Source organism: Cytobacillus solani (genome assembly GCF_006704205.1).
GTDB classification, from domain to species: Bacteria; Bacillota; Bacilli; order Bacillales; family Cytobacillaceae; genus Cytobacillus; species Cytobacillus solani.
Genome location: NZ_CP041305.1, coordinates 3,344,256 through 3,401,926 on the forward strand (window position 1 = coordinate 3,344,256; position 57,671 = coordinate 3,401,926).

General features: G+C 38.2%; 57 protein-coding genes and 2 pseudogenes (1 of these 59 only partly in view). 49 read left to right on the forward strand and 10 right to left on the reverse strand.

Going from position 1 to position 57,671, the window contains the following annotated elements; all coding sequences use genetic code 11:
* Positions 1-695: the end of a DNA internalization-related competence protein ComEC/Rec2 gene (locus tag FI644_RS16710; protein WP_053477079.1), read on the forward strand. The gene continues 1,630 nt to the left of window position 1, outside the view; only the last 695 of its 2,325 coding nucleotides appear in the window; its start codon lies off the left edge, out of view; its stop codon occupies positions 693-695.
* 199 nt (positions 696-894) lie between these two features.
* On the opposite strand, the gene FI644_RS16715 is transcribed toward FI644_RS16710, so the two are convergent.
* Positions 895-1,029, reverse strand: a complete 135-nt coding sequence (locus FI644_RS16715) for a YqzM family protein (RefSeq protein WP_075209192.1) — start codon at positions 1,027-1,029, stop codon at positions 895-897.
* A 501-nt stretch (positions 1,030-1,530) separates the two neighbouring features.
* Here FI644_RS16715 and holA point away from each other — a divergent pair.
* A complete protein-coding gene (holA, locus tag FI644_RS16720) occupies positions 1,531-2,562 on the forward strand; it encodes a DNA polymerase III subunit delta (RefSeq protein ID WP_053477078.1) in 1,032 nt (343 codons plus the stop codon).
* Between the two features lie 78 nt (positions 2,563-2,640).
* Here the strand turns inward: holA and rpsT are convergent, their stop codons facing one another.
* Entirely contained in the window at positions 2,641-2,907 is a 267-nt protein-coding gene (gene rpsT / locus FI644_RS16725; RefSeq protein WP_053477077.1) for a 30S ribosomal protein S20, read from the reverse strand.
* A 271-nt stretch (positions 2,908-3,178) separates the two neighbouring features.
* Here rpsT and gpr point away from each other — a divergent pair, with 271 nt between their 5' ends.
* From gpr to deoC, 13 genes are all read left to right on the forward strand, one after another.
* Positions 3,179-4,303 (forward strand): GPR endopeptidase, encoded by a 1,125-nt coding sequence (gpr, locus tag FI644_RS16730; protein ID WP_142108636.1) that lies wholly within the window; start codon positions 3,179-3,181, stop codon positions 4,301-4,303.
* 123 nt (positions 4,304-4,426) lie between these two features.
* Positions 4,427-5,626 carry a stage II sporulation protein P gene (gene spoIIP, locus FI644_RS16735; RefSeq protein ID WP_142108637.1) on the forward strand — a complete coding sequence of 400 codons (1,200 nt, stop codon included), beginning with the start codon at positions 4,427-4,429 and terminating at the stop codon, positions 5,624-5,626.
* Positions 5,627-5,645: 19 nt separating this feature from the next.
* On the forward strand, positions 5,646-5,990 hold the full coding sequence (locus FI644_RS16740; RefSeq protein WP_053477074.1) for a YqxA family protein: 345 nt from the start codon (positions 5,646-5,648) through the stop codon (positions 5,988-5,990).
* Positions 5,991-6,217: 227 nt separating this feature from the next.
* Positions 6,218-8,053: a translation elongation factor 4 gene (gene lepA, locus FI644_RS16745; protein ID WP_142108638.1), complete on the forward strand. Its 1,836-nt coding sequence runs from the start codon at positions 6,218-6,220 to the stop codon at positions 8,051-8,053.
* Positions 8,054-8,273: 220 nt separating this feature from the next.
* Positions 8,274-9,407 (forward strand): radical SAM family heme chaperone HemW, encoded by a 1,134-nt coding sequence (hemW, locus tag FI644_RS16750; RefSeq protein WP_142108639.1) that lies wholly within the window; start codon positions 8,274-8,276, stop codon positions 9,405-9,407.
* A 181-nt stretch (positions 9,408-9,588) separates the two neighbouring features.
* A complete protein-coding gene (gene hrcA, locus FI644_RS16755; RefSeq protein WP_053477071.1) occupies positions 9,589-10,620 on the forward strand; it encodes a heat-inducible transcriptional repressor HrcA in 1,032 nt (343 codons plus the stop codon).
* Positions 10,621-10,730: 110 nt separating this feature from the next.
* Complete coding sequence (grpE, locus tag FI644_RS16760) at positions 10,731-11,333, forward strand: nucleotide exchange factor GrpE (protein ID WP_142108640.1); 603 nt, start codon at positions 10,731-10,733, stop codon at positions 11,331-11,333.
* A gap of 26 nt (positions 11,334-11,359) precedes the next feature.
* A complete protein-coding gene (dnaK, locus tag FI644_RS16765) occupies positions 11,360-13,192 on the forward strand; it encodes a molecular chaperone DnaK (protein WP_053477069.1) in 1,833 nt (610 codons plus the stop codon).
* A gap of 185 nt (positions 13,193-13,377) precedes the next feature.
* Positions 13,378-14,499: a molecular chaperone DnaJ gene (gene dnaJ, locus FI644_RS16770; RefSeq protein ID WP_053477068.1), complete on the forward strand. Its 1,122-nt coding sequence runs from the start codon at positions 13,378-13,380 to the stop codon at positions 14,497-14,499.
* 21 nt (positions 14,500-14,520) lie between these two features.
* Positions 14,521-15,459 carry a 50S ribosomal protein L11 methyltransferase gene (gene prmA, locus FI644_RS16775; RefSeq protein WP_053477592.1) on the forward strand — a complete coding sequence of 313 codons (939 nt, stop codon included), beginning with the start codon at positions 14,521-14,523 and terminating at the stop codon, positions 15,457-15,459.
* 72 nt (positions 15,460-15,531) lie between these two features.
* Entirely contained in the window at positions 15,532-16,281 is a 750-nt protein-coding gene (locus tag FI644_RS16780) for a 16S rRNA (uracil(1498)-N(3))-methyltransferase (RefSeq protein WP_053477067.1), read from the forward strand.
* Between the two features lie 6 nt (positions 16,282-16,287).
* The gene (mtaB, locus tag FI644_RS16785; RefSeq protein WP_053477066.1) at positions 16,288-17,640 is read left to right on the forward strand and encodes a tRNA (N(6)-L-threonylcarbamoyladenosine(37)-C(2))-methylthiotransferase MtaB; all 1,353 of its coding nucleotides are present in this window, start codon (positions 16,288-16,290) and stop codon (positions 17,638-17,640) included.
* 213 nt (positions 17,641-17,853) lie between these two features.
* Positions 17,854-18,525: a deoxyribose-phosphate aldolase gene (gene deoC, locus FI644_RS16790; RefSeq protein WP_053477065.1), complete on the forward strand. Its 672-nt coding sequence runs from the start codon at positions 17,854-17,856 to the stop codon at positions 18,523-18,525.
* A 43-nt stretch (positions 18,526-18,568) separates the two neighbouring features.
* Here the strand turns inward: deoC and FI644_RS16795 are convergent, their stop codons facing one another.
* A complete protein-coding gene (locus tag FI644_RS16795) occupies positions 18,569-19,489 on the reverse strand; it encodes a Na/Pi symporter (protein ID WP_053477064.1) in 921 nt (306 codons plus the stop codon).
* A gap of 232 nt (positions 19,490-19,721) precedes the next feature.
* Here FI644_RS16795 and rpsU point away from each other — a divergent pair, with 232 nt between their 5' ends.
* The 27 genes and pseudogenes from rpsU to FI644_RS16930 all read left to right on the forward strand — a co-directional run bounded on the left by rpsU (position 19,722) and on the right by FI644_RS16930 (position 45,232).
* Entirely contained in the window at positions 19,722-19,895 is a 174-nt protein-coding gene (gene rpsU, locus FI644_RS16800) for a 30S ribosomal protein S21 (protein WP_009333009.1), read from the forward strand.
* A 16-nt stretch (positions 19,896-19,911) separates the two neighbouring features.
* Entirely contained in the window at positions 19,912-20,355 is a 444-nt protein-coding gene (locus tag FI644_RS16805; RefSeq protein ID WP_053477063.1) for a GatB/YqeY domain-containing protein, read from the forward strand.
* A gap of 161 nt (positions 20,356-20,516) precedes the next feature.
* A pseudogene (locus FI644_RS16810) lies at positions 20,517-21,823 on the forward strand (NfeD family protein).
* A 22-nt stretch (positions 21,824-21,845) separates the two neighbouring features.
* Entirely contained in the window at positions 21,846-22,847 is a 1,002-nt protein-coding gene (gene floA / locus FI644_RS16815) for a flotillin-like protein FloA (RefSeq protein ID WP_053477062.1), read from the forward strand.
* 38 nt (positions 22,848-22,885) lie between these two features.
* Positions 22,886-23,377, forward strand: a complete 492-nt coding sequence (locus FI644_RS16820) for a YqfB family membrane protein (protein WP_053477061.1) — start codon at positions 22,886-22,888, stop codon at positions 23,375-23,377.
* A 78-nt stretch (positions 23,378-23,455) separates the two neighbouring features.
* A complete protein-coding gene (yqfC, locus tag FI644_RS16825; RefSeq protein WP_053477060.1) occupies positions 23,456-23,740 on the forward strand; it encodes a sporulation protein YqfC in 285 nt (94 codons plus the stop codon).
* Between the two features lie 96 nt (positions 23,741-23,836).
* Positions 23,837-25,030 (forward strand): sporulation protein YqfD, encoded by a 1,194-nt coding sequence (yqfD, locus tag FI644_RS16830; RefSeq protein WP_053477059.1) that lies wholly within the window; start codon positions 23,837-23,839, stop codon positions 25,028-25,030.
* Positions 25,027-25,989, forward strand: a complete 963-nt coding sequence (locus FI644_RS16835) for a PhoH family protein (protein ID WP_053477058.1) — start codon at positions 25,027-25,029, stop codon at positions 25,987-25,989. Before yqfD ends, FI644_RS16835 begins: the two co-directional genes overlap by 4 nt.
* A 212-nt stretch (positions 25,990-26,201) precedes the next feature.
* Complete coding sequence (locus FI644_RS16840; protein WP_379999342.1) at positions 26,202-28,343, forward strand: HD family phosphohydrolase; 2,142 nt, start codon at positions 26,202-26,204, stop codon at positions 28,341-28,343.
* Positions 28,340-28,810, forward strand: a complete 471-nt coding sequence (gene ybeY / locus FI644_RS16845) for an rRNA maturation RNase YbeY (protein ID WP_053477056.1) — start codon at positions 28,340-28,342, stop codon at positions 28,808-28,810. Before FI644_RS16840 ends, ybeY begins: the two co-directional genes overlap by 4 nt.
* Positions 28,788-29,171, forward strand: coding sequence for a diacylglycerol kinase family protein (locus FI644_RS16850; protein WP_053477055.1), 384 nt, complete (start codon positions 28,788-28,790; stop codon positions 29,169-29,171). Before ybeY ends, FI644_RS16850 begins: the two co-directional genes overlap by 23 nt.
* Before the next feature lie 233 nt (positions 29,172-29,404).
* Positions 29,405-29,803: a cytidine deaminase gene (locus FI644_RS16855; RefSeq protein ID WP_053477054.1), complete on the forward strand. Its 399-nt coding sequence runs from the start codon at positions 29,405-29,407 to the stop codon at positions 29,801-29,803.
* Positions 29,796-30,710: a GTPase Era gene (era, locus tag FI644_RS16860; protein WP_053477053.1), complete on the forward strand. Its 915-nt coding sequence runs from the start codon at positions 29,796-29,798 to the stop codon at positions 30,708-30,710. Before FI644_RS16855 ends, era begins: the two co-directional genes overlap by 8 nt.
* Before the next feature lie 221 nt (positions 30,711-30,931).
* On the forward strand, positions 30,932-31,072 hold the full coding sequence (locus FI644_RS16865; protein WP_075209191.1) for a YqzL family protein: 141 nt from the start codon (positions 30,932-30,934) through the stop codon (positions 31,070-31,072).
* A 30-nt stretch (positions 31,073-31,102) separates the two neighbouring features.
* The gene (recO, locus tag FI644_RS16870; RefSeq protein WP_053477052.1) at positions 31,103-31,855 is read left to right on the forward strand and encodes a DNA repair protein RecO; all 753 of its coding nucleotides are present in this window, start codon (positions 31,103-31,105) and stop codon (positions 31,853-31,855) included.
* Between the two features lie 298 nt (positions 31,856-32,153).
* Positions 32,154-33,035, forward strand: coding sequence for a glycine--tRNA ligase subunit alpha (gene glyQ, locus FI644_RS16875; RefSeq protein ID WP_056685746.1), 882 nt, complete (start codon positions 32,154-32,156; stop codon positions 33,033-33,035).
* Position 33,036: 1 nt separating this feature from the next.
* A complete protein-coding gene (gene glyS / locus FI644_RS16880) occupies positions 33,037-35,109 on the forward strand; it encodes a glycine--tRNA ligase subunit beta (protein WP_142108641.1) in 2,073 nt (690 codons plus the stop codon).
* Positions 35,110-35,266: 157 nt separating this feature from the next.
* Entirely contained in the window at positions 35,267-35,902 is a 636-nt protein-coding gene (gene ccpN / locus FI644_RS16885; RefSeq protein ID WP_056685743.1) for a transcriptional regulator CcpN, read from the forward strand.
* A gap of 30 nt (positions 35,903-35,932) precedes the next feature.
* A complete protein-coding gene (locus tag FI644_RS16890; protein ID WP_053477048.1) occupies positions 35,933-36,751 on the forward strand; it encodes a pyruvate, water dikinase regulatory protein in 819 nt (272 codons plus the stop codon).
* Positions 36,752-37,137: 386 nt separating this feature from the next.
* Positions 37,138-37,580 (forward strand): annotated as a pseudogene (locus tag FI644_RS16895) (YaiI/YqxD family protein).
* A 195-nt stretch (positions 37,581-37,775) separates the two neighbouring features.
* The gene (gene dnaG / locus FI644_RS16900; RefSeq protein ID WP_142108642.1) at positions 37,776-39,584 is read left to right on the forward strand and encodes a DNA primase; all 1,809 of its coding nucleotides are present in this window, start codon (positions 37,776-37,778) and stop codon (positions 39,582-39,584) included.
* Between the two features lie 109 nt (positions 39,585-39,693).
* Positions 39,694-40,821 (forward strand): RNA polymerase sigma factor RpoD, encoded by a 1,128-nt coding sequence (gene rpoD, locus FI644_RS16905; RefSeq protein WP_053477046.1) that lies wholly within the window; start codon positions 39,694-39,696, stop codon positions 40,819-40,821.
* Positions 40,822-40,996: 175 nt separating this feature from the next.
* Positions 40,997-41,524 carry a hypothetical protein gene (locus FI644_RS16910; RefSeq protein WP_056685741.1) on the forward strand — a complete coding sequence of 176 codons (528 nt, stop codon included), beginning with the start codon at positions 40,997-40,999 and terminating at the stop codon, positions 41,522-41,524.
* Between the two features lie 99 nt (positions 41,525-41,623).
* Positions 41,624-42,766, forward strand: a complete 1,143-nt coding sequence (locus FI644_RS16915) for an acyl-CoA dehydrogenase (RefSeq protein WP_053477044.1) — start codon at positions 41,624-41,626, stop codon at positions 42,764-42,766.
* Positions 42,767-42,936: 170 nt separating this feature from the next.
* A complete protein-coding gene (gene cccA, locus FI644_RS16920) occupies positions 42,937-43,299 on the forward strand; it encodes a cytochrome c550 (protein ID WP_053477043.1) in 363 nt (120 codons plus the stop codon).
* 113 nt (positions 43,300-43,412) lie between these two features.
* The gene (locus FI644_RS16925) at positions 43,413-44,120 is read left to right on the forward strand and encodes a tRNA (adenine(22)-N(1))-methyltransferase (RefSeq protein WP_142108643.1); all 708 of its coding nucleotides are present in this window, start codon (positions 43,413-43,415) and stop codon (positions 44,118-44,120) included.
* Positions 44,117-45,232, forward strand: a complete 1,116-nt coding sequence (locus FI644_RS16930) for a Nif3-like dinuclear metal center hexameric protein (RefSeq protein ID WP_056685735.1) — start codon at positions 44,117-44,119, stop codon at positions 45,230-45,232. The genes FI644_RS16925 and FI644_RS16930 overlap by 4 nt, the downstream gene beginning before the upstream one ends.
* A gap of 107 nt (positions 45,233-45,339) precedes the next feature.
* On the opposite strand, the gene FI644_RS16935 is transcribed toward FI644_RS16930, so the two are convergent.
* The gene (locus FI644_RS16935; protein ID WP_056685732.1) at positions 45,340-46,278 is read right to left on the reverse strand and encodes a 4-hydroxy-3-methylbut-2-enyl diphosphate reductase; all 939 of its coding nucleotides are present in this window, start codon (positions 46,276-46,278) and stop codon (positions 45,340-45,342) included.
* Positions 46,279-46,495: 217 nt separating this feature from the next.
* Positions 46,496-47,044 (reverse strand): VrrA/YqfQ family protein, encoded by a 549-nt coding sequence (gene vrrA / locus FI644_RS16940; protein ID WP_142108644.1) that lies wholly within the window; start codon positions 47,042-47,044, stop codon positions 46,496-46,498.
* Positions 47,045-47,253: 209 nt separating this feature from the next.
* Between vrrA and FI644_RS16945 the strand changes: the two genes are divergently transcribed.
* Together FI644_RS16945 and FI644_RS16950 are read left to right on the forward strand one after the other, a co-directional pair.
* Positions 47,254-48,564 carry a DEAD/DEAH box helicase gene (locus FI644_RS16945; RefSeq protein WP_053477038.1) on the forward strand — a complete coding sequence of 437 codons (1,311 nt, stop codon included), beginning with the start codon at positions 47,254-47,256 and terminating at the stop codon, positions 48,562-48,564.
* 22 nt (positions 48,565-48,586) lie between these two features.
* Complete coding sequence (locus FI644_RS16950) at positions 48,587-49,489, forward strand: deoxyribonuclease IV (RefSeq protein WP_053477037.1); 903 nt, start codon at positions 48,587-48,589, stop codon at positions 49,487-49,489.
* Positions 49,490-49,540: 51 nt separating this feature from the next.
* On the opposite strand, the gene FI644_RS16955 is transcribed toward FI644_RS16950, so the two are convergent.
* Positions 49,541-49,795 carry a DUF2624 domain-containing protein gene (locus FI644_RS16955; RefSeq protein WP_053477036.1) on the reverse strand — a complete coding sequence of 85 codons (255 nt, stop codon included), beginning with the start codon at positions 49,793-49,795 and terminating at the stop codon, positions 49,541-49,543.
* 184 nt (positions 49,796-49,979) lie between these two features.
* Between FI644_RS16955 and FI644_RS16960 the strand changes: the two genes are divergently transcribed.
* The 3 genes from FI644_RS16960 to FI644_RS16970 are packed head-to-tail and all read left to right on the forward strand — an operon-like array spanning position 49,980 to position 52,102.
* The gene (locus tag FI644_RS16960) at positions 49,980-50,780 is read left to right on the forward strand and encodes a metal ABC transporter ATP-binding protein (RefSeq protein ID WP_053477590.1); all 801 of its coding nucleotides are present in this window, start codon (positions 49,980-49,982) and stop codon (positions 50,778-50,780) included.
* Positions 50,777-51,619 carry a metal ABC transporter permease gene (locus tag FI644_RS16965; RefSeq protein ID WP_142108645.1) on the forward strand — a complete coding sequence of 281 codons (843 nt, stop codon included), beginning with the start codon at positions 50,777-50,779 and terminating at the stop codon, positions 51,617-51,619. Before FI644_RS16960 ends, FI644_RS16965 begins: the two co-directional genes overlap by 4 nt.
* A 48-nt stretch (positions 51,620-51,667) precedes the next feature.
* Positions 51,668-52,102, forward strand: coding sequence for a Fur family transcriptional regulator (locus FI644_RS16970; RefSeq protein ID WP_053477034.1), 435 nt, complete (start codon positions 51,668-51,670; stop codon positions 52,100-52,102).
* A gap of 26 nt (positions 52,103-52,128) precedes the next feature.
* Here the strand turns inward: FI644_RS16970 and FI644_RS16975 are convergent, their stop codons facing one another.
* Positions 52,129-52,698, reverse strand: coding sequence for a nucleotidase (locus FI644_RS16975; protein WP_053477033.1), 570 nt, complete (start codon positions 52,696-52,698; stop codon positions 52,129-52,131).
* A 222-nt stretch (positions 52,699-52,920) separates the two neighbouring features.
* Between FI644_RS16975 and FI644_RS16980 the strand changes: the two genes are divergently transcribed.
* Positions 52,921-53,298: a DUF308 domain-containing protein gene (locus FI644_RS16980; protein ID WP_142108646.1), complete on the forward strand. Its 378-nt coding sequence runs from the start codon at positions 52,921-52,923 to the stop codon at positions 53,296-53,298.
* 50 nt (positions 53,299-53,348) lie between these two features.
* On the opposite strand, the gene ispG is transcribed toward FI644_RS16980, so the two are convergent.
* A complete protein-coding gene (gene ispG / locus FI644_RS16985) occupies positions 53,349-54,458 on the reverse strand; it encodes a flavodoxin-dependent (E)-4-hydroxy-3-methylbut-2-enyl-diphosphate synthase (RefSeq protein ID WP_165571531.1) in 1,110 nt (369 codons plus the stop codon).
* A 123-nt stretch (positions 54,459-54,581) separates the two neighbouring features.
* Positions 54,582-54,905: a protein YqfZ gene (yqfZ, locus tag FI644_RS16990; RefSeq protein WP_053477030.1), complete on the reverse strand. Its 324-nt coding sequence runs from the start codon at positions 54,903-54,905 to the stop codon at positions 54,582-54,584.
* Positions 54,906-55,121: 216 nt separating this feature from the next.
* Here yqfZ and FI644_RS16995 point away from each other — a divergent pair, with 216 nt between their 5' ends.
* On the forward strand, positions 55,122-56,789 hold the full coding sequence (locus tag FI644_RS16995; RefSeq protein ID WP_246066957.1) for a methyl-accepting chemotaxis protein: 1,668 nt from the start codon (positions 55,122-55,124) through the stop codon (positions 56,787-56,789).
* A gap of 38 nt (positions 56,790-56,827) precedes the next feature.
* Here FI644_RS16995 and FI644_RS17000 read toward each other — a convergent pair whose 3' ends face one another.
* The gene (locus FI644_RS17000) at positions 56,828-57,598 is read right to left on the reverse strand and encodes a DUF1189 domain-containing protein (protein ID WP_142108647.1); all 771 of its coding nucleotides are present in this window, start codon (positions 57,596-57,598) and stop codon (positions 56,828-56,830) included.
* Positions 57,599-57,671 lie beyond the last annotated feature (73 nt).

Below are 57,671 nucleotides of genomic sequence, written 5' to 3' on the forward strand. Positions count from 1 at the left end.
ATGAATGGAAAATAAGAAAGAAGGAATTTGAGGTTGGAAAAGAGGTTGTCGTTCCATTTCTAAAAAGTAGGGGAATCGCAACAATTGATAAGCTTATTATTACGCATGGGGATGCCGATCATATCGGTGGTGCTTTATCCGTATTGAAAGAGCTCCATGTAAAAGAAATCATTTTGCCAAAAACTCAAGAGCAATCTGAGCTTGAAAAAGAATTGCTAACAATGGCAAAAAAGCTTAGAATTCCGTGGGATTTTGTAAGTGCAGGTGATAGCTGGAAAGCAGGAGAAACTATTTTTCATGTCGTTTCACCGCAAGCTGGAGTGGAGGTAGAGCGTAACAATGGTTCAACTGTTCTCTTTGTAAAAATCGGCGGGCTTAGATGGCTTTTTACAGGTGATTTAGAAGAAGAGGGAGAAAAGCAATTAATAAATGATTACGATAAACTAAAAATTGATGTGCTAAAGGCTGGTCATCACGGCAGTAAATCTTCAACAACAGAATCATTTCTTGATCAGCTCGAACCGAAGATTGCTATCATTTCGGCAGGGAAAAATAACCGTTATGGTCATCCAGCCGAAGAGGTGTTAACGAATTTGAATGAACGAAAGATAAATATCTTACGAACAGATCAGCATGGGGCAATTACCTATTTTTTTAAAGGTGAAACTGGAACCTTTTCTGCGGTACATCCATAAGATAATATAAATCAGCTGAACAAATGAAAAGAGGCTGCAAACGCAGCCTCTCAAATCCTTATACGGTCTAGCTTCAGGTGCTATCGGCTCTTTGGTCTAAGCCAATCCGTCAAATAAGTTACAGAATAACCTTTCTGCCGGCTCGTCTTATACTTGTCGCCGATAACCCGCACCTTCCGCATTTCTTTCTATGTAGTCATTAAGATCCGATTACTTTAATGACTGTTGCAATAATAAACACAGTTGCGAAGAAGCCGAAAGATACGATGAATCCAATTCCAGAGTCAATGGCATCATTCTGCTTATATTGGACGTCTTTTTCAAATTCGTTCACAGTCTACCCCTCCTATTTCCTATATAGTATAAGGCATTAGAATGAAAAAATCTAGCGTTCCTCGCCGTATTTCCTCTTGTGACAAGAGTTGTCACAAATAAGTAAAGATTGTGAGGAAAGAATAGTATTACATTGGTGCACCGTCATGACAAGAGTATCCTAGGCCTCTTGTTTTGACGTTCTATATAGATGGAGGAATTGACATTTTTTATGATGTGTCAATTCCTTTTATATTTTTTTATATTATCAGAATTTATAACTTTTGGATTGAAGAATTGTCTAGCTACAGCGCCTATCGCCTATCAAACTTCGGGTCTCCTCCCTACGATAAGTCAACATCGGTTCGCTATCGCTCACCGTGTTTCCTATATCTCAGTCGGAGCCCCTCCAGTTTGTACGGCGATGACCAAGGCGCTTTCGCTTTTCTAATTACTTGTCAAACGCTTAAAGCTTCATTAGGATTATAATAGGTAATCCAAAATGTGAACGGAGCGAAGGCTAGTGATTTTTGATCTTTGGAAACAAATTAAAGCAAGGAAATTTTCTTCATTATATTTATTATATGGTCCGGAAGCCTTTCTTATTAATGAGACGAAACAGCTGCTAATTAGCCATTTATTAAATGAGGAGGAGATTGATTTTAATCTATCCTCTTATGATTTAGAGGAAACCCCGATTGATGTGGCGCTAGAGGATGCCGAAACGTTTCCATTTATGGGAGAAAAAAGATTGATTTTTTTGCAAAACCCAGTTTTTCTTACTTCTGTTAAAACAAAAGAGAAAGTAGAACATAACCTGACAAAGCTTGAAGCTTATCTGAAAGAGCCTTCTCCTTATTCCATTGTTGTCTTTACTGCCCCATATGAAAAGTTAGATGAACGGAAAAAAGTGACAAAGGAAATCAAGAGAAGTGCTGCGATATTAGAGGCGAAAAAGCTGAGTGAGGCTGAACTGAAGGCTTGGATTAGGGACCGGACTGCTTTAAATGGAGTAGAAATTGATGATAAGGCGACGGAAATGCTGCTTACACTGGCAGGTACAAATTTATTTACACTCACTAGTGAGGTGGACAAGCTCGCACTATACATTGGTTCAGGCTCAAAAATTGATGAAGGAACGGTAGAAATGCTTGTTGCTCGGTCATTAGAGCAAAATATATTTTCTTTAATTGACAAAATAGTGAACAGACAAGTAGAAGGAGCATTAAGAATCTATTATGATTTATTGAAACAGAATGAAGAACCTATTAAAATTCTGTCACTAATAACGGGTCAATTTAGACTCATTTATCAAGTGAAAGAGCTTGCACGAAGAGGATATGGTCAACAGCAAATTGCCGGTCATTTAAAGATCCATCCATTTCGAATTAAGCTTGCTGCAGGACAGGCCAGACTTTTTGCTGATGAAGAGCTTGCTCATATTATAAATTTATTAGCTGAAGCGGATTATCAAATGAAAACGGGTGGAATGAATAAAGTAATGCTGATTGAGATGTTCTTATTTCGATTACATGATCAAGCTTATAAAAAATAGGCAGCCTAAGTTAAATCTTAGGCTGCTTTTTTGTAAAATAAAAGGCTATCTATTAAAGATAGCCGTTATTCTTTAAACTTATGCGTTTAAAGCGTTCATTTTTTTTGTTAAACGAGATTTTTTACGAGCAGCAGCATTTTTGTGGATTAGACCTTTTGCAGCAGCTTTATCTAGCTTACGAGCAGCTTCAGCAAAAGTATTCTTTGCAGCAGCAGCATCGTTAGTAACGATTGCAGCTTCAACCTTTTTAACAGCTGTACGCATAGAAGATTTAACAGTTGCGTTATGAGCGTTACGCGCTTCACTTGTTTTCACACGCTTAATAGCAGATTTAATGTTTGGCATTCCATTCACCTCCTACAAAAAGCATCGAGATTATATTAACTCGACTTTCACATCATTCATTAACAATCAAATATTAAGAACAAGTGATATTTTATCAAACACTCCGTTCTTTTGCAATACTCTTCGTCTATTTTGATAAGTTGAAAACTTTGAATGAGGGAAAAGAAGTGAAAGGATTGCCTGCCATTAAATGAATGTTTTTCCATTTAGAAGGAAAAGATAGAAGAAAGTCATGTCATTTGACGACTAAAGAGAAGAATGCGAGGGGAACATCTTGGAACAATTGGATTTGAGCAAATATGCTATTAGAACTGATCTTGCAATTGAAGCACGGGAAATGGCCATCGCAGATCAGCAAAAGCATGTACATGATCAGGAAGATATTTCACAAATTGAAGGAGTTATTATTAAAGAAAAAGAAGAGGAAGAGATAAAGATTTCCTTTGTCGAGGTAACAAAGGAAGGCGCATCAGCGATTGGGAAAAAAGAGGGAAGATATTTAACCTTGGAGGCTGTAGGAATTCGTCAGCAGGATACGGTTATGCAGCAAAAGGTAGCAAAGATATTTGCTGAGGAATTTTCTCGGTTTTTAAAGCAGCTTGGAATAAAGGACGATGCGTCATGTTTAGTTGTTGGCTTAGGGAATTGGAATGTGACTCCCGACGCTCTAGGACCACAGGTTTGTGAAAACTTGCTCGTCACCCGTCATCTGTACCAGCTGCAGCCAGAAAGTGTGGAGGAAGGGTATCGCCCAGTTAGTGCGATTGCTCCTGGAGTTATGGGGTTAACTGGTATTGAAACGAGTGATATCATTTTTGGCATTGTTGAAAAGACGAAGCCAGATTTTGTCATTGCGATCGATGCATTGGCATCAAGATCCATTGAGCGTGTGAACTCAACAATCCAAATTTCTGATACAGGAATTCATCCGGGTTCAGGAGTTGGAAATAAACGAAAAGAAATAAGCAAGGAAACATTAGGAATTCCAGTTGTAGCAATCGGTGTGCCAACTGTGGTAGATGCAGTTTCTATTACTAGCGATACGATAGATTTTATTTTGAAGCATTTTGGGAAGGAATTGAAAGAAGGGGACAAACCTTCAAGAGCATTGGCTCCTGCTGGTATGACCTTCGGAAAAAGAAAAAAACTTACAGAGGAAGATTTGCCGGAGGAAGAACAACGAAAGACATTTTTAGGCATGATCGGAACACTTCCTGAAGATGAAAAGCGGAAATTAATTTATGAAGTGCTTTCTCCGATTGGGCATAACCTAATGGTAACGCCAAAAGAAGTAGATGTGTTTATAGAAGACATGGCAAATCTAATTGCCAATGGACTAAATGCAGCGCTGCACAGCAACGTAAAACAGGAAAATGCAGGTTTTTATACAAGATAATGAGACAAAGGGACAGGTCCCTTGTCCCCTGTTGTGAAAAAATAACTATATTAATGTTTTGAGTTCTATCTTCTCTAGCAATGTCATATGAATTACTAGACTTGCTTAAAGAGAGGTGGAACGATGAAACCTTTGAAACCCAATGGGTTTATTGTTTTTGTACAAGGGACAAGCTTGTTAAAAATCTGTGGAGGTTTTCTCCTATTTCTATTATTAATCTTTTCAATTAGTGGTGTACTTACGTCGTTAAAGCCTGAATTTCGAATCAGTTCTTCGTCTGTAAATACGGCAACGAATAAAGTGACAGGAGAAATGCTCTATCACTTGCTTGGCTGGGAGAATCACCATCTATTGCAAGGATTAGGGAAAGAGAAAGACAAGCCGACTTTAATGAACTTTGTTTTTAAGCTATCAACAAATATTAATTTAGATGATCCACGAAGTTTATTAGGAAGAGAGCTGCCGTCTTTTTCTTTATATGATAGTAAGATTGTTGTAGCAAGTGAAGGGACCGACTATACGAATATGCCAATGGAATCTACCCCTCCTCTTGAGGTGTTGAGGGCAGAGCAAGAAGCGACCTTGCAGAATACGGAAAATATTGATCAGCCGGGTGAAGGAAATCAAGTTCCTGATTCTGGGTTAACAACAGGAGAAAGAAAAGTCGTTCATCTTTACTTTTCGCATAATCGTGAATCCTATTTACCGTATTTAAAAGGAGAGACAGATCCAAATAGAGCGTACCATTCCCAATTAAATGTGACAAAAATTGGGGATAAACTGAAGGAAGAACTTGAAAGTCGCGGGATTGGTACGTCTGTTGATAAAACGGATATTAATGCCATCTTAAATAAAAAGGAACTTGGATACGGTGCCTCTTATCGCGAATCTAGACCTATTGTTCAGGAGGCAATGGCTGGGAACAAGGATATACAATATATTATTGATATCCATCGAGATGCAAAAAGAAAAGAACATACAACTCTCACAATTAATGGGAAAAATTATGCTAAACTCGCATTTGTCATAGGAAAGAAACACACGAATTATGAAAAAAACCTGCAACTTGCTGAGAAATTGCATAAGCTGATTAACGAAAAATATCCAGGGTTAAGCAGAGCTGTAATTGTAAAGTCTGAAGGAAATGCCAAATATAATCAAGATCTATCCGAAAACGCCATGCTCATCGAATTCGGCGGAGTGGACAATACCTTTGAAGAGCTATACCTTTCTGCAGGAGCGTTAGCAGATGTCTTCAGTGATTTCTATTGGCAGGCGGAAAAGGTCAATCAGCCGGTACAAGGACAAACAGATAAAAAATAAAATTGATAGGTGATTTGTTATGAAGTGGTTTATGGTGAAAACCTTTTTCCTTATCTCACTCATGTTTATTGCAGTGTTATTTGGCATGCAGCTTGCAAATGAAGGCATCCACAATATGAAAGGCTATGATGATGTAAATTTCAAGGATCCCTTTGCCGTAAATGAAAATGAAGGAGGGGAGCTCCAAGCTTCTATCCTTGGGAATGATATTTCCAGCCATGACTTGCAGCGGAAAAAAGAGAAGCTTGAGGAAATGAAAGCTTATAATTTCTTTTCATCCTTAGGCAAATCACTTTCGGATGGGATATCAGAGGCAACGGAAAAAACAATTCACCATATAACCAATTTAATAAATGGAGAGTAGCGGCTGCATTTTCGAGCAGTCGTTTTTCTTTTGGTTACACAAAATTATCGCAAAACTTCTCTTACTGTTTAGCATTGAATCTTCATAAACGTACTGCTATAATCAAAAAATAGTGCATGTTCGATAAAATGTAAAAGAATAGCTTTTTTGAAGTTAGACGGATGTCTAGCCCCAGGTATTGTGAGATGAACCTGGTGCTTTTCTTAGTAGGAGTGAAAAGAAAAACAATGAACAGAGAAGAAAGATTAAAGAGACAAGCAAAAATACGGAATTTTTCCATCATTGCTCATATTGATCATGGGAAATCAACTTTAGCTGACCGCATTCTTGAAAAAACGAATGCATTGTCTTCACGTGAAATGAAGGATCAGCTATTAGATTCAATGGATTTAGAGAGAGAACGCGGAATTACGATTAAATTAAATTCCGTTCAATTAAAATATAAAGCAAAAGATGGAGAAACGTATATTTTCCATTTGATTGATACACCTGGACATGTCGACTTTACCTATGAGGTTTCCCGCAGCTTAGCTGCCTGTGAAGGGGCGATCCTAGTAGTGGACGCGGCACAAGGGATTGAAGCGCAAACGCTTGCCAATGTTTATTTAGCACTTGATAATGATTTGGAAATTCTTCCAATCATTAATAAAATTGATCTTCCAAGTGCAGATCCTGAACGAGTAAGAAATGAAATTGAAGAAGTAATCGGACTCGATGCTTCTGAAGCAGTTCTTGCTTCTGCAAAGGCTGGAATCGGAATTGAGGAAATTTTAGAACAAGTGGTAGAAAAAGTGCCTGCTCCAACTGGTGATCCTGATGCGCCATTAAAAGCGCTCATCTTTGACTCCCTCTTTGATGCCTATCGAGGAGTAGTTGCCTATATTCGAGTAGTTGAAGGAACGGTTAAGGCCGGAGACAAAATAAGAATGATGGCAACGGGGAAAGAATTTGAAGTAGTTGAGGTCGGCGTATTCTCACCGAAAGCACAAGCGCAAGATGAACTAACAGTTGGTGATGTTGGTTTCCTAACAGCAGCCATTAAGAATGTCGGTGATACGCGTGTAGGTGATACGATTACAAGTGCAAAGAACGGTGCAACAGAAGCCTTGCCTGGTTACCGTAAATTAAACCCAATGGTATTTTGTGGACTTTATCCAATTGACAGTGCCAAGTTCAATGATTTGCGTGATGCACTTGAAAAGTTAGAATTAAATGACTCAGCCTTGCAGTTCGAGCCAGAAACTTCTCAAGCTTTAGGCTTTGGCTTTCGCTGTGGATTCCTTGGATTGCTTCATATGGAGATTATTCAAGAGCGGATTGAACGTGAATTTAAAATTGATTTAATTACGACAGCTCCAAGTGTTATATATGACGTCATTTTGACTGATGGCTCACAATTAAAAGTAGATAATCCTTCAAATATGCCGGATCCACAAAAGATTGACCGGGTAGAAGAGCCATATGTAAAAGCGACAATGATGGCTCCAAATGACTATGTTGGTGCGATTATGGAGCTTTGCCAGGCAAAACGGGGAATCTTTATCGATATGCAATATATGGATGAAACACGTGTAAATATTATCTATGAAATTCCACTATCTGAAATTGTCTATGATTTCTTTGACCAGCTGAAATCAAATACAAAAGGATACGCATCTTTTGATTATGAGTTAATTGGCTATAAGCCATCCAAGCTCGTAAAGATGGACATTCTATTAAATTCTGAAAAAGTGGACGCGTTAAGCTTTATTGTGCATAAGGATTTTTCCTATGAGCGTGGAAAAATTATTGTTGATAAATTGAAAGAGCTCATTCCGCGTCAGCAATTCGAGGTTCCGGTTCAAGCAGCAATCGGTCAAAAAATTGTTGCCCGTTCAACCATCAAATCGATGGGCAAAAACGTACTTGCTAAATGTTATGGCGGTGACATTTCCCGGAAAAGAAAGCTTTTAGAAAAGCAAAAGGAAGGGAAAAAACGGTTGAAGCAAGTCGGATCTGTTGAAGTTCCACAGGAAGCCTTTATGGCCGTCCTAAAAATGGACGACAACGGTTCGAAAAAGTAAAGATAATTGCATTGGAAGGGGAGGTTGGATATGCTTTTTAAATAAAGCAGACCAGCCTCTTTTTTATTGAAAAACCAAGTGAATATTTGTTGTTGATAAACAACCTGTGATATACACGCGAATGGGGTTTATTCGAATGAATAACGTAATGAGCGGGTGTATCACAGGCGATATATGCACCAACTATTATATTTAATAGAACCTTAAAGGTAGTGAAGAAATGATTAAAGCAGCATACATTCATATTCCCTTCTGTGAGCATATTTGCCACTATTGTGATTTTAATAAAGTATTTTTAAAAGGACAGCCTGTCGATGAGTATCTTGATTCACTAGCAGAAGAAATCATAATGACACTAAAAGAAACACCAACAGAGCATTTAGATACCATTTTCATTGGCGGGGGCACGCCGACGGCATTAAATGAGCAGCAACTTGAAAAACTATGCCAAATCATTAAGGCCCATCTCCCTTATACCAATGAAACGGAATTTACTTTCGAGGCGAATCCTGGTGATCTGTCAGAAGAAAAACTGCGGACCCTTTATCATGCCGGAGTGAATAGGATTAGCTTTGGGGTTCAGACTTTTAATGAAGAGCTCTTAAAGCGGATTGGAAGAGTTCATCGTGCCAAAGATGTTTTTCAATCAATCGACCTGGCGAAAAAAACTGGATTTGAAAACATTAGCATTGATCTTATTTATAGCTTGCCTAGTCAAACCCTTGCTGATTTTAAAGAAACATTAGCTACAGCTTTTAGCTTAGATATTCAGCATTACTCAGGCTATTCCTTAATTATTGAACCGAAGACCGTTTTTTATAATTTAATGCGCAAAGGCAAGCTTCTATCTCCTGGCGAGGACGTGGAGGCTGAAATGTTTGAAGTATTGATGGAAGAAATGGAGAAGTGTGGATTTAAACAATATGAAATCAGTAATTTCTCAAAACCTGGATATGAGAGCAGACATAATTTAACGTATTGGAATAATGAATGGTACTATGGATTTGGTGCAGGTGCACACGGCTACGTCAATGGCAGCCGAATCTCTAATCATGGTCCATTGAAAAAATATATGGACTCGGTAAATGAGCGCAGATTGCCGATTCTAGACAGGCACCAAGTAACAAAAGTGGAGCAAATGGAAGAGGAAATGTTCCTTGGGCTTCGTAAAACAGCTGGTGTTTCCATTACTCGATTTATTGAAAAATTTGAGGAAAACCCAGTTGCTTTGTATAAAAATGAACTGAAAGCACTAACTTTTCGTGATTTAATTCAAGTAACTGACGATCAGATCTGTTTGACGAAGCAGGGGCGTTTCTTAGGAAATGAGGTTTTTCAGTCATTCCTAAAATAGATTGCTGATATAACGACAGAATTCGGCATGATTCTTTAATCGCTTATAAAAAAACTCTTTAAGGAAATTGGACATTATACCCGAAAATCAAGTTAAATAAATTGACACAGCCCCTGTCATTTGATAATTTATTATTAGAATTAGCACTCGCTATTAATGAGTGCTAACAGAGGTGATAACCGTGTTGACCGATAGGCAATTATTGATACTTCAGGTTATTATTGATGACTTTATTCAATCGGCACAGCCAGTTGGATCTAGAAGCTTGTCGAAAAAAGAAGAGATTTCTTTTAGTTCTGCAACGATACGAAATGAAATGTCTGATTTAGAGGAGCTAGGCTTTATTGAAAAGACACACACATCTTCAGGAAGAATTCCATCAGACAAGGGCTATCGATACTATGTAGACCATTTGCTGGCACCGCAAAAGCTTGACCAGCAAGACGTTTATAAAGTGAAATCGATCTTTGCAGAGAGAATTTACGAACTGGAGAAAATCGTCCAAAATTCAGCCAGAATCCTTTCTGAATTAACGAACTACACAGCGATTGCGTTAGGACCTGCAGTTAGGGAAAATAAATTGAAGAAAATTCAAATCGTTCCTATTAATAAACAAACGGCAGTGGCAATCATTGTGACTGATTCAGGTCATGTGCAGAATCGTATGTTCCAATTGCCAGAAACGATGGATTTAGGGGAGCTAGAGAAATTAGCAAATATTTTAAATGACCGTTTAGCAGGCTCGTCCATTGAAAGTTTAAATGATAAAATTTATAAAGAAGTTGCCCTTTTGTTAAGGCAGCATATAAATAATTATGATTTTATTCTGCATTCTATTGCTGATACACTGCTTATCCCGTCCCATGAAAAATTATTTTTTGGCGGAAAAACCAATATGTTAAGTCAGCCAGAATTTCATGATTTTGAGAAGATTAAAAGCCTTCTGACGATGATTGAACAGGAAGACAGTATATATGAGCTAATTCGTAAAAATCAATCTGGCATCAACATAAAAATTGGTCGAGAGAATAACAATACGGCAATGGAAAATTGCAGTTTGATTACTGCTACTTACTCAATTGGAACAGAGCGGCTCGGATCCATTTCTATATTAGGACCTACAAGAATGGAATATTCACGAGTAATTAGTTTACTGGACTATATAAGCCGTGATTTAACAGCTGTTCTGACTAAGCTGTATCAAGGCAATTAGCCATGTAAATAGCAGTGATGGGTGGAAAATTCCCATCCCTTGCTTATGTTTTTTTGCGGCTGAAAATAGTAAAATAATCAACTGTAATTACTTTAGGGGAGGTGAACAAGTTGGCAGAGGAAAAAGATATTCTAAATGAAGAGGCAACTGAAGAAACAGAAGCGGTAGAAACGAATGAAAATACTGCTGAAGCTGTTGAAACAAAAACTGCTTCACCTGAAGTCAATGAAGAAATTTTAATTGAGGACCAGTTAAAGGCAGCGCAAGAAAAAACAGCAGAATTAGAAGCAAAGCTAGAAGAGGCGGAAAATCGCTATTATCGTCTTCAGGCTGATTTTGAAAATAGCAGACGCCGTGCACGATTGGATCTTGAAGCGTCTGAAAAATATAGAGCACAAAGTTTAATCATCAATCTATTGCCAGCAATAGACAATTTTGAGAGAGCTCTTCAAATGGAAGCTGATGAGGAACAAGCTAAATCTATTTTACAAGGAATGGAAATGGTTTACCGCAGTTTGCTTGAGGCTTTAAAAAATGAAGGTGCTGAACCAATTGAAGCTGTAGGGAAAGAATTCGATCCGCATATTCACCAAGCAGTCATGCAAGTGAGCGAAGAAGGCTTTGATTCTAATCATGTTGTAGAAGAGTTTCAAAAAGGATATATCCTGAAGGACAGAGTCATTCGTCCAAGCATGGTAAAAGTAAATCAGTAATTACATATTCGCGGGAGGTAACTAATATGAGCAAAATCATCGGTATTGATTTAGGTACAACAAACTCATGTGTCTCTGTATTAGAGGGCGGAGAAGCAAAAGTAATTCCTAATCCAGAAGGCAATCGTACAACTCCTTCAGTTGTAGCATTTAAAAATGGTGAACGCCAAGTTGGGGAAGTTGCTAAACGTCAATCGATTACCAATCCAAATACAATTATGTCTGTTAAACGTCACATGGGAACAGACTACAAGGTAGAAGTTGAAGGAAAAGAGTATTCGCCACAAGAAGTTTCTGCCATCATTCTTCAGTATTTAAAATCATATGCTGAGGAATATCTTGGTGAAAAAGTGGAAAAAGCAGTTATTACAGTTCCAGCTTACTTTAACGATGCAGAACGTCAAGCAACAAAGGATGCAGGTAAAATTGCTGGACTTGAAGTAGAACGTATCATTAATGAACCAACAGCTGCTGCATTAGCATATGGTATGGATAAAACGGATGAAGACCAAACGATTCTTGTATATGACCTTGGTGGCGGAACGTTTGACGTTTCCATTCTTGAATTAGGGGATGGAGTGTTTGAAGTAAAATCTACTGCAGGTGATAACCGCCTTGGTGGAGACGACTTTGACCAAGTAATCATCGATTATTTAGTTGAACAATTTAAAAAGGAAAATGGCATTGATCTTTCTAAAGACAAGATGGCTGTACAAAGATTGAAAGATGCAGCTGAAAAGGCGAAAAAAGATCTTTCTGGTGTAACAACAACGCAAATTTCCTTGCCGTTTATTACAGCTGGTGAAGCAGGACCGCTGCATCTTGAAGTTTCTTTATCAAGAGCAAAATTTGATGAGCTTTCTTCCCATCTGGTGGAACGTACAATGGGACCAACTCGTCAAGCATTAAGCGATGCTGGCCTATCAGCTTCTGAAATTGATCGAGTGATTCTTGTTGGTGGATCTACTCGTATTCCTGCTGTTCAAGAAGCAATCAAAAAAGCAACAGGAAAAGAGCCTCATAAAGGGGTTAACCCTGATGAAGTAGTTGCAATGGGTGCAGCTATTCAAGGTGGAGTAATCACTGGCGATGTGAAAGATGTTGTTCTACTAGATGTAACACCGCTTTCACTTGGTATCGAAACAATGGGTGGAGTATTCACGAAACTAATCGATCGTAATACAACCATTCCAACATCAAAATCACAAGTGTTCTCAACTGCTGCTGATAATCAATCAGCTGTTGATATTCACGTGTTGCAAGGCGAACGTCCAATGGCTGCCGACAACAAGACATTAGGTCGCTTCCAGCTTGGTGATATTCCTCCAGCACCACGAGGTATTCCGCAAATTGAGGTTTCTTTTGATATCGATAAAAACGGAATTGTAAATGTACGTGCGAAAGATCTAGGAACAAATAAAGAGCAAACCATTACAATTAAATCTTCAACTGGCTTATCGGATGAAGAAATCGATAAAATGGTAAGAGAAGCAGAAGAAAATGCGGAAGCTGATAAGAAGCGCAAGGAAGAAGTAGAGCTTCGCAATGAAGCAGATCAGCTTGTATTCACGACTGAAAAGACATTGAAGGATCTTGAAGGAAAAGTGGATGAAGCGGAAGTCGCAAAAGCAAACGAAGCGAAGGATGCTTTAAAAGCAGCGATTGAAAAGAATGAGTTAGAAGAAATTAAAGCGAAGAAAGATGCTTTACAAGAAATCGTTCAAGCTTTGACAATGAAGCTATATGAACAAGCGGCACAGCAGGCTCAGGCAGCACAAGGAGCAGAAGGTCAAGCAGGAAAAAGCAATGATGACAATGTAGTTGACGCAGAATTCGAAGAGGTTAACGACGATAAATAAGTTAAGACCTTTATTCTTTAAAAGTCAAAGTCAGGATATCTTGGCTTTGGCTTTTATTTTTGGTCGATGCTAAAGCGAGTATTCAGTTTGGAAATCATAGGGCAGTAACATTCTATAGTTGCACAATTAAAACAGACAATGATAAAATAATCTTTATGTGAAATGATTCGGGGAGTGTAAATCTCATGGACAAAAGGGATTACTATGAAGTCCTTGGTGTCAGCAAAAGCGCATCCAAGGATGAAATAAAAAAGGCTTATCGAAAGCTATCCAAAAAATATCATCCGGATATTAATAAAGAACCGGATGCAGATGAAAAGTTTAAAGAAGTAAAAGAAGCCTACGAAGTGTTAAGTGATGATCAGAAAAAGGCTCATTACGATCAGTTTGGCCATACAGATCCGAATCAAGGCTTTGGCGGCGGCGGATTTGAAGGCTTCGGCGGCTTTGAAGATATTTTCAGTTCATTCTTTGGCGGCGGCGGTTCCAGACGTCGTGACCCTAATGCACCTCGACAAGGGGCTGACTTGCAATATACAATGACTCTCTCATTTGAGGATGCTGTATTTGGGAAAGAGACAGAGATTGAAATTCCTCGTGAAGAAACATGTGAAACATGTAACGGATCAGGGGCAAAACCAGGAACAAAACCTGAAACATGCGGACATTGCCATGGGTCAGGACAGCTAAATGTAGAACAAAACACACCATTTGGAAAAATTGTCAATCGCCGCGTGTGTCACCACTGTAGTGGAACAGGGAAACAAATTAAACATAAGTGCTCGACATGTGGCGGAGCAGGCAAGGTGAAAAAACGCAAAAAGATTCAGGTTAAAATTCCAGCTGGGATTGACGATGGTCAGCAGCTGAGAGTATCTGGACAAGGTGAACCTGGTATAAATGGCGGACCTTCAGGCGATTTATATGTTGTGTTCCATGTTCGTTCACATGAGTTCTTTGAGCGTGATGGCGATGATGTTTACTGTGAAATGCCGATAACATTTGTTCAAGCGGCATTAGGAGATGAAGTGGAAGTACCGACTCTTTATGGAAAAGTGAAGCTTAAGGTACCAGCTGGTACGCAAACAGGAACAAAGTTCCGCCTAAAGGATAAAGGAATACAAAATGTAAGAGGCTATGGCAAGGGAGATCAGCATATTATTGTCCGTGTGATTACGCCTACGAAGCTGACAGAAAAACAAAAGCAGCTGCTTCATGATTTTGCAGAGGTTAGTGGACAGGTTCCGCAGGGAGAGCAGGAAGAAAGCTTTTTTGCGAAGGTGAAACGAGCATTTAAGGGTGAATAAAGGGAAATGGAGTTGGTAGAAGTGAAATGGTCAGAAATCAGTATTCATACAACAAATGAGGCAGTGGAGCCGATTTCGAATATTTTACATGAGGCCGGAGCAAGTGGTGTTGTTATTGAGGATCCATTCGAGCTTATTAAAGAGAGAAGAGATCAGTTCGGCGAAATCTACCAGCTTAATCCAGACGACTATCCTGAAGAAGGAGTAATCGTGAAAGCCTATTTACCTGAAAATAGTTTTCTCGCTGAGAATGTAGAAGAAATAAAAGAAGCGATTAATAATCTCGTTTTATATAATATTGATATTGGAAAAAATGATGTTAGCATTAGTGAAGTAAATGAAGAAGAATGGGCAACAGCGTGGAAGAAATATTATCATCCAGTGAAAATTTCTGAACGGTTTACAATTGTTCCGACTTGGGAAGATTATACACCTGTATCAAGCGATGAACTAATTATTGAACTTGACCCTGGCATGGCGTTCGGAACTGGAACACATCCAACAACAGTGATGTGTATCCAAGCATTAGAACGAACGGTCAAAGCAGGAGATAAGGTCGTCGATGTTGGTACTGGTTCAGGCGTATTAAGTATTGCTGCAGCAATGCTTAGTGCTGATAAAGTAACTGCGCTTGATCTTGATGAAGTGGCTGTAAACTCAGCAAAGCTGAATATCGAATTGAACAAAGTCCATCATGTAGTAGATGTGAAGCAAAATAATTTGCTTGATGGGGTAGAGCCTGGTGCTGATATTGTTGTAGCCAATATTTTGGCTGAGGTTATTCTCCGCTTTACTAATGATGTCTCTTCCGTTGTTAAACAAGATGGCTATTTCATCGCTTCTGGAATCATTCAACCGAAAAAACAAGAAGTAAAGGAAGCAATGATTGAAGCGGGTTTTGAAATTGCAGAAACACTGCAAATGGAGGATTGGGTAGCAATCATCGGAAGAAGAAAGTAATAGTAAAAAAGGGGGACTTGATATTGTCCTCCTTTTTATACGTTATTTATCTAAATGAAGGAAGGTGCCGGAATGCAGCGTTATTTTGTCAATCAATCTGCTGATGAAACCCGTTTTACCATTGCAGGTGATGACTATCATCATATTGCTCGGGTGATGCGGATGAAGGAAGGGGATCAGATTATTTGTGTGACTCCTTTAAATAAAAGCGCTGTCTGTGCAATTGCAGAAATTACCGATGAACAAGTAATAACAGAAGTTGTACAATGGATCAGTGGGACATCAGAACTTCCAATTGAAGTAACAATTGTGAGTGGACTGCCTAAAGGGGATAAGCTCGAATGGATTATTCAAAAAGGGACCGAGCTTGGCGCTTTTCAGTTTATCCCTTTTATTTCAGCGCGCTCAGTTGTAAAATGGGATGAGAAAAAGGCTGAAAAAAAGTTGGAACGGTGGCAAAAGATTGCGAAAGAAGCAGCCGAACAATCCCATCGAACAATTCTTCCAAAGGTAAAAAGTCCTATAAATATAAAATCCTTAATAAAAATAAGTGAGGACTTTGACTATAAATTAATAGCTTTTGAAGAAGAAGCGAAACAAGGAGAGGCTTCTGTCCTTTCAAAAATATTGGCTGAAATGGAAAAAGGCCAAACATTATTGTTTGTTTTCGGACCTGAAGGTGGTTTAACTGAGCAAGAAGTTTCTAGCTTAAGGGAACACGGCTTCCGTTCTTGTGGACTTGGTCCAAGGATTTTAAGAACTGAAACAGCTCCACTATATGCACTTTCAGCTGTTTCCTATCATTTTGAATTAATGGAGTGAATTTATATGCCTACAGTTGCATTTCATACACTTGGTTGTAAGGTAAACCATTACGAAACAGAAGCGATTTGGCAGCTTTTTAAAGAAGAAGGCTATGACCGGGTTGATTTTGAATCAATGTCAGATGTTTATATCATCAACACTTGCACCGTTACAAATACTGGCGATAAAAAAAGCCGCCAGGTAATTCGCAGGGCTATAAGAAAAAATCCAGATGCCGTTATTTGTGTAACAGGCTGCTATGCTCAAACCTCACCTGCAGAGATTATGGCTATCCCTGGAGTGGATATTGTAGTTGGAACACAAGACCGCGTGAAGATGCTTGATTATATTAAACAATATAAAGAAGAACGCCAGCCAATTAACGGAGTTGGCAATATTATGAAAAACCGTGTTTACGAAGAGCTTGATGTCCCGGCATTTACGGACCGGACACGTGCATCTTTAAAAATCCAAGAGGGATGCAACAATTTCTGTACATTTTGTATTATTCCATGGGCGCGCGGGCTAATGAGATCTAGAGATCCGAAAGAGGTTATCCGTCAAGCGCAGCAGCTAGTTGATGCAGGATATAAAGAAATCGTGCTAACAGGTATTCATACTGGCGGATATGGGGAAGACATGAAGGATTATAATCTTGCCATGCTGCTTCGTGATATGGAAGCACAAGTAAAGGGATTAAAGCGAATCCGTATTTCTTCGATTGAAGCAAGTCAAATTACAGATGAAGTGATTGAAGCAATCAAGGAATCAACAATGATTGTTAGACATCTTCATATTCCAATTCAATCTGGTTCTAATACAGTATTAAAAAGAATGCGCCGTAAATATACGATGGAATTTTTCGGCGAACGTTTGGAGCGTTTGAAAGAAGTGCTTCCAGGTTTAGCTATAACTTCTGATGTGATTGTAGGTTTTCCTGGAGAAACAGAAGAAGAATTTATGGAAACATATCATTTTATTAAAGAGCATAAATTCTCTGAACTGCATGTTTTCCCATATTCTAAACGTACAGGTACGCCAGCAGCGAGAATGGAAGACCAAGTAGATGAAGAAGTAAAAAATGATCGGGTTCACCGTCTAATTTCTTTATCTGATCAGCTCGCAAAGGAATACGCTTCTCAATTTGATGGCGAAGTACTTGAAGTTATTCCTGAGGAAGAATATAAGGATGAACCGACAACAGGTCTATATGTGGGCTATACAGATAATTATCTAAAAGTTGTTTTCCCTGCAACTGAGGAAATGGTAGGCCAAATTGTTAAGGTGAAAATTAAAAAAGCGGGCTACCCATACAATGAAGGAGAATTTGTAAGGATCCTTGACCAGCTGGAAGAACAGGAAGAAGCTGCAGTTTAAATACTAGATTAAGGAATTACCACGTAGGTAGTTCCTTTTTGTTTAGTTGCGGCTCCTAGCCCCGACAAGCATTTCGATTTAATGGGATTAATGAATTTGGAAAAGCTATCAGTGTGAGGAGAAAAATTCGAGATTCGACTCGATATTTTTATGAAGGCATGATATGATGTGAGAGGTACGGACAACTCGTTTATTTGAAAGGAGTTTAGAATAATGACAACTAATGTCGCAAAAATGATCGATCATACATTATTGAAAGCGGATGCAACAAAAGAGCAAATTGAAAAAATATGTGCAGAGGCAAAAGAATATAATTTTGCTTCAGTATGTGTAAATCCTGCTTGGGTAAAGCGATCAGCTGAACTTTTAAATGGTACAGACGTAAAGGTTTGTACGGTTATTGGCTTCCCATTAGGTGCTTCAACACCTGAGACAAAAGCATTTGAAACAAAAAATGCGATTGAAAACGGGGCCACAGAAGTAGATATGGTCATCAATATTGGTGCTTTAAAGGGCGGAGACGATGAGTTAGTGGAAAGTGATATCCGAGCTGTTGTTGATGCAGCGAAGGGAAAAGCTCTTACAAAAGTAATTATTGAAACTTGTCTGTTAAGTGAAGATGAAAAGGTTAGAGCATGCGAATTATCAGTTAAAGCAGGTGCTGACTTTGTAAAAACATCTACTGGTTTTTCAACTGGGGGAGCAACAGCAGAAGATATTGCTCTTATGAGAAAAACAGTTGGACCAACAATTGGTGTTAAAGCATCGGGTGGCGTTAGAAGTGCAGAAGATGCGCAAGAAATGATCAAAGCGGGCGCTACAAGAATTGGGGCAAGCTCTGGTGCAGCCATCGTCAACGGACTAACAAGTGATTCAGACTACTAAAAAAAGAAATGCCGGATATCCGGCATTTCTTTTTACTATCTTATTATTTATCATGAATCTTTATAATAAATCGCCCAAATTGAGTGGCAAACGGCAGAACGAGCAATGATGAGACAACATTAAAAATGACACTTATATGAGCAAGCTGAACATCTGCTTGTCCTGCAAGCTGGAGTCCAATCTCAGTTAACATATAAATAAATGGATAGAAAATTATTACACCTAAAACATTTAGCCATATATGCGCATATGCAGCAAGCTTTGCCTCCTTCCCTGAACCGATTGATGCGAGATAAGCATCCACACAAGTACCGATATTCGATCCGAGCATAATTGCGATCCCTGTGTCTAGATCCATCGTCCCTGCCGTTAGAAAGCCCATAATGATTCCAGTTGTTGCAGTGCTTGATTGGATAATTGCTGTAATGATGATGCCTGCCAAAACGCCGTACAGATGACTTTCATCTAATGCAAGCAGCAAACGATTTATTTGCTCAACATTTTTCAGTGTACCCGCAAAATACTCAAATCCCCTCATGGCGGCAAACACACAGGATATGCCTAATAGAACCAATCCAATGCTGCGAAGATTTTTCCTCTTCAATAAAACAAGAATGCTGCCTGTGATTGCCAGTGGAATTAAATAAGCCTCTATATCAAAAGTAATTAATTCGGTTGTAAACGTAGTTCCAATATTTGTTCCTAATATAATTCCGATTGATTGTGGAAAAGTTAGCAGTCGTGCTGAAACAAATCCAATTGTAATAATCATCACAGCTGAGCTGCTTTGTAAGACAGCTGTAATGAGAGTGCCAATTATTACACCTTTCCAGGGAGCATTCGTTAATTTAATGAGCCATTTCTTTAATGATTCTGCTGAAAGGTTCATGAGACCAGACCTTAATAGCGTCATCCCATATATGAATAAACCGATTAAGAGTATAAAAAATAATAGCTTGATCAAGTATCCACCCCCCTAGATATATATCTATGGCTATAGGGATGAGGACATGCCATTTAAGTAAATTTCGTTAACCTTTGCTTTTTACTTCTGATATCTCAATATTTCCAAGGTAAAAACAAGTCCATTACAGGCTAAATACAGTTGACCTCAGGCATGCTATTATATTATAATTGCAAAGTACATGGAAAACCATGTTGTGTTAGTGTGTTGTGCTCGGAGGGAGGGAAAGAGAATGTCTAAAACCGTCGTTCGTAAAAACGAATCGCTTGAAGATGCTCTTCGTCGCTTCAAACGTTCAGTTTCTAAAACTGGTACTTTGCAAGAAGCTAGAAAGCGCGAATTCTACGAAAAACCTAGTATTAAACGTAAGAAAAAGTCTGAGGCTGCAAGAAAACGTAAGTGGTAAGAGAGGGTGTATGTAATTGAGTCTTCTCGAGCGTCTAAATGAGGATATGAAACAAGCGATGAGGAATAAAGAAAAAGATAAGCTAACTGTCATTCGGATGATCAAAGCTTCGATTCAAAATGAATCAATTAAGCTTGGATCAGACTTAAACGAAGAACAGGAGCTTACTGTTCTTTCTCGCGAAGTAAAGCAACGCAAGGATTCCCTCCATGAATTTGAAAAAGCAGGTCGTGAAGATCTTGTTGAAAAAATTCGTACTGAACTTCAGTTCGTCGAAATATATATGCCTAAGCAGCTATCTGAAGATGAGGTTTCACAAATCGTACAAGAAACGGTTGCTGAAACAGGAGCAAAATCAAAAGCTGATATGGGTAAAGTAATGGCTGCCATCATGCCGAAAGTAAAAGGTAAAGCAGATGGAGCACTTGTAAATAAACTTGTACAACAACACCTTTCATAAAAAAATAAGTATAAAAGACCGAGAGCATTTGCTTTTCGGTCTTTTTAACATTGGAAATAAAAAGAAAATGAACCATTTAATGAAACCTTTCTTCAAGTGGAAACGTATAGAATAGAAGGAATTATTTGAAGGGAGGGGAAGGTTTGAGAAAAAGAAGAAGCATGACCATTTTTGCCTTTCTTTTTGCATTTTTTCTAATGTTCGTACCTTTTAAAGGTAATGCCAGTAATGAAATAATTTATGTAGTTCCTATTACAGAAACAGTCGAAAAAGGAATGTATGCCTTTTTAAACAGAGCTGTGCAAACGGCTGAGGAAGAAAATGCTTCTGCAATCATTTTTGAAGTGGATACACCAGGCGGCGCTGTTGATGCGGCTGGAAAGATCGGAAAATTATTATCATCGACAAAAGTGAAAACGATTGCTTTTATTAATAAACAGGCTCTTTCAGCAGGTGCTTATATTTCGCTAAATACAGATGATATATATATGACTCCTGGCTCTACAATGGGATCAGCTGCCATTATTAACAGCGAAGGGAATACAGCGGGTAAGAAAGCTGAATCCTATTGGTTTGCAGCAATGGAAGAGGCGGCAAAACAAACAAAAAGAGATCCGATTTATGCACTTGCGATGGCAGATGAATCCATTCACCTACCCGACTATAACGCACCAAAAGGGAAGCTGCTGACGCTCGGTAGTGAAGCTGCGTATAAAGTAGGCTATTCAAAAGGTACAGTGAATAATTTAGAAGAGTTGTTGGAGAAACTTGAATATTCGGATGCGGAAATTCAGACATTAGAAGAGAGTTTTGCTGAAAAAATCGCACGATTGATCACACACCCTGTGATCATCCCTATCTTACTTTCAATCGGCAGTTTAGGACTTGTCCTAGAATTATATTCACCTGGATTTGGTATTCCTGGCTTTATGGGGTTATCTGCATTATTTCTCTTCTTCTATGGACACTTAGTTGCCGGGCTGGCAGGTTATGAGACAATTATTTTGTTTGTCATTGGAAGGGACTGATTATCGCAGAGTTTTTCCTCCCCGGAGGAATTGCGGGGATACTCGGTTTAACTGCGATACTAGGAAGTTTATTCTTAGCATCTGATAATATTGTTCATATGGGAATCTCCATATTAATAGCAATTAGTGTTTCTATTCTAGCATCTATATTAATGATAAAGGTGTTTGGTAAAAAAATGAAAATATTTAAGAAGCTAATATTAACCGATTCCACTAAAACGGAACAAGGCTATGTATCCAATAAGAACAGACTTGAGCTGATTGGCTTGGAGGGCTATGCCTTAACAGCACTAAGACCATCGGGAACCATTGTCATTGAGGATGAGCGAATTGATGCGGTTAGTGAAGGTGCATTTATTTTGAAAGATGCGAGAGTTCGAGTGGTAAAAGCTGAGGGTTCGCGAATTGTGGTTAGAGAGATACAAAAAATAGACAAATAAAAAATTTTAGGAGGAATGAAAAATGCCATTTGATGCTATTTCAATTTTCACTTTGGTCATTATTGTCGTTGCAATAATCCTATTGGGCGTTTTATTCACGTTTGTTCCGGTCATGCTGTGGATCTCCGCATTAGCGGCTGGGGTAAGAGTAAGTATTTTCACATTAATCGGAATGCGTCTTCGCCGGGTTATTCCCAGTCGAGTAATTAATCCGTTGATTAAGGCACATAAAGCTGGTTTGGATGTGACAACGAACCAATTAGAAAGCCACTATCTGGCAGGAGGAAATGTAGATCGGGTCGTTAATGCGCTAATTGCTGCACATCGGGCAAATATTGAATTGCAATTTGAACGGAGTGCTGCTATTGATTTAGCTGGCCGAGATGTATTAGAAGCTGTACAAATGAGTGTTAATCCAAATGTGATTGAAACGCCATTTATTGCTGGTGTAGCCATGGATGGGATTGAAGTAAAGGCGAAAGCAAGAATTACTGTAAGAGCAAATATCGACCGTCTTGTCGGTGGTGCGGGTGAAGAAACAATTGTTGCCCGTGTAGGTGAAGGGATTGTATCAACAATCGGATCCTCTGAAAACCATAAAAAAGTACTAGAAAACCCAGATATGATTTCACAGACAGTTCTTGCAAAAGGGCTGGATGCGGGTACTGCTTTTGAAATCCTCTCCATTGATATTGCGGATGTGGATATCGGTAAAAACATTGGAGCGGAATTACAAACCGAACAGGCAGAGGCAGATAAAAAGATCGCCCAAGCAAAAGCGGAAGAGCGCCGTGCCATGGCTGTTGCCCAAGAGCAGGAAATGAAGGCACGCGTAGAAGAAATGAGAGCGAAAGTGGTAGAAGCAGAATCACAAGTTCCTCTTGCAATGTCTGAAGCACTCCGATCTGGCAATATTGGTGTCATGGATTATATGAATTATAAAAATATCTCTGCTGATACAGATATGAGAGACTCCATTGGCAGAATAACGGATGAGAATAAAGACGGACGGAAAAATGATTAATTCCTGTTCTTCTTTCGGCAGAAGGGAGGGTTTCCCTTATGGAATTTATATTTGAAAATCCATGGCTTCTTTTCATCGTGATCGGTATTATCACCTCAATATTTAATAAATTAACAGGTAACCAAGGAAAGCAAAAAAGCCGGCCGCAGCGACAGCCTATACAGCCTCAAAAGGGTGCGAATCATTCGACTAGCAGCCCAATACGAGAAGTAAAAAAGAACGAAGCTTTGCCTGCAATTCCAAAAAAAGTCATTAATAATATTGAAAAGGAATATGCAGAAAGAAAAAAGCAGGCGGAAGAAACTTTGCATAGCTTGAAAGATAAACAGAGAGCACTGGAAAATAAGACTCAATCCCTACTGGCAGTTTCTGAAAGGGGATCAATGCGATTGGATTTCAATTCTGAAAAAGATGAAAAACCCTCATTTTTAATTGAAAAACAAAAGCTTGCTGAGGGCGTTGTATGGGCGGAGATTTTAGGTCCTCCAAGAGCGCTCAATCCCCACAAGTCAATCAGACAAAAAAGATAAGCGAGTAAAAGGAAAGAAAAATAAGTGCTAGAACCCCCCTTCCATTCATACATATGAGATGAAGGGGGGTTCTTTTTTATGGCAAAAAAGTGGGGACAATTCATCAGGAAATGGATGACAACGAATATGGAGCTTCCTCAAGATGTTATGATGGATTTACCCCGGATTACAATGATCGGACAAATTCATATATATATTGAGAACCACCGCGGTCTAATTGCCTTTTCAGATAAAGAGCTAAGACTTCTTCTTAAACAAGGACAGCTGCTTATTAAGGGGAAATCATTTGTTATCAAGACAATATTACCTGAAGAAATATTGCTAGAGGGAAAAATTGATCAGGTTACCTATATCAGTGAGTAGGATAAGGAATGAAAGCGAGGATACCCACTTATAGGAAGTCCGCACTTCTTCAAGTGGTTTTTAGTATAAGTTGCCTGTTCGTTAAGGGGGAAGGATATGAAAAATCTGTGGACTGAGTTTTTTTGGGGTATTATTACTGTTGAAACAAGAGGGAAGGGGATTGAACGGTTAATAAACACATTAACCAGAAATGGCATTATTATTTGGAATGTAAAAAGGCATGGCAGTGAATCGGTTACTTTCAAAATTAAGCTTGATGATGTGAAGAAAATAAGAGGGGCTGTGAAAGACAGCGATTGTAAAATTAGATTTTTAAGGCGGTCAGGCATGCCCTTTCTTTTCAAACGGCTTTTGAAAAATAGTGGCTTTATTATTGGAGCATTCACATTTCTACTTGTTATTTTTATTTTATCAAATATGGTATGGGGAATTGAAATTAAGGGGGCAGATCCCGAAACAGAGCATAAAATTCGTAAAGAATTGGACGAGATGGGTGTCAAGAAGGGGAAGGTTCAGTTTTTTCTTGAAAATGTTGAAGCCATCCAGCGAAGGCTTACAGATAATATTGTGGCGATTACATGGGTTGGTGTGGAATTAAAAGGGACAACCTATCATCTTCAAGTTGTCGAAAAGAATGAGCCAGATAAACCTGAACTATTAAGCCCAAGAGATTTAGTTGCTAAAAAGAAAGGCGTAATTGTCGACATGTTTGTTGAAGAAGGGCAGCCGAAAGTTAATATTCATGATCATGTAAAACAAGGACAGCTCCTTGTTTCTGGGGTGATTGGGAAAGAAGGGCAGACAGAAATAGTGCCAGCTAAGGGAGAGGTTTATGCAGAAACCTGGTATATAACGAAGGTAACTCAGCCGCTCAAGAGTACCTTCCATGTCTTAAATGGCAATGAAAAACAGAAGCACTTTATTGAAATAGGGAAATGGCAAATTCCAGTTTGGGGTTTTGGGAAGGCTGATTACAAGGAATTTGAAACAGAAACGAATACAAAAGATTTTCATTTTCTAAAATGGAAGCTTCCAATTTCGTATACAAATACAACAATAAGGGAAAGAGAACAAGAGGTAAGAATATACTCCAATGAAGAAGCGTTCGATGCTGCAATAATTAGAGCTCGTAATGATATAAAAGGTCGCTTATCTGAAAATGCTAAAATAAAAGGGGAAAAGGTTTTACACAAGTCTGTTGACGATGGTAAAGTAAGTATATCAATACATTTCCAAATTATTGAGAATATTGCTGAAGCAAAACCTTTAATTCAAGGAGAGACAGAATGACAGAAGAGCTGAAGACAATCAATGTACAACTAGAAAATCCGAATGAAGCGATTTCGCTGTTAGGCAATTCGGATGCAAATATAATAATGATCGAACAAGAATTAAATGTTTCAATAATAACAAGAGGCGAATTGGTATACGTATCGGGGGATATGGAGCAAGCAGAAACAGCCGGTAAAGTATTAGCCGAACTTCTAATGGTGATTAGAAAAGGGATAAATATTAATCAGAGAGATGTAATGTATGCCCTCCAAATGGCTAAAAAGGGGACCTTGGATTATTTTAGTGATCTGTATGATGAAGAAATCACAAGAAATGCCAAGGGGAAAGTAATCCGGGTAAAGACGATCGGCCAAAGCGAGTATATTCGAGCGATGCGAAAAACTGATCTTGTTTTTGGTATTGGGCCAGCTGGGACAGGAAAAACATACCTAGCCGTTGTTATGGCAGTAAGTGCTTTGAAAAATGGTCATGTTAAACGGATTATTCTTACTCGTCCAGCTGTTGAAGCTGGTGAGAGTCTTGGTTTTTTACCTGGTGATTTAAAGGAAAAGGTGGATCCATACTTAAGACCTTTATATGACGCCCTTCATGATATTTTAGGCAATGAGCATACAGAAAGAATGATTGAAAGAGGTACAATTGAAATTGCCCCGTTAGCTTATATGAGGGGAAGAACACTAGATGATGCTTTTGTCATTTTAGATGAAGCGCAAAATACTACACATGCCCAAATGAAGATGTTCTTAACCCGGCTTGGCTTTGGCTCGAAAATGGTTATAACCGGAGATAAAACTCAGGTTGATTTACCAAAAGGAGCTAAGTCCGGATTAATTGTTGGGGAAGAAATATTACGAGATGTAAAAGGGATCTCTTTCGTACATTTAGAAGAAAGTGATGTTGTTCGTCACCCTCTTGTAGCAAAAATTATTCAAGCATATGGAAAGCAAGAGAACTAAGCCGTCGGAAATTCCGTACGGTTTTCTTTTGGCTATTACCAGCTATTTACATAATTTATTAATAAAGATGCATCTTAACTAAAAAACTGTTATCATTTTACATAATTACATTTCTATCTTCTTAAAAAGTGATAAATAAAGGCGAAAGATAGGAGGGTGAAAAAGTGGAAAAGCTCCATCGGCATATGACGAAAATTAAAGGCTTGTTAGAGATGACTTTTTTTAAAGTCTTATTATTTGTATTGCTTGGATTTGTGATGTATTTTTCGATGTTTAGCAACGTAAAACCGGAAAAGCTTGACCTAAGTTTATTTTCAGTTGCTGAACAGACCATTCGATCTCCTATCACAATTGAAGATAAGGCAAGTACGGAGAAAAAGAAAAAGGATGCAGCAGACCTAGTAAAGGATGTTTATGTAGTAAAAAGAGAAATTGCACAAAACCGAGTGGATTTGATTACATCCATATTTGGTACTGCGACAGAAGTAAATGATGCCATTAAAGAAGAAATGGAAGCGAAGGAAAAATCGTCGCAACAGTCAGATGAGGAAGAGGATCAATCAACTTTTATCGAGCCAACACCTAGTGATAAATTATCACGAATGAAAGAAAAACTAACAGAGGATGTAACAAAGGATATTTCTGATCAAACATTGCTTGCATTAGTACAGGCCTCCAGAACAGAGCTGTCTTTAGCAAAGGATGTGACAGTAACTGCAATAAATAATGTCATGAGCAATCGGATTCCAGCTGATGAGGTTGAAAATGCGAAAAAAAGACTTGAAGAGGAATTAAGATTTACAAGTTTGAATACAAATTTAAAATCAGCTGCCATTGAGCTTGGCCGTTATGCGGTATATCAGAATGAATTTTATGACCCAAATGCAACGGAGGAGCATCGCCAGCAAGCAATAGAAAGTGTGGAGCCAGTAAAGATTCTTCAAGGACAGATTATTGTGGAGGAGCAACAATTAATAAGCAGCGATGTTTATCGGCAGTTAGAGCTAATAGGGATGTTAGACAGCGTTAATTCCAATCAGCCGTTTATTGGTCTTGCATTAATCACTTTTGTCATTCTTGCTGCCCTTTACTATTATTTTTATGAACTGAAAGTACAATCTGAGACTAAGCAAAGTTATTTATTGCTGTTTAGTATTATTTTTGCTTTATCGATTTTACTTATGAAAAGCATAAGCTTTTTTCATGAATTTAAGTATTCTGAGATTAGCTATATCTTTCCTGCTGCCATGGGAGCTATGTTAATAAAAATTCTTATTGATGAACGGATGGCTGTCCTATTTACAATTATTATGGGGATTTGCGGAAGTATTATTTTTAATGAAGGCATTACAGGTACCTTTCATGTTTCTGCTGGCATCTATATTATTTGTAGTGGAATCGCAGGAATCTTATTCCTAACGAAACAAAATCAGCGTTCAAAAATTCTTCAGGCGGGAACATTTGTAGCAGGTGTAAATATTATTGTTATCTTTTCATTGATGCTCCTAAGAAATGGTCAATACGAGGGGATGGAATACGGATTTTATGTTATTCTTGGTTTAATTTCGGGGATTACATCTGCAGTTCTGACCATAGGCCTTCTGCCGTTTTTTGAAGCTGGATTTGGGATCCTTTCTACAATGAGATTAATTGAATTATCAAGTCCGAATCATCCGCTGCTCCGGAAGATTTTAACAGAGGCGCCAGGAACGTATCATCATAGTGTAATGGTCGCGAATTTATCTGAATCTGCTTGCGAAGCTATTGGTGCCAATGGGCTCCTTGCCAGAGTTGGCTGTTATTATCATGATATTGGGAAGACGAAACGGCCGCAGTTCTTTATTGAAAATCAAATGAATATTGAGAATCCGCACGATCGACTTCCTCCACAAACGAGTAAGAATATTATAATTGCTCATGCAACTGATGGAGCTGAAATGTTAAAAAAACATAAGATGCCAAAAGAAATCATCGATATCGCTGAGCAGCATCATGGGACAACATTACTTAAATTCTTTTATCATAAAGCCAATCAAAATGATCTTGAGGTTAGAGAGGAAGATTATCGCTATCCAGGTCCGAAAGCGCAGACTAAGGAGACAGCTGTTATCGGAATTGCTGATAGTGTAGAGGCAGCTGTACGATCGATGACCCACCCAACCCCTGAACAAATAGAAGGGTTAGTTAGAAAAATTATTGCTGATCGTCTGCAGGATGGGCAGCTAAATGAATGTGATTTAACTTTAAAGGAGCTTGAAACGGTAGCAAACGCTCTTTGTGAGACGTTAAATGGAATTTTCCATTCTCGTATTGAGTATCCTGAAATGACAAAACAGAAGGTGAAACAAGCATGAGTTTAAATATTGACTTAATCGATGAAACAAACGAGCTTTCGGAAAAGGAATCAGCTTATATTGGGGAGCTGCTCAACTTTGCGGCTGTGTCCGAAAAGGTTGAAGCCCAAAGTGAAGTGTCGATTACATTTGTTAGTAATGAAAAAATAAAAGAAATAAATAAAGAATATCGTCATAAGGATTCTGTAACAGATGTCATTTCTTTCGCGATGGAGGAAATCGGTGAGGGTGAGATGGAGCTAGTCGGTCTTGATATGCCTCGAGTTTTAGGGGATATCGTTATTTCTGTTTCAAGAGCAAGAGAGCAAGCCGACGAATATGGGCATACATTTATGCGTGAATTAGGCTTCTTAGCTGTCCATGGATTTCTTCATCTTCTTGGCTATGATCATGAAACAATAGAAGATGAGAAAGTAATGTTTTCTCGTCAAAAGGTAATTCTAGATGAGTTCGGGCTCCAGCGCTAAGAAGCATCGCCTCATTCAGTCGTTTGGCTTTGCCTACACTGGGATACGTTCAGTAGTGATGAATGAAAGAAATATGAAAATCCATCTAGTTATATCACTAATTGTTATTATGACTGGTCTTTGGCTTTCATTATCTATGCTTGAGTGGTTATTTATCTTTCTAGCAATTGGTGGTATGCTTTCCCTGGAAATGATCAATACTGCGATTGAACGTGTAGTTGATCTTGTAACAGACCAATATCATCCTTTAGCAAAGGATGCGAAGGATATTGCTGCTGGTGCAGTTCTCCTTTATGCAATCATGTCAGTTATTATCGGGTTAATCATATTTGCACCAAAGATTATGATGATTTTAACATGAAAAAACTGTCCGTTTTCGGGCAGTTTTTTCATTCTTTATCAGTCACTTTAGTTAAGGATTTGAAAAGGTACACTAAATTAGATAAAATGACAAAGCAATAGCTAAATACTACGCTATCATTTTTGGAAAATTCAATTTTTGTATTACGTTTTTGCTACAACGGATGTATTTGATGTCAAAATGAGGTAAAATAAAAGAAGGAATCTCCTTCTTAAGGAAAGGAAGCATTATAGGTGAACGTTGAAAAATTAATTGAAGAAGCAAAAATCGCAAGAGATAAAGCATATGTACCGTATTCAAAATTTAAAGTTGGTGCGGCGCTCTTAACGGAGGATGGGAAGATTTATCACGGATGTAATATTGAAAATGCTGCATATAGCATGTGTAACTGTGCTGAACGAACAGCAATATTTAAAGCATATTCAGAGGGTGACAAAAAGTTTACTGCAATGGCTGTAGTAGCGGATACAGACCGTCCATGCTCTCCATGTGGGGCATGTCGTCAGGTCATCGCGGAATTATGCCCGAAAGACATGAAGGTTTTCTTAACGAATTTAAAAGGGGATATTCAGGAAATTTCTATAGAAGGATTATTACCTGGCGCTTTCTCACCGGAGGATTTACATGGATAATTCGACACAAGGACATAAATCAGGATTTATTTCAATTATTGGCCGACCAAATGTTGGAAAATCTACCTTTTTAAATCGTGTCATCGGTCAAAAGATTGCGATTATGAGTGATAAGCCACAAACGACACGAAACAAAGTACAAGGTGTTCTAACAACAGATGATGCACAGTTTATTTTTATCGACACTCCAGGAATTCATAAGCCTAAACATAAGCTTGGTGACTTTATGATGAAGGTCGCACAAAATACGCTAAAAGAAGTAGATGTTATTTTGTTTATGGTAAATGCTGAAGAAGGATATGGCCGTGGCGAAGAGTTTATTTTGGAAAAGTTTCAGTCTGTTCGTACGCCAATTTTCCTTGTCATTAATAAGATTGATAAGATTCATCCCGATAAGTTGATGAATTTGATCGAATCTTATAAGGAAAAATACGAATTTAGTGAAATTATTCCGATTTCTGCACTAGAAGGAAATAATGTTGAAACCCTTTTAGAACAAATTAAAACGTATTTACCTGAAGGACCGCAATACTATCCAGCTGACCAAGTGACAGACCATCCCGAAAGGTTTATCGTTTCTGAGCTAATTAGGGAAAAAGCTCTTCATTTAACTCGGGAGGAGATTCCTCATTCCCTAGCTGTGTTGATTGATAAGATGGAGCGCCGTGAAGATAAAGATGTGGTTCATGTGATGGCTACGATTATTGTTGAGCGGGATTCACAAAAAGGAATTGTTATTGGAAAACAAGGAAAGATGCTGAAGGAAATTGGCCAGCGAGCACGCATGGATATCGAAAATCTCCTTGGATCGAAAGTGTTTCTTGAACTTTGGGTAAAAGTCCAAAAAGATTGGCGCAATAAAATGTCCCAGCTCCGAGACTTCGGCTTCCGTGAGGATGAGTACTAACAGAAAAGTGGAGGCGACTGTCCACTAATCGCCAGGAGCCGCAGCTAGACGAATAACATTTTTTCTCAGCCACATAACTAGAATATTATGGACAATCGCCAATTATGTATGTTTTTGATTTACAATATTTTTCTCTTATGAAATTTGAAAGACAGGCTATGATAAGTGATAAGGATTTGGGATGAAAAATTGCGTTGAATAACGGAAAGGTGGGGTTTTCGATGATGGATTTTACCTGGAAAGTTTTTTCGCAGACAGGTAACATTGACACATATCTTCTCTTTAAGGAGCTAGAAAAGGAAACTCAAGATATACCCGGAAATCTGGACGCAGAGCAAGAAATTGATTTTCCCATCTCATAGGTTTGTCTAATCGTTAGGGATGGTGCTAGGATGCTTGAAAAATGTGAGGGCATCGTCATTAGAACAACAAGCTATGGTGAAACAAATAAAATTGTGACTCTTTATACACGTGAATGGGGAAAGGTTGGTGTGATGGCACGCGGTGCTAAAAAGCCGAATAGCAGGCTTGCGGCTGTCACCCAGCCTTTTACATACGGGTACTTTTTAGTACAAAGAAGCAATGGCTTAGGGACGTTACAGCAGGGAGAAATGATATCCTCTATGCGGTCAATTAAAGAAGATATCTTTCTAACTGCTTATGCTAGTTATATCGTTGACTTAACGGATAAAAGTACAGATGATAGGAAGCCCAATCCTTATTTGTTTGAATTGGTCTATCAAATATTAAATTTAATTAATGAAGGTTTTGATGCAGAGATTATCGTTAATATTTTTGAAATGAAAATGCTTAATACGCTCGGGCTTTATCCTGTATTAAATCAATGTGCTGTTTGTGGGAATACGGACGGGCATTTTTCTTTTTCGATTCGGGAAGGCGGCTTGCTCTGCCACCGCTGTATAGAGAAAGATCCTTACCATTATAAAATTTCAGCGGCAGCTGTAAAGCTTTTGCGTGTTTTTTACTATCTTGATTTATCACGCCTTGGGAATATATCTGTTAAGCAGGAAACAAAGGAAGAATTGAAAAAAATCATTTCTGCTTACTATGAGGAATATTCCGGATTAAATCTAAAGACCAAGAAATTCCTTAATCAAATGGCTAAGTTTGATGGAATGATTTAAACTCTTATTTAGTTGACATTCGCGAATAATTCGGCTATGATTCAAATTATTAAATTAATAGTTGCTGTGAAAGAGAAGAGTACTTAACTCGCTCTATAAAAGCGAACCTAGGATAGTGAGAGCTAGGGTATAGAAGGTTAAGGAAGGCGTTCTGGAGCAACAGTCACATTTGACAATCAAGTCGGCTGCCTTTCAATTGCAGCAAATAGGGTGGAACCGCGGGTTAACTCTCGTCCCTATGCTTTACGCATAGAGACGGGAGTTTTTTGTTTTCTATTTTTTAAAAGGAAGGTGTCTTATGAATATCCAAAACATGATTTTAACATTGCAGAAGCATTGGTCTGAACAGGGCTGTATTCTTATGCAATCCTATGATGTAGAAAAAGGGGCAGGAACAATGAGTCCTTATACGTTTTTACGTGCCATTGGTCCTGAGCCGTGGAGTGTAGCTTATGTGGAGCCGTCTCGCCGTCCTGCTGATGGACGCTATGGAGAAAATCCAAACCGTTTATACCAGCATCATCAGTTCCAAGTAATTATGAAGCCTTCACCGGACAATATTCAGGAACTGTATCTTGAATCATTAAAGGCATTAGGCATTAATCCGCTTGAACATGATATTCGCTTTGTTGAAGATAACTGGGAAAACCCATCGCTTGGGTGTGCTGGCTTAGGCTGGGAAGTATGGCTTGATGGAATGGAAATTACACAGTTCACTTATTTTCAGCAGGTTGGCGGTTTAGAATGTAAGCCAGTTTCTGTAGAAATTACATACGGAATTGAAAGGCTTGCCTCGTACATTCAAGAAAAGGAAAATGTGTTTGATCTTGAGTGGACAAATGGATTTACCGTCAGAGATATTTTTGGACAACCGGAATATGAGCATTCAAAATATACATTTGAAACATCTGATACTGACATGCTGTTTAATCTATTTAATATTTACGAGAAAGAAGCTCATAGACAAATGGATGAAGGACTTGTTCATCCAGCATATGACTATGTTTTAAAATGCTCCCATACGTTTAACCTTTTGGATGCAAAAGGTGCGATTTCAGTAACAGAACGTACAGGTTATATCGGCCGCTGCCGAAATTTAGCAAGGAAGATTGCGAAAACGTTCTATGAAGAACGTGAAAAGCTAGGATTCCCAATTCTACAAACAAAGGAGGAGAATTAATATGGCTAAAAGAGATCTCCTTTTAGAAATCGGTTTGGAAGAAATGCCGGCAAGATTTGTAACAAACTCGATGAATCAGTTATCTGATAAGGTTCAAGCCTGGTTAATGGAAAAGAAAATTTCATTTGATCATATAAAAGCTTTTTCTTCACCGCGTCGATTAGCCGTGCTAGTAGAAGGTGTTAATGAAGCCCAGGAAGATATTAATGAAGAAGCAAAAGGCCCAGCGAGAAAAATTGCTTTGAGTGAGGATGGAGAATGGTCAAAAGCGGCTATTGGTTTTTGCCGTGGTCAAGGGGCAAGTGTAGAGGATATCTTTTTTAAAGAAATAAACGGAGTCGAATATGTTCATGTAAAGAAATTTATTAAAGGACAAGAAACGATTGTCTTATTGCCTGAGTTGCAGCATATTATTACAGCCATGACATTTCCGAAAAATATGCGCTGGGCAGATAAAGAGCTTCGCTTTGTGCGTCCGATTAAGTGGATCGTTGCTTTATTTGGCCAAGAAATTATTCCATTCCAGATTACTAATGTTGAAACAGGAAATTGGACAGTAGGGCACAGGTTCCTAGGCGGGAAAATTGAAATGCCTGAGCCGAAGAAATATGAAGAAGCTTTGCTTGGACAGTATGTCATTGTTAATTATGAAGAAAGAAAAAGTGCAATCCTTTCACAATTAAAACGATTAGAAGAAGAAAACAAATGGATCATCCCGATTGATGAAGATTTGTTAGAAGAGGTGACAAATCTTGTTGAATACCCTACAGCATTGTTCGGTCGCTTTGAAGAGGAATTCTTAGAAATACCAGAAGAGGTTCTTATTACGTCGATGAAGGAGCATCAACGTTATTTTCCTGTTAAATCAAACGCTGGAAAGCTTCTCCCATATTTTGTTACTGTCCGCAATGGCGGCCATGAACATATTGACAAGGTAGCGAAGGGAAATGAAAAGGTATTAAGAGCAAGACTTTCAGATGCAGCCTTCTTCTATAAAGAAGACCAAAAGACGCCAATTGAAGCGTCGCTCTCAAAACTAACCTCAATTGTATACCATGAGGAAATTGGCACACTTGCAGAAAAGATAAGCCGAGTTCGCAAACTTACGAATCAAATAGCGGAACAGATTAACTTTAACAGCGATGATAAAGGCTTTGCAGACCGTGCTGCAGAAATCTGCAAATTTGATCTTGTTTCAAATATGGTCTATGAATTTCCAGAGCTTCAAGGATTTATGGGTGAAAAATATGCATTGCAAAAGGGAGAAAATCTAGCAGTAGCGAAAGCAATTAACGAGCATTATATGCCTAGAAATGCCGAAGATCAAACGCCAGCAAGTAATGCTGGGGCAGCTCTTTCAATTGCGGAGAAGATGGATACCATTGCATCTTGTTTCGCTATTGGCATCATCCCGAGCGGTTCTCAGGATCCATATGCACTAAGACGCCAAGCTACAGGTATTGTCCAAACATTATTAACGAAAGAGTGGGCAATTTCCTTAGAATGGATCATTAGTACTTCGTTGCAACTTATCGAAGATGCTGGAATAGCTAAAAAAGCGGTAGAAGAGATTAGTAAAGAAATAATCGCATTCTTTAAACTGCGGATTAAGCATCTTCTTCAAGAAAAGCATGTACGATATGATTTAATTGAGGCGGTGTTAGGAAGTAACATTGGAACTATTCCTGCACTTGTGAAAAAAGCGGTAGTGCTTGAAACTAGGAAGGAAGAAGCGGGCTTCAAAGAGAGCATTGAAGCATTAAGCCGAGTACTAAATATTTCCTCAAAGGCGGAAGCAATAGGAGAAGTCGAGAAGAGTTTATTTGAAAATGAATATGAATCCATTCTTTATGATAAGTTTATTCTTGTTAATGAACAGCTAAGCAATGAAATCTCCGAAGATGAAACATTTGCACTCCTTGTATCAATGAAGCCCGAGATTGACCAATATTTTGATCATACAATGGTAATGGCTGATAATCGTGACATTCGTGAGAATAGGCTAAGCCTAATGGGGAAACTAGCAAATATTATCAAGAATTTTGCAAATATGAATGAAATCATCGTAAAATAAACTTCTTTTTTGCCTTTTTTTAAAAGGACAATTATGATAAAGAAGAGTCTGCGCTTTGCAGACTCTTCTTCTATACTATAATTACTATTTCTATTCTTTTCATTTCTAAGATTTAAGTTATAATATTTATAAATAGTATGACACTTTAGATTGACGGGTGGTGAGGACAATCGAATTAAATAAGCGTCAAGAAAAAATATTAGAGATCGTGAAGGAAAATGGTCCGATTACTGGAGAACATATTGCCGAGCAATTAAACTTAACAAGGGCAACTTTAAGACCCGATTTGGCAATATTAACAATGGCTGGTTTCTTGGATGCAAGACCGCGTGTCGGTTATTTTTACACTGGAAAATCAGGTGCACAGCTGCTGACAGAGAACCTTCAGAAGCTTCGTGTAAAGGATTATCAATCAATCCCTGTAGTCGTAAATGAAAATGTCTCTGTATATGATGCAATTGTAACGATGTTTTTAGAAGATGTTGGAACATTATTTGTTGTTGATCAGTCATCATTGCTTGTAGGGGTTCTTTCGCGAAAAGATTTGTTGCGGGCTAGCATAGGGAAACAAGAATTAACGACTATCCCTGTTAATATCATCATGACCCGGATGCCAAATATTACGATGTGCGAGAAAGAGGATTTGTTAATTGACATCGCAAAGAAACTAATCGAAAAACAAATTGATGCTTTACCTGTTGTAAAAGAAACAGATAAAGGATTTGAAGTGATAGGCAGGATTACAAAAACGAATTTAACGAAGGCATTTGTCGCTTTAGCTGATAATAAATAAGAATTTGAACAGAGGAGATGGTTTTAAAGGATGAATAAAAAGCCTATCATCTATGTTGTATCCGACTCTGTTGGAGAGACTGCAGAGCTTGTAACAAAAGCTGCTGTCAGCCAATTTAATGGAAGTGAAGTCATAATCAAACGTTTTCCATATGTAGAGGATAAAGTACATATTGACGAAGTGATTTCTCTTGCAAAACTAGATAATGGAATGATAGTTTATACACTTGTTAAGCCTGAAATTCGCTTTTATATTAATGAGCAAGCAGCAAAGGAAGGAATCTACGCTTGTGATATTATTGGACCGTTAATGGACCAAATTCAAGTATTGTACGGAAAAACGCCACTTCATGAACCGGGACTTGTTCGAAAGTTAGATGAGGACTATTTCAAAAAAGTTGAGGCGATTGAATTTGCTGTTAAATATGATGATGGCCGTGACCCGCGTGGAATACTTAAGGCAGATATTGTCCTTGTTGGGGTTTCGAGAACTTCTAAAACACCGCTTTCTCAATACTTGGCCCATAAAAGGCTTAAGGTTGCTAATGTTCCTTTAGTACCTGAAGTAGATCCGCCAGAAGAGTTATACCTTGTACCACCGGAAAAGTGCTTTGGTTTAAAAATCAGTCCAGAAAAGCTGAACAATATTCGCAGAGAGAGGCTTATTTCTTTAGGATTAAGTGATAGCGCGAGCTACGCTAATATTGAAAGAATTAAAGAAGAAATAAATTATTTTGAAACGGTTGTCAGCAAAATTAATTGTCATGTCATTGATGTGACGAATAAGGCTGTAGAAGAAACTGCAAATTTAATCTTAAATCAATATCGAAAGAGCTTTCCGAAAAGCTAGCACATACACTGTTATGTGCCCTTTTCTTTTATTGGGAAGTTTTAAACTATTTTCTATGTAGTGAGAAAAAATAATAGAAAACTACAGTTTTTTATACTATAATAAAAAATTGTGATAAAAATGTTATAGATTAGGTTTAGAGTTCAATGTGAACGAATAAACTATTTATTGTGAGAAGTCAAGGGCATGACCTGAAAAAAATTCGACACAATAGTAAACTTTGTAGTATTTTTCTTATTAAAACATCTTATAAATGTATGTTCAATAATATTTAGCGATTCTCACTATATCGGTGCAGGTCAGTATGATTATACAAAAGTTATGTTTGAAAGAAGGAATATGCAGAGTGATGTAGAATTATTAGAACATTAGGCAAACCAGTCATTATGGTTGATGCCGATTCTTGTCCTGAAAAGGAAGAGATTGTCGAAAGAAGTAATAACTTTTCTATCGAAGTTATATTTATTGCCTCCTATGCCCATATGAAAAATGACCTAGCCCAAGTAAATTGGAAGTTCGTTGATTCTAGTAAAGAAGCAGTAGACTAATTTATCATGAATCATGTAAAGGCAGGGGATATCGTAGTTACACAAGATATCGGATTAGCATCGAAGCTTTTATTGAAAGAAGTTCATGTTATGAGCCCTAGAGGGATTATATTTGAAGGTAATGAAATTTATACTGCGCTTGATAAATGAGATAACTATCTGCAAAAGCGCGGCGAAGGGGGATATAAGGAAAAGGTCCCGAGCCTTTTAGTCAAGATGACCGTATAAGGTTTATAAAACAATTAACAAAAATATTGTCGAATTTTGAAGGAATTCGATAATTTTTCTAGAATTAAGCATTATGAAGAAACGCGCTTGCGCATTTCTTATTGTCTAGCTTCAGCGCCTCCCCCCTCGAGGTCACAAGCCAACCCTCCCAGAAAGGTAAAGTACACCTTTCCGTGACGTTCGTCTTGTGCTTGTCGGGGGTGAGCGAGGCGCTTGTGCATTTCTTATTAAATGGAGGTGGTGTTCTCATGGCAGAGCGCATCGCCGAGGAAAAAGTAAATGAAATTCGGCAAGCTGTCGATATTGTTGATGTAATTGGTGATTACGTCCAATTAAAGAAGCAAGGACGAAATTATTTTGGACTATGTCCTTTTCATGGAGAAAACACACCATCTTTTTCCGTTTCACCAGATAAGCAAATTTTCCATTGCTTTGGCTGCGGTGCTGGTGGAAATGCTTTTTCATTTTTAATGGACCTTGAGGGGTATTCCTTCCAGGAGGCTGCAATGAAGCTTGCTGAAAAAGGGAACATTAAGCTAGATATTGAAGCTTCATCGATATCCGTCCGAAAGTCCGTACCTCCAGACATTGAGCAAATGTTTGAAGCTCATGAGCTATTGCGTAAATTCTATCATCATCTGCTTGTAAACACAAAAGATGGCCAGCATGCATTAGAATATTTGCTTGGCAGAGGGTTTACAATGGAATCGATTGAGAAGTTTCAAATCGGCTATTCACTGAATTCATGGGACTTTGTCTTAAACTTTTTAACGAAGAGAAAATTTCCAATACAAGTGATAGAAAAAGCCGGTTTGATCATTAAACGGGAAAAGGATGGGAAATATTTTGATCGATTTCGCGATCGGATCATGTTTCCAATCTTTGACCGAGGCGGTCAAACGATTGCCTTTTCAGGAAGATCATTAGGGGCCGATGAGCCCAAATACCTGAACAGTCCTGAAACGGCAATTTTTAATAAAAGTAAAATTTTATATAATTTTCATTTAGCCAGACCTCAAATGAAAAAGTTGCAGCAGGCAGTCCTTTTTGAAGGATTTGCCGATGTAATTGCTGCAGATCGTGCAAGTGTTGAAAACGGTGTTGGCACAATGGGAACATCCCTAACTGAGGATCATGTGTCAGTCTTAAAAAGAAATGTTCAGTCAATCACGATCTGTTATGACTCTGATTATGCGGGGATTGAAGCCGCATGGAGGGCAGGGAATATGCTTTCAGAGGCAGGGGTGCATGTAAGAGTTGCATTAATGCCGGACGGGATGGATCCAGACGATTACATTGGTCAGTTTGGAAAAGAGAAATTCCGCAAAGAGGTCATTGATGCAAGTGTTACCTTAATGGCTTTCAAGCTGCAGTATTATAAAAGAGGAAAAAGACTTCATGATGAAGGAGATCGTCTCCGCTATATCGAAGAAGTATTAGCAGAAATAAGCAAGCTTGATAATGCAGTCGAAAGGGATCATTATCTCAGACAATTAGCAAATGAATTTACCCTTTCTTTAGAGGCACTTAAAGAACAGTTAAAACAAGTTTCTTTTGCTGAAAAGCGGAAAAACAATGGGAAAAATAATGATGTAAAAATAAAGCTCCAGCCTATAACAAAGGCTAACCAGCTAAAGCCTGCATATTATACAGCAGAAAGAAGCTTAATTGCACATATGTTAAGGAACAGTGATATTGCCTTTAAGGTTCAAGATTTGCTTCAAGGAAACACGTTTAATGTTGATGAGCATCAAGCAATTATCACTTATTTACTTGGATATTATGAAAATGGCCATTCACCAGACCCAAGTGCATTTATTGATTTTATTCAGGATGAAAAGCTTAAAAGAGTAGTTGCTAACATTGAAATGATGTTAATAAATGAAGAATTAAGCGAACAGGAATTAATGGATTACATGAAACAGGTGTTTAATTATCAAAAAATGTTAAAGATAAAAGAAAAAATGATTGAGGAGAAAGAAGCAGAGAGACAGGGTGATTTTGGGAAGGCAGCACGAATTGCTATGGAAATCATCCAGTTACGAAAGTCTCTTTGATGGATTTTTCAAGTTAGATGAAAGTCTAACTACGGCGTCTGCCATCCGAAGTTAAGGATTCGGGGGTAAGATCGGCGCTTTTCGCATTTCATGGAAGGAGGGGGACAATATGGCTGAAAAATCGGCTCGATCAAAAGAAGTTGATTCAGAATTGACCCTAGAACAAGTAAAAGAGCAATTAATACAAATCGGAAAAAAAACTGGTGTCCTTGCCTATGATGATATAGCAGAAAGAATGGGTCATTTTGAATTAGATTCACATCAAATGGATGAATTCTATGAATTCCTTGGTGATCAGGGTGTTGAACTGGTTGGTGACAATGATGAAGACGCTGACCCAAATGCACAGGAATTAGCTAAAGGGGAAGAAGAATTTGATTTAAATGACCTTAGTGTTCCACCTGGGGTGAAAATAAATGACCCTGTGCGTATGTATTTAAAAGAGATTGGCCGTGTGGATCTCTTATCTGCTGAAGAAGAGATTTCACTTGCTGAACGAATTGAGCAAGGGGATGAAGAGGCAAAAAGACGCCTTGCTGAAGCAAACCTCCGCTTAGTGGTTAGTATTGCAAAGAGATATGTTGGCCGTGGGATGCTTTTCCTTGATTTAATTCAAGAAGGAAATATGGGCTTAATTAAAGCTGTTGAAAAATTTGATTATCGTAAAGGCTTTAAATTTAGTACTTACGCTACTTGGTGGATCCGTCAAGCAATTACAAGAGCGATTGCCGACCAGGCTAGAACGATTCGTATTCCTGTTCATATGGTTGAAACGATTAATAAATTAATTCGGGTCCAACGCCAATTACTTCAAGATCTTGGACGTGAACCATCACCTGAAGAAATTGCTGAAGATATGGATTTAACGCCTGATAAGGTTAGAGAAATCTTAAAGATTGCACAAGAGCCAGTTTCCTTGGAAACACCGATTGGGGAAGAAGATGATTCCCATCTCGGAGATTTCATTGAAGACCAGGATGCTACATCCCCTTCTGAGCATGCTGCTTACGAGCTTCTAAAAGAGCAGCTTGAGGATGTTCTAGACACCTTAACTGATCGTGAGGAAAATGTATTGCGTCTTCGCTTTGGACTTGATGATGGACGTACACGAACGTTAGAAGAGGTTGGTAAAGTGTTTGGTGTTACTCGTGAGCGTATTCGTCAAATTGAAGCGAAAGCATTGCGTAAATTAAGACATCCTAGCAGAAGCAAACGATTGAAAGACTTTCTAGAATAAATATAATTCCGAATTTCCTTTTTAGAAAAGGATTGCCAGAAAATAGTTTACTTCTTACAATAGAAGTAAACTATTTTTTTTAGTTTGGAAGTATAAATCTTGTACAGTCGAAGCCCCTCCAGTTTGTACGGCCATGATCAAGGCGCTTGTGCATTTCTTAAAGGATGTGTAACTTTTGAATGAAAATAGAAAAAACATCATTGTAAATGAAATTTTATCTTGGAAAAAAGCCCGTATGCTCCCAGAACAATATTGTGACTATCTTTTGGCCTTATATACAGAAGGAAATCAGCCGGAGATTTCAAAAAAAGGGATAAGTAGAGGGGGTTTTTGGAAAAACCACTATCTTTTTATTTTGCTTATTCCACTGACCCTTTTTTTAATCCATTTTACTGAATTGTCTATTACTTTGCAAATGCCGTTGTTCATTTTATTTGTTTTAGCAGGAATTATCTTTACAATTTATTTTTCTAGAAAAGGATTATTGCTGCAAATCCCAATGATTGTATCAGCGTTAATTCTATTGCTGACCTCAGTTGAATTTTTTTCTAGTGTTTTCCCAGAAAGACCGCTATTCCTTTATTTCAATCTGGTCATTAACTGTTTTCTCTGGTTGCTGTGCGGCTGGAAACTGAAGCAGCTCGCGTTTGCAATTTCAGGTGTATTGGGGCTGGTTTTACTGATTATTTATATTTTTGTATAATAAAATATTTTATAAAATTTTTAAATGTTGTGAAAATTATCTATTCTCTTTTATAATAGAGTTGTAAGCGTATACAACGAGTATAAGGGGGATGGACTGGTGAATTTTGATTTAACTTCTGAACAAGAAATGATTCTGAAAACGATTCGTGAATTTGCGGATGAAGAGGTTGCCCCTGGGGCATTAGACAGGGATCGCACGAAAGAATTTCCCGTTGATATTTTTAAGAAAATGGCTGATCTTGGTTTAATGGGTCTGCCTTTCCCAGAAGAATATGGGGGTGCTGGTGCAGATTCTGTGAGTTTTGCGATTGTTACAGAAGAGCTGAGCCGTGCGTGCGGATCGACAGGAATTACATATTCGGCTCATATTTCTTTAGGCGGTGCTCCGCTATATTTGTTTGGAACAGATGAACAAAAACAAAAGTATTTAGTCCCTATTTGTACAGGTGAAACCTTTGGCGCGTTTGGATTAACAGAGCCGAGTGCTGGTTCGGATGCGGGGGGGACAAGAACCACTGCGGTTGAAAAAGATGGAGAATATATCATCAATGGAAATAAGTGTTTTATTACTAATGCAAGCTATGCAAAGCATTTGGCTCTTACAGCAATAACAGGTGAAACAGATGGCAAAAAGGAAATAAGTGCAATCATCGTTCCTACTGATGCGGATGGATTTAAGGTGATTGATAATTATGAGAAAATGGGATTACATTCGTCGAATACGACAGAACTTGTCCTTGAAGATGTGCGCGTTCCGACTGAGCACTTGCTCGGCAAAAAGGGTGAAGGCTTTAAACAATTTTTAATCACCTTAGATGGAGGCAGAATTGGTATAGGTGCAATGGCTGTCGGCATCGCTCAGGCAGCTTATGAAAAGGCCGTTCAATATGCAAAGGAACGTCAGCAATTTGGGCGCTCCTTATCCAATTTCCAAGCGATTCAGTTTAAATTAGCAGATATGGCTATGAAAATCGAATTGGCACGAAATATGGTTTATAAGGCAGCTTGGCTGAAAGATCATGGAAGACCTTTTTCAAAAGAAGCATCCATGTGTAAGTTGTATGCCTCTGAGATATGCATGGAAATCACAGACCAGGCAGTTCAAATTCATGGCGGGTATGGATATATGAGGGATTATCATGTTGAGAGATATATGAGAGATGGCAAGTTAACTGAAATTGGCGAAGGTACATCCGAAGTTCAACGTTTAGTTATCGCTCGTCAAATCTTAAGTAACTAATAACAAGGTAGGGAAAACTCCATCTAAGTGATGGAGTTTTTGTCTATTTTCCGAATTTGCTGTGACAAAGTTTGCTTTAGGTCTTTTCCTTCGGTAGAATTTGAAGTAGAATAGAGATTGTTTGTACATTACTTAATATTTTGATGTTCTTACATAAGGGAGGTTAAAACATGAAAAATACAGCAATGCCGTATCTTATTATCTTTGCATTCGGTATCGTAGCAATTTTCTTTATGTCATTTATTGGTCTTAATAACATGGATGAAATTGCTGCAGAAAAAGAAGGCGGCGGAGACAAAGCTGAAGAGCAGGTTGCAGCAAGCCCTGAAGACACTTATAAGCAAAGTTGTATCGCCTGTCATGGTGATCAATATCAAGGAGCAGTGGGACCAGCTTTGACTGGTACTGGTGACCGTCACTCTAAGGAAGAACTTGTAGATATCTTAACTAATGGTACGGCCAATGGAATGCCTGGCGGATTAGTCGCTGGTCAAGAAGATGCAATGGCTGAATGGTTAATGACACTTAAATAATTGTTTAAAAAGAAAGTCCTTTGCATATGTAAAGGACTTTTTCTATACTTATTAAGACGGGCTATCGTTAAAACGGTAGCTATTTAAAATATGAAAGTATAAGTGGTGACTGAATGAATACTGAGAAATTATCACAGCGACTAGAAGCTGTTGCAAATTATATTCCTAGAGGATCACGTTTGGCAGACATTGGGTCTGATCATGCCTATTTGCCATGCTATGCAGTAAAGAAGGGTGTAGTTCCCTTTGCTGTTGCTGGAGAGGTCGTTGAAGGCCCTTATCAGTCAGCAAAACGGCAGGTGAAAATGGAAGGGCTTGATGAACAAATTATTGTGCGAAAGGGAAATGGATTGGAAGTCATTGCACTAGGAGAAATTGACTGCGTAACAATTGCCGGAATGGGCGGTGCTTTAATTGCGAGCATTTTGGAAGAAGGGAAGAATAAGCTGGATTCGGTTAAACGATTAATTTTGCAGCCGAATATTAGCGCACTGACGACAAGACAATGGCTTTTAGATAATGCATGGGAGTTAATTGCGGAAGAGATACTTGAAGAAGATGACAAAATATACGAAATAGTAGTAGCTGAAAAAGGAGATCCATTGAAACCATATAAAAATTTACAAAAGGAGCTTTTACTTGGTCCACTATTAATGAAACAATCCTCTGCTCCCTTTCAGAAGAAGTGGAGAAACGAGCTGAAAAATTGGCAGCGAATTTTAAAACAGCTGGAAAATGCAGCGGAATCAGAAGAAACAATACTGAAAAAGAAAGAGCTTAATGAAAAGATCCGAATGGTTGAGGAGGTTTTAGACAAATGAAAAAGGTGAATGGACATGAAATCATCCAGTTATTTGAACAATTCTCTCCGAAAAGCTACGCAATGGAAGGAGATAAAGTCGGTCTGCAAATCGGAAGGTTAAATAAACCGATTGAGAATGTAATGATTGCTCTCGATGTATTGGAGGAAGTAGTTGATGAGGCGATTGAAAAAAATGTGCAGCTTATCATCGCCCACCACCCGCCTATTTTTCGTCCATTGAAAGCGATAGCAACAGAAACACCGGCTGGCAAAATAATAGAAAAGCTTATTAAGCACGATATCGCTGTTTATGCCGCCCATACAAATCTTGATGTCGCGTCTGGCGGGGTAAACGATATGCTTGCCGAAGCACTTCAGCTTACAGATACGGAAGTGCTTTATCCAACATATGAAACAAAATTAAAAAAGCTAGTGGTATATGTTCCAGAGGAAAATGCAGAAGAGCTTAAGCATGCCCTAGGGAACGCTGGAGCAGGTGCAATCGGAAACTATAGTCATTGTTCATTCTCGTCCACTGGTATTGGGCAGTTTCTACCGGGTGAGGGAACAAACCCGCATATCGGTCAAACAGGAAAGCTTGAAATGGTTAAAGAAGAAAGAATTGAAACCATCTTTCCAGAACATTTTGAGAAAAGAATTCTCTCAGCTATGTTTAAATCTCACCCATATGAAGAAGTCGCTTACGATATTTATAGCTTAGAAAATAAGGGAGAGATCCTTGGTCTAGGGAGAATTGGCGATATTCCAGAAATGTCGCTAGCAGAGTTTGCATCCCATGTAAAACGCTGTCTTGATGTGAAAGGAGTTCGTGTCGTAGGCGATATGGCTGATAAGGTAAAGAGAGTAGCAGTACTTGGCGGTGATGGGAACAAATATTTCACTTCGGCAAAATTTAAAGGCGCAGATGTGTACGTTACGGGTGATATGTACTACCATGTGGCACATGATGCGATGATGATGGGACTAAATATTGTTGATCCAGGTCATAATGTCGAGAAAGTAATGAAAAAAGGCGTTGCCAAACAACTAGAGAAAATGTGTAAGGAAAAGGGCTATGATGTCTCCATTTTTGCTTCTGAATTGCATACAGATCCTTTTCAATTTGTGTAAGGGGTTTGGCTGATAACATGTTCAATGGCTAATAACATCATTGACTTGGCTGATAAATTGTAAAACAAAAAGGACCGGTATTTTTCTTTCCGAACCGGTCCTTTTTGTTATCTTTTAATTTTTGGAAGTATTTTACTTAATGGTACCTTCTTCTCTCTTGTCCAAGTTGATTCATCATTAGGATTAAACTGCTCGATAAAGGCAATTACCTCTTTTGTAATAGGTGTTGGAGTGGAGGCGCCAGAAGTAACAGCAACGGTTGAGGCATCCTTAATCCAATTGATATCAAGCTCGGTTACATCAGCAATCCGGTAGGCTTTTGTGTTAGCAATCTCTTCAGAAACTTGTGCTAAGCGATTGGAGTTATTGCTTTTGGGGTCACCAACAACAATCGTTACATCCGCTTGTCCAGCTTGGGTCGCAACCGCTTCTTGGCGAACCTGTGTGGCATTGCAAATTTCTTTATGAAACTCTGCATGAGGAAACTTTTCTTCTAGCTTATCCATTACCTCTTTAACATCCCATTGACTCATTGTCGTTTGATTAGTGACAACGATTTTTTCGCTTTGTATCTGCAGTGTCTCTACATCGTCTAGTGATTCAACCAGATGAACGGCTTGTGGAGCAACACCGATTGCTCCTTCAGGCTCAGGGTGCCCTTTTTTTCCGATATAAATAATCTGGAAGCCTTCTTTCACCTTTTCTTCGATTAAAGCATGTGTTCTCGTAACATCAGGACAAGTGGCATCGAGTGTCACAAGCCCCTTCGCTTTAGCTAATTCTCTAACTTCTGGTGAAATACCATGAGCAGTGAAGATCACCGTTCCCTTATCAACCTTGCTAAGAATATCCATTCGGTCTTTTCCATCAAGAGTAATAATTCCTTCTTCTTCAAAGGCATCTGTCACATGCTTGTTATGAACAATCATCCCAAGGATATAGATTGGCCGTGGCAGTGATTTATCTAGGGCTGCATTTCTTGCTATAACCATTGCATCGACTACCCCATAACAATAACCGCGTGGTGATATCTTAATGATCTCCATATTTCAAACCTCCAATAATAAAAACATCTATGATAAAGTTCGTCTATTTTTCCTTTTAATGATCATTCATGCGGTAAAAAGTGAATGATCCGTATACTATTATATAGAACTTTTGCTAATAATAATACTAAAAGGCTGTTAAGCGGGCTGTGCATATGATCATAAAGCTAGGAAAAGTTGATAAAGGTAAAATAAAAAAGAATGCGGCTGCATCCTTTTATACATACAATTTTGGCACAGATTGGCCATTTCTTTTTCCTTGTTTAGTGGAGCTGTTATCGATGTCCACATCTTTGCTTTCTTTTTTTATCGTTTTTTTAGTTTTAACGGATGTTGTCTCTTTTTTAGGCTTTTCATCCACTGCAGCCGGTTCGTCATCCCCATTTTTCAACCCTCTATAAAGCTTCCACATGGCAGGAATGTTTTTTACGAGCGGTCCATATTGTTGCACCATTGGTCCTACTTGCTGGGCAGTATTTAATACCTTTTGTGTGTTTGATAAAAAGCCATTGATTGCTGTAGGATTGCTTAAAGCTTTTAAGATTCCGCCTGCTCCAGACCCGCCAGTTCCAGCAGCCCTGCTTGCTGTTCCCGCGGCTCCTCTCGCTTGACCGCCACCCATAAGTTTGGCAAGAAGGCCTCCACCGCCCTGTCTCATTTGTGGTGCACCTCTCATCATTGAACCCATTGGTGGGCGAGCTTGCATTGGTGGCAATGATTGCGGAGGCATTCCTCCTCGAAAAGGCATTCTCGGTCCAGTCCTCATTCTCATAGCCTCCTTTCTATTTCTTAATACTAATAGGGTATGCATCATTGCTGAATTGGTTTAGGCGGGGGAACAGCAGAATTCTGGTAGAAAAAGTAAAAACAAGTGCCAATATGAAACTATTCTATAGTATGAGTGGTTATTTCTTTAAAACTTTATTATAATAACAGGATGATTATAAGAATCGACACATGAGGAGTTAATAAAAAATGAACGAAACAAAATTTGAACGGTATGAATTAAAGCCATTTATTATTGAAGCGGTGAAAAAGCTAGGCTTTTATGAGCCTACTGAAATACAAGAACGCCTAATTCCGACAATCCTTAAAGGGGATAGCGCAATCGGCCAATCACAAACAGGAACGGGAAAAACGCATGCGTATATTTTACCGATCCTGCAAAAGCTGGATTCTGCAAGAAATGAAGTACAAGCAATTATTACGGCACCTACACGGGAGCTTGCGAATCAAATCTATCAAGAAATTCTCAAAGTAACAGAGCATTGTCTAGAAGGTGAAGAAATAACGGCTCGTTGTTATATCGGAGGAACGGACAAGCAGCGAACAATTGAAAAATTAAAAAAGCAGCCGCAAATTGTTGTTGGTACACCTGGAAGAATTAATGACCTTGTGAAGGAGCAGGCTTTATTTGTTCATAAAGCAACGATGCTTGTTGTTGACGAAGCAGATTTAATGCTGGATATGGGATTTCTTGAAGATGTGGACCAAATAGCTGGAAGAATGCCAGAGAAGCTGCAAATGCTCGTTTTCTCAGCGACCATCCCTGAAAAGCTGAAACCATTCTTGAAAAAATATATGGAAAATCCAAAGTATATCCACGTGGAGCCGCAACAAGCCACAGCGGCTAAAATTGAACAATGGATTTTGCCATCAAAGCACCGAAATAAGGTGAATCTTGTTCACGAAGCCTTATCTGCATTTAATCCATATTTAGCGATTGTCTTTACAAATACGAAGAAAAAAGCAGACGAGGTTGCCGATGCCTTGATCGTAAAAGGGTTAAAAGTAGGCAGAATTCACGGTGACTTGAATCCGCGTGAACGAAAAAAAATGATGAAGCAAATTATTGATTTGGAATTTCAGTATATCGTTGCGACGGATTTAGCTGCACGGGGAATCGATATCCAAGGAATAAGCCATGTCATCAATTATGAACTGCCGACGGATTTAGACTTTTATATTCATCGTGTTGGCCGAACAGCGCGTGCTGGAAATTCGGGTATCGCTTTAACAATCTACGAAACCGCTGATGAAGATGCACTCAATCGCCTTGAAAAAATGGGCATTGAATTTCACCATGTTGATTTGCAAAAGGGTGAATGGACGAAGTTGGATGAACGTAACAAGCGTAAGAATCGACAAAGAAAAACAGATGATATCGATAAAAAAGCATCTTCGCTCGTTCAAAAACCGAAAAAAGTCAAACCGGGCTATAAGAAGAAAATGAAGTGGGAAATGGATAAAATTAAAAAACGCGAAAGAAGAATAAAGAAAAAATAAAAGTTTGGGGAGAGAGAAACAAATGTTGAAAATTGGTTCACATGTATCGATGAGTGGGAAAAAAATGCTTTTAGCAGCTAGTGAAGAGGCTGTATCATACGGATCCAATACATTTATGATCTATACGGGTGCTCCGCAAAACACGAGAAGGAAAAAAATTGAAGAATTAAATATAGAAGCAGGTTTGAAGCATATGGAGGAAAACGGGATAAGCGATATTGTTGTTCATGCTCCATATATTATCAATATCGGGAATACAACGAATCCGAGTACCTTTGAGCTGGGTGTGAATTTCCTGCGCTCTGAAATCGATCGTACAGAGGCATTAGGTGCGAGACAAATCGTTCTCCACCCTGGTGCGCATGTTGGTGCAGGAACAGAGGCAGGCATCAAAAAAATAGTTGAAGGCTTAAATGAAGTATTAAAAGGAGACGAAAAGGTTCAAATCGCTCTTGAAACGATGGCAGGCAAAGGCTCTGAATGCGGAAAGTCATTTGAGGAGCTTGCGATGATTATTGATGGAGTAAACTACAATGATCACTTATCTGTTTGCTTTGATACTTGTCATACACATGATGCCGGATACAATATCGTCGAGGATTTTGATGGGGTTTTAGAGGAATTTGACCGGATCATTGGCATAGATCGATTAAAGGTTCTTCATATTAATGATAGTAAAAATGAGCGGGGAATGAGAAAAGACCGCCATGAAAACATCGGATTTGGCCATATTGGCTTTAAAGCATTGAATAACATTGTTCATCATCCACAGCTGATGAATGTGCCAAAAATACTAGAAACACCATATGTGGGAGAAGACAAAAATAATAAAAAAGCACCTTATAAGCATGAAATAGCTATGCTTCGTGCCCAAGAATATAACGAAAATCTTTTGGATTTAATTATGCAGGGATCATCCCATTAAGAAAAAAGCTGTGAAATTTTCACAGCTTTTTTCAATGTATTTAGAGAAAAGTTATTTAGTAAATTGAATAAATAGCTTATTTACAGCTCGAGCCGTTTCAGGTCCAGCAATTTTTGCAATCTCCTTTACTACTCTTGTACGCTCCTCATCATTAAATATATTTACTTGTTTTCCTCGAAGATAATCGGCTATTTTGTCAGCTTGCTGTTTTGTAATGATGATTTGAAATTGTTTCCCATACTTTAGTAATTCATCACCAGTAATAGTCCCTATCTTATGATTAATGATGTTTTCAAAAATTTTCATTCTCCATCACTCCTCCAATGTACTGTATGAGAAGAGAAGGGAATTTGTTACAGTTTTTGCATCGAGGAAAGGAAGTAATTATTCTTTACAATTTTTTATCCTTGCTGTATACTACTAAATCGTAATGATTCTTATATTCGAAGCTGTTGTTATGAAAATTACAGCTGGATTTTTAGGTGATAAAATGGAAAAACAATTACATTCGATTATCGAAATAGAGCAAGTATCCTACCGTTATGAAAAGGAGGATGTTCTTGAAAATATTAATCTTACCATACATGAAGGTGCATTCTTAGGTATTGTTGGGCCAAATGGTTCGGGAAAATCTACTTTATTAAAGCTTGTTCTTGGACTTCTCAAAACACAAAATGGAGAAATTCGGCTTTTTGGTCAGGAAATCAGCCGATTCAAAGACTGGCATAAAATTGGTTTTGTATCACAAAAGGCAAATTCCTTTAATACTGGTTTCCCTGCAACGGTTTATGAAGTCGTTTCAAGCGGATTAACTAAAAAGCTTGGGCTTTTCAAATTTATGAAAAGAGAGCATCACATGAAGGTTACGCAAGCCATCGACTCCGTTGGACTTCTTGCATTTAAAGATAGAAATATTGGGGAGCTTTCAGGAGGACAGCAGCAGCGTGTTTTCATCGCTAGAGCATTAGTAAGTGATCCAAAGTTAATGATTCTTGATGAGCCAACAGTTGGGGTTGATGCCCAAAATGTTCAATCCTTTTACGAAATGCTTGATGAGTTAAATAAAAAATTAGGTATTACCCTTTTATTAGTGACTCATGATATCGGTACCATTTCTGATAAAGTCACACATGTTGCCTGTTTAAATAAACATTTGCATTTTCATGGGAAAACAGAGGAATTTGAACAGCTAAAAATGGATGAAATGTCTGAATTTTACGGTCATGATGTCCATATCCTCACACACGAGCACGATCATCATCACCATCATCACGGAGGATCAGAGCAATGATTGCAGGAATATTACAATATGAATTTTTACAAAACGCCTTTTTAACAGGGATTATTATTGGGATTATTGCTCCGTTAATCGGTGTATTTATTGTTGTCCGCAGGCTTTCTCTTATTGCTGATGCGCTAAGTCATGTTACACTTGCTGGGATTGCTGCAAGTCTTCTGCTAGAAAAGAAATTTATCGGATTAAGCGGCTTAAATCCATTATATATGGGAATGGTTTTTTCAGTAACAGGCTCCCTCTTTATCGAAAAGCTACGTGCAGTGTATAAGCATTATCAAGAACTAGCTATTCCTATCATTTTATCTGGAGGAATTGGTTTAGGAGCTATTTTCATCTCACTTGCCGATGGATTTAATACCGATTTATTTAGCTATTTATTTGGCAGTGTAAGTGCGGTGAGCCGTGCAGATTTATGGACAATCTTGGTGATTAGCATCTTTGTTATTGCAATGATCCTTTTATTATATAAAGAATTATTTTTATTATCCTTTGATGAAGAACATGCAAAAGCTTCTGGTATAGCAGCAAAGAGTATACATTTTATTTTTATTGTTATGGTGGCTTTAGTCATTGCAGCATCTATGCGAATTGTCGGTATCCTGCTGGTTTCCTCTTTAATGACCTTGCCTGTTGCTGCAAGCATTCGAATTGCCAAAGGATTTAAACAAACCATTTTTTACTCCGTTCTTTTCGGTGAGACTTCTGTTTTAGGCGGGCTCATGCTTTCTTATTATTTAGATTTAGCACCAGGTGGAACGATCGTCATTATCGCAGTTCTCATTTTGATCCTTACTATTTTAATAAAAAAACTCACAGTAAAGGTGGCCGTCTAAGTTAAAGTGCCTCCAAACGTGTAAATAGAATTATTAGAGGTGAATAAAATGGATGTGAATGAAGCGTTACAGCTTTTAAAGGAAAAGGGCTATAAGCATACGGGGAAACGGGAAGAAATGCTTGAACTTTTTGCGAAAAGCAATAAATATTTAACGGCAAGAGATGTGCTCGCTTGGATGAAGGATGACTACCCTGGTTTAAGTTTTGATACGATTTACAGGAATTTATCATTATTTGTTGATCTTGGAATTTTTGAAATGACAGAGTTGTCCGGGGAAAAGCATTTTCGTTATACATGTGCGCATGAGCATCACCACCATCATTTTATTTGTTTAGATTGCGGAAAAACGAAGGAAATAAATACATGTCCAATGAAAGAAGTGCAGGATCATCTTAGAGGCTACGATATTTCAGGTCATAAATTTGAGATTTATGGAAAATGTCCTGAATGCTTCGAGCATACGGATGCAGCATATAGTTAAAATAAAAAAACGGCATAGCCGTTTTTTTATTGTTGTTTTAACCAGTTGTCCACCCACGCATTTGCCTCAGACCATGAATTTACCCGGATTACCCCATTTGGAATGGGCTCTCGATTGTAAGGGGTATCAAATAAGATAACGGGAATATGACATTCCTCGTGAAGCATGACTGCATTGTCGTGCTTGTCTTCAAAGAATATATCCACTTGAAAGTTTTTCGCAGCCTCAATTTTATTATGTGTGCCTAGTAAGTCAATATGATTAAACTGCAGGGCATTTTTTAAAAACCATTCCTTTGTTATTTCAAGAAGGTGAGGACCACGTGCACTAATAAAAATTAAGTCATGCACAGTCTCCCACTTTTTTAATACTTCTTTTGCTCCTTTTGCTAGTGGAGATGCTGCATAAATGATAGGTTCGCTTTTCAAAAACCAATCGGCAAACTCTATTTCGGTACAATCGACAACATGGGTTAAATCATATTGCTTCACATCATTTAATGTAATATTTACGTTAAACTCTTTATTTATATAGGGAATGATGGAGGAAGGACATGTAACGGTTCCATCAATATCAATTCCAAATCGCTTCTTCATTTGAAACGCTCCTTTAAAAATAATCTCACTTTTATCTTAGCGCAGTTGAATGGTTCGGTCGAGAATGGATTTCAGATCATTAGAAAATTTCAGGTGAAGAGTTAAAGATTAACAACAATATTTTGGTCCTTTAGGTGAACAATAATAATGCTCCAAAGTAAGCGAGACAAGATCATAAGGGAATCTACATGATTCCACTAATGAAAGTGAGGGATCAAGTAAATGGCAGATCAAGACCGCGATTATGAGGATTACGATCTTCGGCATAGCGAGCAAATTGGAGGTAAAGACCAATATGGAACTGCAGATTTCACGGAAGAAACCTCAGCTGAACTCGCTGCACCGATTTCCTATGATAGACGCATAAGTAGAACGGGTGAGCGGGAAAGGGAATCTGTAACCGCAGGAAAAGGTGTGGGCATTGCTGCTCTTGCACTTTCTATTCTATCCTTATTCGTGCTGCCAATCCTGTTTGGAGCTACAGGCATTGTGCTTGGTTTCGTTGCCAGAAGAAGAGGTGCTACTGCCCTTGGCAGCTGGGCGATTGGAATTGGAGTCGTGTCAATTATCGTAGGGATGTTTATTCTGCCGTTTTTTTAAAGCGGAGAAAAAAGAGCCTGGCATCAAATGCCAGGCTCTTATCCTTATGTTTAGTTTACACTTTCAGCTTTTTTCTTTTCCTCTTCTTGTTTCGCAAAGTATTCTTCAGCAATCTTATCGATTTCAATTTTTAATTCTTCAACCATTGTTGCTTCAGGAACTTTACGGACAATTTCTCCTTTGCGGAATAGAAGTCCTTCGCCGCGTGCACCAGCAATACCAATATCAGCTTCACGTGCTTCACCTGGTCCATTTACAGCACAGCCCAGTACGGCTACTTTAATTGGAGCTTTAATTTTTTGGATATATTCTTCTACTTCATTGGCGATGCTAATTAAGTCAATTTCTATTCTGCCGCATGTTGGACAGGAAATTAATGTTGCAGCATTGGAAGACAAGCCAAATACCTTAAGTAATTCCCGAGCCACTTTAACCTCTTCTACAGGGTCTGCGCTTAAAGAAATTCTTAATGTATTTCCGATGCCCTTATGAAGAATTGCACCTAATCCTGCTGCACTTTTAACTGTACCCGCAAATAATGTACCCGATTCAGTAATACCTAAATGTAATGGGTAATCAAATGCTTTTGCTGCCTTTTCGTAGGCTTCAATGGCTAAATTAACATCAGAAGCTTTCATCGATACGATAATATCATGAAAATCAAGGTCCTCTAGGATTTTAATATGATGCAAAGCACTTTCAACCATCCCATCAGCAGTAGGATATCCATATTTCTCAAGAATTCGTTTTTCAAGAGATCCCGCATTTACGCCAATTCGAATAGGAATCCCCTTTGCTTTTGCAGCTTTAACAACTGCTTCCACCTTTTCACGTTTCCCGATATTTCCTGGATTGATCCTGATTTTATCTGCTCCGCCTTCAATTGCCTTAAGAGCAAGCTTGTAATCAAAATGGATATCTACAACAAGTGGAATATTGATTTGTTTTTTTATATCTGCAATGGCATTTGCTGCACGTTCGTCAGGACAAGCAACGCGGACAATTTGACAGCCTGCTTCCTCTAGACGTTTGATTTCAGCAACTGTTGCCTCAACGTCATGTGTTTTTGTTGTTGTCATACTTTGGATAAACAGCTCATTGCTGCCGCCAATTGTTAATGGTCCCACTTTAACTGGACGTGTTTTTGTACGATGTATCATTTCAGTCAATGGAGATTCGCTCCTTTAATTTACAGTTAATTATTTAAACAATCCACTTTCATATTGTATCAATGAATCAATCGAATTGACAAGAATGATGGTTTATCCAATAAAGGGAACTTTTTAGTTTTTGCTGCTATATAAAGGAAACTTGTACGTTTCTCCATATTTTAGTTCTTCAGGCTTTAAACCACTATTCAAATTTGAAAAGTCAGAGATTACATCTGTGATACTAACTGGAAGGGGACCTTTCATTTTTTGTTCAATAATGGAAAGGACCGTTTCTCCTGGGTTGACCTTTTTTTCAAAGAAGGATTCGGCTGTATTTGTCATGGAGGTTGCTTCGATTGATTGTTCATTATCAACTGGCAGCGTCCCTTTGCTTAAGTCATAATAAATAACAAAAATCGTCAGTGCTGCTAATAATAGTGCGACTAATCTTTTCATATTGAGCAATACCTCCGGAATAATTTGCTTGCATATCCCATATGTATGCTTGTCCAATAAAGATTAGAACTTAGATAAAACTTTAAGATTGTAATCATGTTTACGATAATCTTACCTATCATTTACATATTCTTAATATTCCTTTGTCATAATGTAGGTAGAAAGTCGGAACGTAATCGTGTTTGTTAAAGAGATGGGAAAGGTAGGAATCATATCTTGCTAAAGAAATTATCGCTACAAACAAAATTATTAGTCATGATTTTAGGCCTACTGCTGTTGACGGTTTCAACCGTTGCGTATATTTCATACGGGAAGTCTAAGGATACTGCGATAAAGTTAATGGAGCAGCGTCTGAATAAAGAGGTGGCAGGCATTTATGATATGGCCCAAAATGTGATGCTCATTTATGTAGGCCAGGAGGAAAAATTCCACAAAAAAATGAATCAGGTTATTAAAACCCAGGATGCTGATCTAGCACAAGATGGGTTTGAAGGGAATTATTTTTTAGTTAATAACAAAGGAGCGACTCCTTTTCTAATAAGTAAGAACTCAACGATTAGTTTTACAGAAAATATACTTGAGAAAATTAGAAAAAAGCAGAATGGCTTACTCCATCAGAAAATAGATGGGGAGCTTTATACACTTTCCTTTCATTCAGTTCAAGAATTAAAAGGGATTTATCTCATTGCTATACCTCAAGAACAATATTTACAAGATATAAATGAGATGGCGAAATACATATTTATTGTTGCATGCATTAGCCTTATTCTAACATCTGCTATTCTCATAATAATGGTACGAAGTTTGACCAATCCCCTTATTAAGCTAAGAGAGGTCATGAAAGAAGCAAGGAGCGGAAATTTAGATGTCCGAATAGAAACAAATACAACCACCTCTGAAATCACTTCGCTTGTGAAGAGCTTTAATGCGATGATTGGTCAAATGAGCATGCTTTTATTTAAAATTTCATCGACGACTAAGGATCTATCCTATACCGGGAAAGAACTAAGAAATAGCTCTGGACAAGTATTGGAGGAAAATGAACAGCTAATGGATGCGATCCAAGTGGTTAAAATGGGTGCTGAACAAACAGCTGTCAGTTCTGAGGACAGTATTCAAATGTTTCAAGAAATGAACGAATCTCTTAATAACATTTTTGAACATATGAAAGCTGTTATGGAAAAAGTACTAACAATGAATTATTCAGCCAATGAGGGTGAAAAAAAAGTTGGGAATCTAATTGCTGCATTTAATCATTTTGAAATAGAGTTTAAAGATGTTGCGTCATCAGTTCAGGCTGTTAAAGATCACTCAGAATCAATTGCCAATGTAGTTATGATTATTCAGCAAATTGCAGAGCAAACGAAGCTCTTGGCTTTAAATGCTGCGATTGAAGCAGCAAGAGCAGGTGAATCGGGGAAAGGCTTTGCGGTTGTTGCCAATGAAGTAAAAAAGTTAGCTGACCAATCGTCGATTGCAACGAGTGAAATAAAGAACACAATTGGGAAAATGACAACTATTTCGGTTAAGGCTTCCAATGAATTTGCTGGGATGATGAATAATTTCCAATCACATGTCCAAACAGCATCGGCAAGCAAGGAATCTTTTGATCAATTAATGCTTGAAATTGCAATGGTTAGCAAGATGATTGAAAAGGCACAAGGGGAGTTAGCCGGCTTGAATCTCTTATTGCCAAAGATAGAGTCAGCTACGGAGAATTATGTTTCTGTTTCCCAAGAAACGGTAGCAAGTGCAGAACAGATGATGAAAGCATCAGAAAGGCAAATGATCAAGATGAAACAAAGTCATGAAGCAGGTGAGAGACTGACTGATTTATCTCAATCACTTGCAATGCTAAATGCGGAATTTCGATACGCTAAATAAAGAGAGTACCTAAAGGAAAACGCGCAGATTTGCGCGTTTTATTTTTTCTCTAGTTTTGGTATCTCTTTTATTACTAATAATAAAATGATAAACGCAACAAACCAATTAATAATGGCACCATTAGGAACCAACGTCCTTAGACTGTCCATCACCGTAAAGAAAACTGTAGGCAGCGTTACACTATATGCCGCTATTCTCCAAGTGTGACGATATTGCATATTAACGTCCATAAGCTTTTGCAATAAAAGACCGACTAAGGCAAGAAATGAAATCTCGATAAATTTCAACCCGGCAGCAACAATATAAATAACTACCGCAATAAGTGGAATGATAATGGCTAACGAAGAATCAATTGAAGCTAAAATATTCTCCAAATCATCATTTGTTAATGTGAAATCCGGTACCATGGAATAAGGGAAGGATTGAGTTTGACCTCCTGCTTTAATAAAGGCTTCATTCTTTAATAATGCAATCGTATTATTACTGTTAGACAATTCCTCTTGGTCAACTGTTCCAGTTGGGTCAAGGATAATAGTAAATTCATCTTTATTAATAATTTTTGGAGCTTCAAGATCTGCTTGCATTTCACCATTTTCAATAACAAATGAAGGAAGTTCCGTTTTAACGCTAGATTGTATTGCTTCCATACCATTTATTAAAGCTGTACTGAAATAAATAATTGAGGGAATAAGGGATAGAAAGGTTAGAAAAAACACATACAATATCGTTTTGCCGATTCCTTGAAATCGATATTGTGCAATATCCTTCGGTGAATAAAGACTTTTTATAAACTGGTTGAAAATATTCATTTGGACACACCCTTAATAGAATTCATCCTTTATTCTACCCGCATAAAAACTTCTGTACAAGTAGTAGAAATTT

What these genes read in the sequence shown, in the direction of transcription:
- rpsT (WP_053477077.1), bottom strand. Translation starts at nt 2,907, where the DNA reads ATGCCAAACATTAAATCTGCTATTAAGCGTGTGAAAACAAGTGAAGCG.
- spoIIP (WP_142108637.1), top strand. Translation starts at nt 4,427, where the DNA reads ATGAAACCTTTGAAACCCAATGGGTTTATTGTTTTTGTACAAGGGACA.
- FI644_RS16740 (WP_053477074.1), top strand. Translation starts at nt 5,646, where the DNA reads ATGAAGTGGTTTATGGTGAAAACCTTTTTCCTTATCTCACTCATGTTT.
- lepA (WP_142108638.1), top strand. Translation starts at nt 6,218, where the DNA reads ATGAACAGAGAAGAAAGATTAAAGAGACAAGCAAAAATACGGAATTTT.
- hemW (WP_142108639.1), top strand. Translation starts at nt 8,274, where the DNA reads ATGATTAAAGCAGCATACATTCATATTCCCTTCTGTGAGCATATTTGC.
- dnaK (WP_053477069.1), top strand. Translation starts at nt 11,360, where the DNA reads ATGAGCAAAATCATCGGTATTGATTTAGGTACAACAAACTCATGTGTC.
- dnaJ (WP_053477068.1), top strand. Translation starts at nt 13,378, where the DNA reads ATGGACAAAAGGGATTACTATGAAGTCCTTGGTGTCAGCAAAAGCGCA.
- FI644_RS16780 (WP_053477067.1), top strand. Translation starts at nt 15,532, where the DNA reads ATGCAGCGTTATTTTGTCAATCAATCTGCTGATGAAACCCGTTTTACC.
- mtaB (WP_053477066.1), top strand. Translation starts at nt 16,288, where the DNA reads ATGCCTACAGTTGCATTTCATACACTTGGTTGTAAGGTAAACCATTAC.
- deoC (WP_053477065.1), top strand. Translation starts at nt 17,854, where the DNA reads ATGACAACTAATGTCGCAAAAATGATCGATCATACATTATTGAAAGCG.
- rpsU (WP_009333009.1), top strand. Translation starts at nt 19,722, where the DNA reads ATGTCTAAAACCGTCGTTCGTAAAAACGAATCGCTTGAAGATGCTCTT.
- floA (WP_053477062.1), top strand. Translation starts at nt 21,846, where the DNA reads ATGCCATTTGATGCTATTTCAATTTTCACTTTGGTCATTATTGTCGTT.
- FI644_RS16820 (WP_053477061.1), top strand. Translation starts at nt 22,886, where the DNA reads ATGGAATTTATATTTGAAAATCCATGGCTTCTTTTCATCGTGATCGGT.
- yqfC (WP_053477060.1), top strand. Translation starts at nt 23,456, where the DNA reads ATGGCAAAAAAGTGGGGACAATTCATCAGGAAATGGATGACAACGAAT.
- yqfD (WP_053477059.1), top strand. Translation starts at nt 23,837, where the DNA reads ATGAAAAATCTGTGGACTGAGTTTTTTTGGGGTATTATTACTGTTGAA.
- FI644_RS16835 (WP_053477058.1), top strand. Translation starts at nt 25,027, where the DNA reads ATGACAGAAGAGCTGAAGACAATCAATGTACAACTAGAAAATCCGAAT.
- FI644_RS16840 (WP_379999342.1), top strand. Translation starts at nt 26,202, where the DNA reads ATGACTTTTTTTAAAGTCTTATTATTTGTATTGCTTGGATTTGTGATG.
- ybeY (WP_053477056.1), top strand. Translation starts at nt 28,340, where the DNA reads ATGAGTTTAAATATTGACTTAATCGATGAAACAAACGAGCTTTCGGAA.
- FI644_RS16850 (WP_053477055.1), top strand. Translation starts at nt 28,788, where the DNA reads ATGAGTTCGGGCTCCAGCGCTAAGAAGCATCGCCTCATTCAGTCGTTT.
- era (WP_053477053.1), top strand. Translation starts at nt 29,796, where the DNA reads ATGGATAATTCGACACAAGGACATAAATCAGGATTTATTTCAATTATT.
- FI644_RS16865 (WP_075209191.1), top strand. Translation starts at nt 30,932, where the DNA reads ATGATGGATTTTACCTGGAAAGTTTTTTCGCAGACAGGTAACATTGAC.
- recO (WP_053477052.1), top strand. Translation starts at nt 31,103, where the DNA reads ATGCTTGAAAAATGTGAGGGCATCGTCATTAGAACAACAAGCTATGGT.
- glyQ (WP_056685746.1), top strand. Translation starts at nt 32,154, where the DNA reads ATGAATATCCAAAACATGATTTTAACATTGCAGAAGCATTGGTCTGAA.
- glyS (WP_142108641.1), top strand. Translation starts at nt 33,037, where the DNA reads ATGGCTAAAAGAGATCTCCTTTTAGAAATCGGTTTGGAAGAAATGCCG.
- FI644_RS16890 (WP_053477048.1), top strand. Translation starts at nt 35,933, where the DNA reads ATGAATAAAAAGCCTATCATCTATGTTGTATCCGACTCTGTTGGAGAG.
- dnaG (WP_142108642.1), top strand. Translation starts at nt 37,776, where the DNA reads ATGGCAGAGCGCATCGCCGAGGAAAAAGTAAATGAAATTCGGCAAGCT.
- rpoD (WP_053477046.1), top strand. Translation starts at nt 39,694, where the DNA reads ATGGCTGAAAAATCGGCTCGATCAAAAGAAGTTGATTCAGAATTGACC.
- cccA (WP_053477043.1), top strand. Translation starts at nt 42,937, where the DNA reads ATGAAAAATACAGCAATGCCGTATCTTATTATCTTTGCATTCGGTATC.
- FI644_RS16925 (WP_142108643.1), top strand. Translation starts at nt 43,413, where the DNA reads ATGAATACTGAGAAATTATCACAGCGACTAGAAGCTGTTGCAAATTAT.
- FI644_RS16930 (WP_056685735.1), top strand. Translation starts at nt 44,117, where the DNA reads ATGAAAAAGGTGAATGGACATGAAATCATCCAGTTATTTGAACAATTC.
- FI644_RS16935 (WP_056685732.1), bottom strand. Translation starts at nt 46,278, where the DNA reads ATGGAGATCATTAAGATATCACCACGCGGTTATTGTTATGGGGTAGTC.
- vrrA (WP_142108644.1), bottom strand. Translation starts at nt 47,044, where the DNA reads ATGAGGACTGGACCGAGAATGCCTTTTCGAGGAGGAATGCCTCCGCAA.
- FI644_RS16945 (WP_053477038.1), top strand. Translation starts at nt 47,254, where the DNA reads ATGAACGAAACAAAATTTGAACGGTATGAATTAAAGCCATTTATTATT.
- FI644_RS16950 (WP_053477037.1), top strand. Translation starts at nt 48,587, where the DNA reads ATGTTGAAAATTGGTTCACATGTATCGATGAGTGGGAAAAAAATGCTT.
- FI644_RS16955 (WP_053477036.1), bottom strand. Translation starts at nt 49,795, where the DNA reads ATGAAAATTTTTGAAAACATCATTAATCATAAGATAGGGACTATTACT.
- FI644_RS16960 (WP_053477590.1), top strand. Translation starts at nt 49,980, where the DNA reads ATGGAAAAACAATTACATTCGATTATCGAAATAGAGCAAGTATCCTAC.
- FI644_RS16965 (WP_142108645.1), top strand. Translation starts at nt 50,777, where the DNA reads ATGATTGCAGGAATATTACAATATGAATTTTTACAAAACGCCTTTTTA.
- FI644_RS16970 (WP_053477034.1), top strand. Translation starts at nt 51,668, where the DNA reads ATGGATGTGAATGAAGCGTTACAGCTTTTAAAGGAAAAGGGCTATAAG.
- FI644_RS16975 (WP_053477033.1), bottom strand. Translation starts at nt 52,698, where the DNA reads ATGAAGAAGCGATTTGGAATTGATATTGATGGAACCGTTACATGTCCT.
- FI644_RS16980 (WP_142108646.1), top strand. Translation starts at nt 52,921, where the DNA reads ATGGCAGATCAAGACCGCGATTATGAGGATTACGATCTTCGGCATAGC.
- ispG (WP_165571531.1), bottom strand. Translation starts at nt 54,458, where the DNA reads ATGATACATCGTACAAAAACACGTCCAGTTAAAGTGGGACCATTAACA.
- yqfZ (WP_053477030.1), bottom strand. Translation starts at nt 54,905, where the DNA reads ATGAAAAGATTAGTCGCACTATTATTAGCAGCACTGACGATTTTTGTT.
- FI644_RS17000 (WP_142108647.1), bottom strand. Translation starts at nt 57,598, where the DNA reads ATGAATATTTTCAACCAGTTTATAAAAAGTCTTTATTCACCGAAGGAT.